The organism is Burkholderia sp. PAMC 26561 (genome assembly GCF_001557535.2).
Classification (GTDB): Bacteria; Pseudomonadota; Gammaproteobacteria; order Burkholderiales; family Burkholderiaceae; genus Caballeronia.
This window is the reverse complement of the sequence record NZ_CP014310.1, coordinates 346029-403561: the sequence shown is the minus strand read 5'-3', so window position 1 is coordinate 403561 and position 57533 is coordinate 346029. Positions and strand designations below refer to the sequence as shown.

Sequence of the window (57533 nt, the reverse complement as noted above, 5' to 3'; positions counted from 1 at the left end):
GGGCGCGTCGCGCACGGCCCAGAAACGGGCGGCGTCGGCGGCGGAACTGGCGAGCGCGGCGTTCTCGATCACGCCGGCATCGAGCATCTCGCCCAGCATGGTTTCGAACGCTTCGGCCTGCAGCCCGGCATCCGGGCCGACGCTCTCGAGCAGCACGTAGAACGCGTGCCGGGTGTCGAGCGGCGCGCGCACGGTCGTCACATTCGCCAGCACGTAGTCGTAGTAACTCGGCCACATGACTTCGAACGCCGAGACGCCGCCCGACATGCGGGCCCGCGCATGCTGCAGCAGGCGCGTGACGGCCGCGAAATCGGGCAACCCGCACCATGCCGTCGATACCCCCGCCGGCCTCGGCGCAAGCCGCATGACGGCGCGGGTGATGACACCCAGCGTCCCTTCGCTGCCGATCAGCAGATTCTTGAGGTCATAGCCGCTGTTGTTCTTGATCATCTTGTGCAGATCGCTGACGACGGTGCCATCGGCGAGCACGGCTTCCAGACCGAGCACGTGATCGCGCGCCATGCCGTATTTGATGACACGGTTTCCTCCCGCGTTGGTCGCGAGATTGCCACCGATCGTGCAACTGCCGCGCGCCCCCAGATCGAGCGGAAACATCATGCCGGCGGTATCGGCGGCTTCCTGCACGCGTTGCAGCACGGCGCCCGCCTGCACGGTGATCGCGCCGGAGACCGGATCGATCTCCTCGATCGCGCTCATGCGCTCCAGGCTCAACGCGACTTCGCCACCCAGGAGATTCGCGCCACCGGCGAGCCCGGTCAGGCCGCCCTGCGTGACGATGGCCTGCCGGTTCGCATGGCAGAACGCGAGTGCCCGCGATACGTCCTGAGTCGTGCGCGGCCGGATCAACGCGACGGGCTCCGCCCCGGGCGTGCCGCTCCAGTCGCGCACCCGGCGGGTACCGAGGTCGGCCGCGAGCGTCACGAGATCGACGCCCAATTCGGCGACGAGCCGTTCACCGAAAGTCCCCGATGATCGCGTCATGGTCATGCCCTGAGCGCCGATACCGCCAGCTCAAAGCCAGCGCGCACGACCTCGATGTCGCTCGCGGCGATCACGAAGTCGAAGCCCATGTCGCGCGCGGCCAGCGCATCCTGCGTCGAACCGGTATAGATGCCGCAAGGCAGCTTGTTGGCCCGTGCCGCCGCGAGAATCCGCGCGCAATCCCGTTCGACCGCGTCAGCCGCGCCGCCAATCCGCGACAGCGACAGATCGCCCGTGCCGATGAACAGATAACCCAGCCCCTCGACCGCCGCGATCGCTTCGACCTGTTCCACGCCCGCAACCGTCTCGATCATCACGCCGATCGAGATACGCTCGCCATCGTTTTGCATCGACGCAATGCCGGCCATCAACGGTCTGACACCGCCAGCCGAGCGCTGTCCAAACGGCGGATAGCGCCCGAACGAGATCGCTCGGCGGGCTTCGTCGGCGGATTCGACCAGCGGAATCAGCGCCGACGCCGCGCCGGCATCGAGCGCTTCGGCGATCGCCCGGGCGGAATTCTCCGCCACGCGCACGATCACGGGAACCTGATGGCGTGCGATACCGATTACCGCTTCGAGCGCACTACGCTCCCACAAACCATGTTGCCGGTCGATGACGATCAGATCCGGCACGGCGGCCAGACCGATTTCCACCAGCGGCGTGCTGCCCATCGCGAACCACGCGCATGACAGCGCTCGGTTCTCGGCGAACGCTTTTTGCATCGACTGGGGTACGGGAAGGACATCGGAAATTGTTTGCATCGTATAGTTGCGTGGACTGCTTCGGAAAACGGGTGGAATGTGTTCAATCATTCAGCGCTTGGAACGGCGTTTACGAAATTCTGAATTCAGATTATTGAGTTCAAAATTGGGCGTCAAGCGTTTTCAAGCATCGCCGGCCGTCTTCATTCATCTTCTCTCATTGTCAGCACGATCCGGCCACGCGAGACGCCGCCTGCTTCGAATCGCCGGTGCGCTTCGGCAGCGAAAGCCAGCGGCAAGGTATCGATCACGCCGGGAATTAGGACGCCGTCGGCGGCGAGTTGCGCGACCGCTTCCAGTGCTTCGGGCGTGTCCGAGATCATCGCGCGGGTGACCGTGACGCCGTAATGGTCGGCGTCGTTCCTGAACGGCAGCGCAGTCAGATAGATGAGTTGTCCGCCCGGTTTCAGCACCGGATACGAGCGTGCATGCGTGTCGCCGCCAATCACGTCGAAGACCGCATCGAATTGGCGAAGCGTGCCGAAATCGTCTTTGTCGTAGGCAATCGCGCGATGCGCGCCGAGCCCGAGCACATAGTCCACATTCACCGCACGGCAGGTCGTCGTGACGTCCAGGCCGAGATGACGCGCAAGCTGGATCATCTGGCTGCCGACCGCGCCCGAACCGCCGTGGATCAGCACCCGCATGCCTGCTGAAAGTACGCCGGTCCGGACCATCGCGATCCATGCGCTCACACCGGGTTGCAGTAACGCCGCCGCCTGTGCAATCGAGAGGTTGTCCGGTCTTTTTACAACACGCTGCGACGCGCAAACGACCGCTTCCGCATAGGTGCCGCTGCGAGTCGGATCGGCCGCGACGCAGACGCGATCGCCAATGGAAAACCCTTCCACGTCCGCGCCAATTTCATCGATCACACCCGTGCCGTCGCGCCCTGGAATCTTCGGAAAGGTCAGAGAGAAATGCGCCTGCAATGCGCCGGAGCGCAGCTTTGCGTCGATGGGAGAAAACGCTGCCGCGTCGAGGCGAATGCGTACTTCGCCCGGACCGGGCACCGGGTCGTCGTGCGTGGCGAGGTCGAGAACATCGGGCGTCCCATAGCGGGAATACTGGACTGCTTTCATCGCGGTCCGGCGTCCGTGCCGGCGTCACCGTCGCGGCCCGATTCCAGCAGCGCGCGAATCAGGAACATCTCGGTTTCATGGGTCGAACCGATCTGCGCCCAGGCGTCGTCGGATTCCGTGGCGAGCCGCCACGTGAAGAGCGTGACGATCGCCGTGCCTTCCGGATGGCCCAGCGTGGGGCCGTCGAACACGCGTGCGGCATTGCGAAAACGCAGCGCCGCTTCCTGGCTGCCGACCTCGTAGTCGATGGTCATCGCCACCGGATCGGCCTGGATTCGCACCCAGGTTTCCGCGCCCGTGAACGCCGATTCACCGACGAACGTCTGCGGCCCCACCGTTCTGCGCTGCCAGCTGCCCAGCGCCCATCGGCCTTGCCGTTCGCCGTCGGCCATCAGCAGGAAAGCGCGCCGTGCTTCGGCGTGGACGAGAACACTGCTGCTATGACAATACGCGTCGATCACGGGCCGATTCCAGAGCAAGCGAAGTGAAAAAATGAACGAGCGCAAAAAACCCGCTCAAAGCTTTTTGCAACATTCTGAATTCAGATTATTATTTGACACGGTGTTCGTCAAGCGCCGTTTCCAAAAACGTTTTCGCCTGCCTAACCGGATGCAAGATCCATGGATGCCTGCCTTTTTCTGATCGCGAACGCCCGCGCCACGGCAGATGCCGCGCCCACGCCCGATCCCGCCGTGCTTCACGCAATCGCCGCAGGCTTTGCCGGCATCAGGCGCACGGTCGTGCATATCCCCGCGGAAGGCGGCGCCAGCGACCCTTACTTGCACGCCGAAGCGCCGCCGCGCTGCACGCTGCAAGCGTATTTCGACAATATCGATGCACTGGAGAACGTCCTGCGAGACGGCGGCGAGGCGCATGCATTGCTGGCCGTGCCGGGACTGAAGGAATGCGAACTGGCGCAGCAGGTCATGGCCGTGCGGCGCTATCCGGTGCCGGACGCGGGCACGCAACTCGCGGATACGCCACGTTGCACGTATATGGTCAGCTACGAAGGGCCTGCGGAAGACCTGAATGCCTGGCTGAGTCATTACATCGACAGCCACCCACCCATCATGGCCCGCTTTCCCGGTATCCGCGAGATCGAGATTTACACGCGGATGGATTCCCGCAGCGCATTGCCGATCGAGCGATCGCATGCAATGCAGCGCAACAAGGTCGTCTTCGATTCACCGGACGCACTGAACGCGGCGCTGGCCTCGCCCGTGCGTCACGAAATGCGCGCCGACTTCCGGAATTTCCCGCCCTTCAGCGGTGCCAACCAGCACTTGCCGATGATCAGCCGCGCGCGTGACTACTGATGCTTTCGCGGCGCTTTCTCGCGACGCTTTCAACAGGCCACCGGCGTTCTCGCGATACGCGCCAGCCGGTGAAAATTTCGATCGAAGTAGATCAGGCCGTCGCCATCGCGCCGCACCACGATATCGGCGACTTCCACGAACATCACCGAGTGCGAACCCACCGTCTTCCGCTCCACGATGCGTCCTTCCAGGCTCGCGAGCGCGTCGGCGAGAACGGGCATGCCGAGACGCCCGGCCGTCCAGGTCTGCTGCTCGAAGCGGGCGTGCATCGGTAGGTTGGTCATGCCGGCAAAATGACGCGCGAGTTCCTGGTGATTGCCGGGCAGCACATTGATACAGACATGGCCGTTGCCCGCGAACACCGCGTGTGTGGCACTCGACCGGTTCACGCAGACGAGCATGGTGGGCGGGCTGTCGGTCACGGAACACACCGCGCTTGCCGTGATACCGCACCGCCCGTGCGGACCGTCCGTGGTGATGATGTTGACCGCCGCCGACAGATGCGCCATCGCCTCGCGGAACAGTTTTCGGTTATCGGTGTCGTTCATGCTGTCTCCCGGCTTACGGATACGGCGTGATCGTGGGCGCGATGCCCGCGAAAATCGCACCGGCGCCGTCATAGGTCGCTTCGCCCAGGAAAGCGTGCTGGGTGACGACCATGGCGTCGCGAACGAGGCGCTGCATCCGGTTATTCCGGTAGATTGCCGCGACACCGGCGAGCCGGTACGCCTGCTGGACCACATCCGCGCACACATGGGCCGCGTGGGTGGCGCTCAGGCGCAACAGGCTGGCTTGCTCGGCCGTGACGGGATTTCCGGCGGTGATCGAATCCCACGCTTGCTCGGACGCTTCGTAGAAGAATGCGCGGGCGCTGCTCCATTGCGCCTCGGCGCGGCCGAGCTCGATGCGGAAATACGCGCGATCGGCGAGGCGCGGCGCGCCCGTCGTGGTTTTCGTGCCGCCCGACATTTCCGCGGCGAGGTCGAGCGCGGCGCGTGCAAGACCGACGTTCACGGCAGCGTGGACTTCAGCCTGATAGGACACGGAAGGATATTTATACAAAGGTTCGTCGATGACCGCCCCGCTGCCACGCACGAAGGTCCACGGATCGGCCACGAATTTGTCTTTCAGGCGCAGATCGTGACTGCCGGTGCCCTGCATGCCGACGACGTTCCAGTTGTCGACGATCTCGACTTCTTCCGCGCGGAAAACCGCCGTCAGTGGCTTGCCGGCGTTCGGACTGTCGCTGCCCGCCGGTGCGCCGCCAATACCCACGCCGATCCAGTCCGCGCCCTTGCAGCCGCTCGCGAAGTGCCACTGTCCGCCGACCGTCCAGCCGTCCGGCGCCGCAACGGCGGGCTGAATCGGGTACAGGCCGCCGGCAAAAACCTGATCCGGACCGCTTGCGTAGATCACGCGTTGCGTGTCGAGAGGAAGTGCCGCCAGATAGACGTTCGCCGAGCCGAAGGCGGCGACCCACGCCGCCGAGCCGTCGGCGACCGCGATCCGTTCGAGCATCCGCATGAAATCGGCGGGCGGCAGCGCGTCTCCGCCAAAGCATTTCGGCGTGCTGGCACGGAAGATCCGCGCACGCTTCATGGTGGCGATCATGTCGCGGGGCACGTGCGAAAGCTGATCGAATTCATCGCGGCGCGCGGCGATTTCCGCAATGACATCGTCGAGATCGAGTGGATTGGCAATCGCCTTCGATACAGGAACCATGGTCGCCAGCTTGGGATCGTCTGCGAGATTCATCGTGCGCTCCGGGGTAATGCATACAGGTTGAATGACTTGCCCTCACGATAGAATCGCCCTGCACCCGCGTCAAATTCGCACTAATAATGGATGCCATGAACCCGACGAATAGCGGCCCCGCCAGCGGCCTTACCGACCTCAACCTGTTGCGCGTCTTTCTCGCCATCTGGGACTTGCGCAGCCTCACGGCAGCGGGCGAACGGCTCGGCCTGACGCAACCGGCGGTCAGCCATTCACTGCGGCGCCTGCGCACGCTCTTCGACGACCCGCTGTTCGTGCGCACGCCGCAGACCATGGTGCCGACCGAAGCGGCCATCCGCCTGCACGGCCCCCTCGACGAAGCGTTCAGCATCATCAGTCTCGCAATGCAGGCGCACGGTCACTTCGATCCGGCCAGCGCCTCACGTGTCTTCAAGCTGTCGATGTCGGATATGTCGGAGTTCTACTTTCTGCCGCCGCTACTGGCCGCGCTGGAAGGCAGCGCGCCGAAGATCCGCTTCGAGATCGTGCAGCTCGCCTCGGAGTCGGCGGGCGCGGCCATGCGTGCTGGCGAGATCGATCTCGCGCTCGGCTATGTGCCGGGGCTTGCGGAAGGCTGTATCAGCGACACGCTCTTCTCCGACGAACATGTCTGCCTGATTCGCGCGGGACATCCGCTGAAGGCAAAAAAGGCATCGAAGGAGGATCTAGCCGCGTTGCGCTATGTCTACGCGAGCACGAACGCCACGGGCCATCGCATGATTGAGCAGTGGCTCGCGGAACTCGGCATGGAACGCGATATCGTGCTGCGCCTGCCGCATTTCACGGTCGCACAGGAAATCGTTCGGAGTACGGATCTTGCGATGATCTTCCCGCGCAGTATTGCGGAACGATTCAACCGGTCCAGGGCGTTCCGGCTGCTGGCGCTACCGTTCGATCTGCCGGCTATAGAAGTGAAGATACATACGCATGTCCGCTTCGCCAGCGACGCCGGCATTCGCTGGCTGCGCGACACGCTGCTCGACATGTTCGCCGCGAAGCCCTGAACGGACTTACTGCTGGTAGCTCGTATCGGTACGGTCCAGGCGACGGATCAGGGCGTCGAGCACCTGATCGCCACCGCCAAAACGCGGATCGTATTGCAGCGCATCGCGGGTCGAACGCTCGCTGATCTCCGGATCGACGAGGATCGTCTTACCGCGCATGGAATGGGTCGCGAGCTGAATTTCGCAGGCGCGATTGAGCGTCCAGATCAGCACGAACGCGTGGCCGAGGGTAGCACCATGCGCAAGCAGGCCATGGTTGCGCAGGATCATCAGACGCTTGTTGCTCAACGACGCCACCATGCGCGACTTCTCTTCATCGTGCACCGTCGTGCCTTCGAAGGTGTGATACGCGACCTTGTCGTACAGTTGCGATGAATAGATGTTGTTGTCTTCCAGACCCTCCTCCATGCACGCCACCGCCACACTCGCGGTGGTGTGGATGTGCATTACGCAATGCGCGTCGGGAATATTGCCGTGTACCGCGCTGTGGATGGTCAAACCGGCCGGATTCACGGGATAGCGACTGTCACTGAGAATCTTGCCAGTAAGGTCGATCTTCACAAGGTTTGATGCGGTGACCTCGTCATAGGCGAGACCGAACGGATTGATCAGTAACTGATCGTGACTTCCCGGTATGCGCAAGGTTATATGGTTGAAAATGAGTTCGTGCCAACCGAGCATAAAAAAAACGCGATAAGTCGCGGCCAACTTAACGCGTGCGGCCCACTCGGTGTCAGAACAGGCAATGGGAAGTTGCGCATTTGTTGCGCTTACAGATGGCATATGGCCTCCCGTATAAAAGGGATAGTTTCACAAAAGGATTCTGAATTCACTTTAACAGGCCGATATCCCTCTGTCTACGAGTCGATGATCGATCAAAGTCCACAAGCGATGAAACCGCCCCGAGCATGATGGGACAGAAACTATACTTACATCGGTAAGACTTAACAAAGAAAATTCAAGAGGTAAGCAAATTTCCGAAGCGATTCGCGCTTACGACGTTAGCGCAATCCAACACCATGATTAGTCGAGCAAAGCCTTTATTGCGTGCAGACTGCTGACCGATCATTCACAACACAACACGCTAATCCCTCTATCGTTTTGCCGTAATTCCCGACATCCAGTTTTTATGCGGGCCTCTCACTAGTCCACTGCGTCATTGACTTGGCACCGGGCGAATTCGACTGGAAGGATCGTCATATTTCCATTTGATTGGTTTCGGATTCTGATTGTGCTCGCGGATATAACGCATCAGTTTGCGATCCAGATCCTTCACCGAAGTGAAGACGCCGCGGGCGATCACATCACGCTGAATGCGTGAGAACCAGTTTTCGACCTGGTTAAGCCACGACGAGTAAGTCGGCGTGAAGTGCAAGCGTACGTTGCGATGCGCGGTGAGAAAGTCGACCACCCGCTGCGTCTTGTGGCTGCTTACGTTATCGCAAATGACGTGGATTTCCCGACGTTTGGGCTGGCTGGCGACGACGTCAGTCAGAAAGGCCACAAACTGCTCGCTGGTGTGGCGCGACGCCGTCTTGCCCGGCACCTCGCCGGTCGCCGTATTGAACGCCGCGAACAGGCTGAGTGTCCCGTTGCGTTTGTATTCGAAGCCATGGCTCTCGGCGCGTCCCGGCGACAGCGGCAGCATCCGGTCCTTACGCTCAAGTGCCTGGATCGCAGTCTTCTCATCCGCGCAGAACACCGCCGCGTGCGCCGGCGGATTCAGATACAGCCCAATCACGTCGGCCGCCTTGGTCTCGAAGTCCGGGTCGTTGGAGACCATGTGTCGTTCCAAACGCTGCGGCTTGATGCCGTGTTTGCGCCAAATGCGCTGCACGGCCGAGACCGACACGTCGCCCAGTTCTGCTGCGAGCTTGTAGCTGCTCCAGTGTGTCGAACCGTCGGATGGTTTGTGCTTGAGGGTGCGGCTGAGTACCCGCGCTTCCAACTTGGCAGGCGGCTGCACAGGAGCGCGCCCGGGGTGGCGAGCGTACATGCCGGCCAGTCGCTCGTTGAGGAAGCGCCCCGACCAACGTGCGATGAAACGTGAGTCGCAGCCCAGTGCGCTCATGATCCCGTCGCGCGATTCACCGTCCTCGAGCATCAAGATCAGTTTTGCACGTCGCACGTCCGCCGCGCGCACCGTTCGGCTGCGTGCCGCTGAAAGTAATTGCGCACGTTCGGTATCAGTCAGATTCATTTTGCCCATGACCTAAATTCAAACATAGACAGGGTGCCAAGTCAATGACGCAGTGGACTAGGGGCGATATGGGTTACAGGCTTACTTGTTGAGGAAAGTCAGGGTCTTCTCGGCGTCGTAGCAGCAATAGTTTTCGCTCTCTGCCTTGAATGCACCTTTGAAGCCGTTTTCTTCGGCCTATAGCAAGTCACCGCGCACCATGCCTCTGGCAGCTGTCCCAGCCCGGCTCGTGGATTCGCAATCGCAGCAATCCCTGCAAACTTGACGCGTAGCCGGACGCCGTGGGCACAAAAAAATTGGGAAGCTATCCGGGCATCAGCGCGCAATACCCCGCCCCGTCGTGGTCTGACCACCGTTGGCGCTCGGATGGCAGGAACGGCGCGCGCGCAATACGACGTTAGGAAAAATGGCCTAATAAATCGGGTCCCCATCAACGCAAGGAACCTCGGGTGCGGCCCGTCCTCGGCTGCGGAGATCCTAGCCATGGTGGAGGCATGAGTAGCCAGTCAGCGACCAGTTTATGGACCTCATGAATAAGCGGATGTCGTACGGACGGGCATCTTCTTTTTGTCAAGCAATCATCATCGCGCTTGATGAGAACGCGACACGTTCGGGTCATCACAGACCGTCTTCACCGGCCGCCTTTTGGTAGCAATGGTGAGAGCGCAATCAAACTTTTTATTTGCTTATACAGCGTTGCTCCGCGGAGGATCACCGCTTCCATCGTCTTCTTACCTAGCAGTCGCTGGAGTTCACGGAACCCATATCATCGCTTCGTCCAGGTTGGAGCTTGTACCTCATGCTCACTAGCACTGACGCCTGACCGCCCTGCACGTGATGTAGCTTTCGTCAAGCGAACACATAGTTTGCGCTTCCTTGATGACGACCGGCAACCCTGAAAACAATTGCGCCGGGCCCCGACGAAAAAAGTTTCGTTTACTGTAACCAGCTGCGATGGAAAACAGAACTACCAAGTTGATGGCCGCGTCACGCGTGCCGTTGCTTACTTTGGTGCAGGCAGAGTCATTGCCAGCCCGAGGCAAACGAGGGTTTACATCAGGGTTCTCGGGTCTGGTACCGCGCATCCTGACTTTCACTCGATATGCAGGTTTGATAATCCACATATCGCTCATATCATTAAGAGGGGCTCATGTTTAAAAAAACAATGATGGTATCTGCAATATCGATATGGGTGTTGGCAGCTTGTGGCGGAAGCGACAACGGTAACGCAGTATCGACTCCGGTTGCGCCACAACTATTTGCACAGTCCAATGATGTCACCAATGCCGTGTTGCACTTCACGCGCAACGCCGACGGTACTCTCAGTTCGGGTGTGCCGGTCAAGACGGGGGGCAAAGGAACTGGCGGTGTGACGTTCGCCAACGGCGGTACAGTGGGCCTGGACTCGTTGACCAGCGACAACAGCGTCATTGTCAGCTCCGATTCGACCCGTCTTTTCGTCACCAATGCGGGAGACAACTCTGTGAGCGTATTTTCAATCGATCACGCCGGCGGCAATCCTACGCTGTTGGTCACGTCACCGATCAACGGAGTACTCCCCACATCACTCGCGTACGCAAACGGAGTGCTTTACGTCACCTATCAACAAGGACAGAATCAACTTGGTGCTTACAGAGTCGGGGCTAATGGCGCGCTCACGCAGATTGGTCAGTATCCGACCCTGCAGGCCAACGCGCTACCGACTCAGGTAACCGTTTCTCCTGACGGAAAGTTTGTCCTCGTCGATGTGCGGAGTCTTGCCGTGGGTACCGGCGCGGCGGCCAGCACCAGCCTGCTAACCTATGCGATTAATGCCGATGGCACCCTTGGCGCCGCGGTCGACTCGCCGACACTGGGCATGGGGCCGTTCAGCTCGCACTTCGGAAGGGGCGCACTCGCCCGTGTGGCAGTGACCCTTGAGGCGGTAAGCAATACGGCTAGCTCCTATCTGCTCGCGGACAGCGGCATCCTGTCAGCGCTGAGCGGACCATTGACCGTTCCGGGAACGGGCGGTCCTTGCTGGCTTGCGCTCACGCCCGATAACAAGTTCGCTTATGCAAGCAACGCCAGCGGGGTTATCGCGCTCTATTCCATCGACGCCAGCGGTCGTCTGACACTGGTTAATGGCAATGCGGCTTCGGAACCCTCGGTAACCCCTGGCCTGGCGAGCTTTGCGGAGGATTCCTGGATTAGTTCAGATAGCAAATTCCTCTACCAAGATTTTCCTGGCGATGACAAGATTGTGGCTTACTCCATCGGTACGGACGGATCGCTTACTAAGCTTGGGGAACAGCCGGCAAACACTGTCTCGAAGATTAGTATTCAAGGACTTGCTGGAACTTGAAATGCGAGCTCGCCGCGCAGTGTCACAAACGTCTCCTTCAGACGCGATTTGCTGTCCGGCGGGCTTTTTTTGTTAAAGCCTTCTCAGATTCGAAGCACCATATCCCATCCGGTACGGCACCGGCACGCCGTCTATGACGGCGGCCAAGCCGACCAAAATGGCTTCCCACGGTTTGGTCAACTCTCGTCTAAGAATGGCGTTAATGGGATGGACGCCCCCACCCGAAACGGCATTTCTGACTGACGTCGTCGCCAGCCAGCCCAAACGTCGGGAAATCCACGTCATTTGCGATAACGTGAGCAGCCACAAGACGCAGCGGGTGGTCGACTTTCTCACCGCGCATCGCAACGTGCGCTTGCACTTCACGCCGACTTACTCTTCGTGGCTTAACCAGGTGGAAAACTGGTTCTCACGCATTCAGCGTGATGTGATCGCTCGCGGCGTCTTCACTTCGGTGAAGGATCTGGATCGCAAACTGATGCGTTATATCCGCGAGCACAATCAAAACCCGAAACCAATCAAATGGAAGTATGACGATCCTTCCCGTCGAATTTGCCCGGTGCCAAGTCAGTGACGCAGTGGACTAGTGGGCGAGAAAACTGCAAGCCTTTGGCCACACGGTCTGTCTGATGGCGCCGCAGTTCGTCAAACCCTATGTCAAGACCAATAAAAATGATGTCGCAGATGCTGAGGCGATTTGCGAGGCCGTCGCACGACCAAACATGAGATTTGTGCCCATCAAAAACGTCGAGCAACAGGCTGTACTGTCGCTGCATCGGGCTCGTCAAGGCTTCGTCAAAGCCCGTACCGCGCAGGCTAACCAGATCCGAGGGTTGCTTGCGGAATTTGGACTGGTTGTTGCTCAAGGTATTACGCACATTGCCAAGCAGGTGCCGGAATTGATCGAAGACGCGACCAATGAACTCCCGAGCACGTTCCGACTGCTCGTGCAGAGACTGATGGAACACCTGAAGGAACTCCACCGCCAGGTCGACGAAATCGGAGCCCAGATCGAAGCGTGGCATCGGAGCTGTGAGTTGAGTTGCAAGCTCGCGCAAGTCCCTGGGATCGGTCCGATTACTGCCAGTGCGCTGACCGCAACCATAGGCAATGCGCGGAACTTCTCCAGCGGTCGTCAGTTGGCTGCGTGGCTCGGTCTCGTTCCCCGACAGACTTCGAGCGGTGGAAAGAACGTGTTGCTGGGTATCAGTAAGCGAGGGGACCCTTATCTGCGAACATTGCTCATCCACGGCGCCCGCGCGGTCATCTACAGGGCGAAGCTCAAAGGTGCAACAGGCAGTTGGCTCCAAACGTTGCTTGCACGACGAAATGTCAATGTGACCGCCGTCGCGCTGGCGAACAAGAATGCGCGCATCATCTGGGCGCTGCTCGCACATAATCGGGATTTCCGTTCTGATTACATGTCTGCTGAGGTGCGACCAGCTACGCAGACCTGAATTCAAGGAGACCAACGCATTCAAAAGTTATTTCCCAGACCAACGATTGCTCAGGCGATCAAACAGTGATGGCAAGACGGTCAGACCGCGGTTAGCAGAAGCCTGATTTGCAACACGAGCGTGAAGCTCGCAGCGTTGATAAGGCGCCGACCAGCGAATTCCATCAGGGACAGCAGGCATGAGCCTGACATGAAGTCCGGATACATGGCTGCAATCTCCACCTTCGAACCATCACGGAATGAATCGTTTGACAAGCCGGGGGCGTCCATACATGTTGCAAAAAGCGATCGCTGCATGGGGTGACGTTTACTCGCAACTGTCGTGGGGCTGCCTCTGATAACTCGCGGAGGAATTGCGTAGATTCTCGGTATTTGGCGGGAAGATGCGCAAGGACAAACGCAAGAGCCGCGAGCCTAAAGGCGTCTATCGAGTCAGGATCTGGTCGGAGTACAACGCAGGGCTGATCGCACGAGGCAGCTTGACCATGTGGATCGACGAGAGCACATTCATGAGTGGTAGCGAAGCGAGAGCCGTCAAGCGCGGCAGGCCGCAGGTCTACTCGGATGCAATGATTCAGGCCGTGCTAACGCTTAAGCACGTTTATGATTTGACGCTTCGAGCCTCTCAGGGTTTTGTGCAAAGTCTTCGTGAACTCGCGTTTGCGGATCTGCCTGTGCCCAACTATACGACGCTAAGCCGCCGTGCACAGGAACTACAGGTGACGTTGCCCGAGATGTCGAGCGGCGCGCCTATGTCGAACGCCGGACAAAGGAAGGGGCATGCCCAAAGGAGATCCACCGCTGCTTGAAGCGCTTTATTGTCCGGGAGTTGTACCCGCGATCTAGCCGATTCGACGGCCTCTGCTTGACATAGGAGCGTCAACGCCCCTACCGAAAGCTGGTTTAACAGCTTCAAAAACGAGCGGTATCATGGCGTGCATTATGCCACGCACGCCGAAATGAAGGCGCCAGAGCACAGATGACGAAACCAAGAACATACACACCAGAGCTTCGTGAAGAAGCTGTACGTTCGCGGTGATGAGGGTGTTGCCGGGCATGGACGTGAAAGTTTTCGGGGTGGGAATGGCTGATTATCGGCCAACCACGAACGCACGGACATAGCGCTTTGCATCGAACGGTCATGAAATTGCACGCTGGATTTTGAAAACGTTGACCGTATTACCGATTACCCGCATTCTTCATTCTGAATTTACTTGAGAAACTTTATTCGATGTGGCCTCGTTCCCGACGTTTGTATCGCGGTAATCACTTGGCGCGCGCCGTGACGATCGACGATTTGCGGGACACAGCGCATGGCCGGCTGCCGGGGTTCATCGCGGAGTATCTCGAAGGCGGCGCAGAGAACGAAGTTACGTTGCGACGCAATCGCGAAGTGTTTTTGCAGCGGACATTCGTTCCGCGCGCACTGGTCGACGTGCACAAGATCGATGTATCCGCGCGCGTGTTCGGACGACGATTGCCGCTGCCGATCATCGTCGCGCCGACCGGTCTCAATGGCCTCCTGACCGATCAAGGCGACGTCCACCTGGCACGCGCCGCTTCGCGAGCGGGTATTCCGTTCGCGCAGAGCATGGTGTCGATGGCATCGATCGAAACGGTCGCGTCGCAGCTCGACACGCCGCACTGGATGCAGCTCTATGTGCTGCGCAATCGCGACTTCGCGCAGCATCTGATGGACCGCGCGCGCGCCGCGAATTGCGAGGCCCTGGTATTGACGGTCGATGGTCCCGTCTACGGCAACCGCGAATGGGACAAGCGCAATTACACGCGCCCGACGGTAATCGACTGGCGTAGTCGCGTCGACGCGCTCGCGCATCCACGCTGGCTCGCCGATGTCTGGCGCAGCGGGCGCGGTCCACATTTCGTCAATGTGGAAGCCTTCACCGGCACGTCGATGTCGGCCGCGCAAACTGCCGAATGGCTTCGCACGGAAATGGATGCCTCCCTCGACTGGTCGGATGTCGTGTGGCTGCGCGAGCGCTGGCACGGCAAACTGATCATCAAGGGACTGCTCGCGATCGATGACGTCGCGCGTGCGATCGATGCCGGCGCGGATGGCGTCGTGCTGTCCAACCACGGTGGCCGGCAACTCGATCTGGTGGCATCGCCCATGAACGTTTTGGCTGACGCGGTGCGCCTGGCCGATGGTCGCATCGCCGTGCTGCTCGATAGCGGAGTCCGGCGCGGCAGTGACATTGTCCAGGCGCTCGCAATGGGCGCGGATGCCGTGCTCGTCGGCCGGCCCGTGCTGTATGGACTGGCTGCGTGCGGCGAGAGGGGCGTGTCCCGCGCGCTCGCCATTCTCGCCGACGAACTCACTCGCACGATGGCGCTGCTGGGCCGCGTTTGCATTGAGGTCGGTCGTCAATAGTGGAGAGCAATGGTTAAGCCGCGAGTCGTGTTTCATAAAATCGCTGCATGCAGGCAGCAGGTGACAGATAGTCAAGACGGGCCTGCTTGCGTTGCCGGTTGTAGAAGATCTCGATGTATTCAGTGATGGCCTGTCGGGCCTCGTTGCGTGTCGTGAACCGGCGGTGACGCACGAGTTCGGTTTTAAGGGAGCCCCAGAAGCTTTCCATCGGCGCGTTATCGTAGCAATCGCCTTTGCGACTCATGGACATCCTCATGCCGAACTGGTTTGCTAGATCCCGATAGTCTTGCGAACAATATTGCGACCCGTGTTCCGAATGATGTATGAGACCCTCGCCCGGCTGGCGTTTGTGCAGCGCCTGGTTCAACGCAACCAGTACGAAGTCTGTGCGCATCGAGCACGACACGCGCCAATCAACGATACGCCTCGCGAACACATCGTTCACGAACGCTACGTACACGAACCCCGACCACGTCGAACGGTACGTAAAATCCGCGACCCACAGCGCGTCAGGTCGGTCGGCCCGGAACTGCCGCTTCACCAAGTCCGATGGGCACGGCACCGCATCATCTCGCTGAGTGGTCCTGATCACGCGGCCGCGCCGCACGCCCTGAATGCCCATCGCCCTCATCAAGCGCTCGACCGTGCAGCGGGCAATCTTAACGCCTTCGCGCAACAGCTGGCGCCACACCTTGCGCGCGCCGTACACGCCGAAATTGTCTTCCCAGACCTCTCGGATCTGGGCTTTCAATCCGGCGTCGCGGCGCGCTCGTGCTGATCATTGCTGCGGGTCGTGACGCCAGACGCGTGCCGATAGTATGTCGACGGGTCGATCGGCAGCAACCGGCAGATCGACTCGACCCCGTAGAGCGCACGATGATCGTCGATGAACGTGATCATGACTTCGGTCGGCGGTCGAGCTCCGCCAGCGCGAAATACGCGGACGCCTTGCGCAGAATCTCGTTGGCCGTGCGCAATTCCCGATTCTCCCGCTCCAGCTCCTTGAGCCGCGCCAGGTCCGTCGTCGTTGTGCCCGCCCGCTGCCCGCGATCCCGCTAGGCTTGAATTACCCAGTTGCGCAGCGTCTCACGCGACATGCCCATCTTCGAGGCAATCGAGCGCATCGCCGCGCCCCGCGTCTCGTATTCGGGCTGGTGCTCCAACACTATCCGGACCGCACCTTCCCGAACCTCCTCGGAATATCTCGCCCCTGTTGGCTTCCTTACTTTGCTTGCGTTTTCCATTCTTCAAATCTCCCGTTACAGCCAAGATCCAAAGTCTCCTACATTTGCGGGGCGCTTCACAAAGCAATCTGACCCATCCCCATCGTGATCACCTTCGTTATATTCACTGACCGCGAAACACCAGCTTCCATACTGTTCACGTTCATCGAAACGGCTGATCACCATCGCCAAAATCCACAATCAGGGCGTCCGCGCCCGCGTCGCCACGTGTCACCGCCGCGGTCGCTACACGGAAAGATTCCGAGAGGAAGCGGCGGCTCGGTACATTTTTGCTTCCATTCAACAGGTCCTCCAGCTACTTTGCTTTGGGTTGTTCAGGTTGTTCCGACGCAAAGCCACAAGCGCTCAATCAAGTGCCCAACGCAGCACAGGCATCAACTGCTGGGGTACGCTATGCGTTACATGAACGCTGTATTCAGTGGGTTTAGCGCGGCTTCGTGCTAGAAGGTAGATCGTTGAGCCAACTGACAATTTCCCGGCCAATTAAGTCGGGGTGGTCTTCCTGAACGTAGTGAATACCTTTGCCTAGCGCGACGGAGTGACAGGCCTTCAATCGCGTTCGGTAGTATGCGGCGCGTTCGACCGAAATCAGCGCACCGGGGTCGGCCCAGAAAAATAGCTTTGGGACATCTGTTTCGAGCAACCAGTTGTGGTAGGCGACTGCCATGGCATAAACGTCGGCCGGCTCGCCCGCGATCGGCAAGTCGTTTGGGAAGCGCCAGATCGGCTCACGACTTGCGGGGTCACGGAACGGGCGCCGATAGGCGTCGAGATCTTCCGAGGACAGTTGGCGCACAATGTTCTCTGGCACGATCCGCTCGATGAAAGCGTTTTCGTCGATCAGTAGCTTGCGGCTGCCCCCCGGGTCGCGGAACTCCCGGAAGTGTTGCGCGACAACCGGATTCATGTCTAGCCAAGTCGGCTGAGGGCAAATGATCTCCATTAACGCCAACCCCCGCACCTTGCGCGGATGCCGCCGCGACCAGTCAAGGCCGAGAGCCGAGCCCCAGTCGTGCAGTACAAGCACTACGTCGTCAAGGCCAAGCTTCTCGATGAACTGGTCGAGATAACGCGCCTGGTCAGGCACGCGGTAGGCAAGGTCAGGCTTGTCCGAGTCGCCAAAGCCGATAAGGTCAGGGGCTATGCACCGAGCATGCGCCGCCACATGTGGGATGACGTTGCGCCACAGGTAGGACGACATTGGATTACCGTGCAAGAACAGGATCGTTGGTCCGTTCCCGACATCCACATACGCCATTTGTGAGCCAAGAACCTCGAGCTTTTTGAGAGAACGCTGGTGCATCGTTGTAATCCAGTTGAAGACGACGTCGGATTGCCATGGAGGAATCCAATGAGGGCATCCTCGCCATGCTTGAGGTAGGCTATTTGCTTCCCATGAATAGTCGTGAAACGGTTTTCCTTCGAAAGTTGGTCCATCAGCTACCAACCCTGTCAGTTACCAAACTGATCAGTGTACAAACGATTCGACGCAATACCGCTGAATCGTCTACCGTTCTCGAGATAGACCAGAGCCCTTGGGTCGAAGTCGTCATCATCACAGCGAGAGCATGCAATTCGACACCGCCAAGTCGTTTCTCAGCAGCGTTCTCATTACCCAAAACCTGATAAAAGCCAGCGGTAAGCCGGGCGTTGTGTTCGCGAACCTTCGCCATTGCTAGGTGGTCGTGCGGCGCAAGTTCGGTCATCGTGTTTGCAAATAAACATCCGGACCCTGGCAAACCTTTCGCTACCCCACGTGAAATCTGAAACTCGAAGTACGCATGAACTGCATTTAGCATTGCTCCATCAGCTTCAACCCTCGAAAACGCGGGTGTAACGATTTTTTCCTTGTACGCTTCTAGGCAAGCGACGAACAGTTGATCTTTACCGCCGAATTCGCTGTAGATGGCTGCTCGACTTGCGCCAGTCGCGTCCACAAGATCTGCCATGGAAGCACCAGCGAATCCATAGCGCCAGAAATGCTCCATGGCGGTGACGACTATGGCGTCTTTAGCAAGTGTTCGTGATCTAGGCATAAAAGTCAGCCTAGCAGAACGATCATTCTTATACAAGCGATTTTCGTCAACAGCCCCGACAGGGTTATTCTTCGGTCGATCCTGCGCAATCTGAAGACTGGAATTCTCCTTCAGAACGAAATCAATGTACTGCGGACTCTACTGAACATGTGCGCAAAGTGAGTGAGGCCGGCTGAAACAGTGGACGCCAAACGTTCCGTAGAATTGAGGAATCGATCCACTACCGAAGCGAATCCCAAGGCTATGTAACGAAGGGATTTCGTGAAGAGGCAGTAAAGCTGGCAATGACTGACGGTGTCGGCGTGTCCGAAGCCGCACGTCGGATGTCAATAACGACGAAGACGTTGGCGTGCCTAGGTTCGCGCCGCAGAGGACGGTAAGTTGGAGAACGTAGGGCTTCACGATCGCCAGCACTGGGATTTCGATCCACTGCTGCGGGTCCGTGGGTGTTGTCGAGAATGCTCTCTTGGGCAAATCGGCGCTTTGGCGTTGGGTGCTCGAGCACCCCCTGAGTAGATCGTCGCTCTTGGCAAGAAGAAAGGAGATCGCAGCAATTGCTCCGAAGGAACGGCCGCTGGGCGCCGCGATGGCAGAACGATTTAGTCAATGGCCACGCAGGAGTTCACCGTCAGCGAAATTGGTTGTCCGAACGGCCCAAGGCTTGGGTAAAGCAGGTTTAGGGTTCCGACAATTCCGCTTGCGCGGCCTGACTAGGACCCGCCAGAATGGAAACTCGTCTGCGCCACGCTCAAACCTCCGAAGAATGGTCAATATCATGACTGCATAAGCGTGCCACAGCGCGTTTGCTTCAACGGTCTGATCGAAACGTGATCGAATCGGCCCTACCACTCGCCGTCCCCGGGTGAAAATCGGCGTCGCTTGCAGGTCGGCATTCGATGTCAGTAGCTCACCATCCCAATTCTTATCCGCCGCGCGGACTCCTAAGGCTTGTGTTCGGATTTTGGGTGTAATATCGATAAGCTACGAATCCCGCGTGCAGCCGTATCTGCTTCTTTGCAATCTCACCGATTTATTCAACGGGGAAGAACAATGCCGGGATTTCCTAATGACCTGAATAGTGCTTCCTGATGGGCTGGGTCTGGCTTCTCCTTGCGAGCGCGTTCGAGGTTGGCTTTACAACGACACTTCGACTGAGCGACAATTTCAAGAATCTTTATGCAGTTGCGGGTTTCGTAATCTGCGTAGCCCTCAGCCTGCTTTTCCTTGAACTCGCTGAGCGTTTAATTCCTTTGGGAACGGCTTATGCGGTCTGGACTGGTATCGGTGCCGTTGGGACGGTTGCGATCGGCATCATCTGGTTTGGCGAACCCGCAACAGCCGTCCGCCTGCTGCTAATTGCCGGGCTGATCGCGTGCGCGATCGGCCTTAAGTTTACGTCCGGCGGGTGATCGTGGCACCCACTTTCCAACGTCCGTGCCGCACTTGTGCGTAGAGACGGCGATACAGCCCTGCCGCTGATCAATAGGCGAGGACCAGTCAAAGCAGGTTCTGTCGCAACTACGATGCCGCGGTAAAGTTCGGGTTACAACCACCTTCGGCTCATAACGAAGGGTTTTGTCGCGATAAGGCCTTCTGATAATCTGTCTGGATGCAGAGCTGCTTTACTGCGACGAGACGATGATTCAGGGCCTGAAGGAAACGGGAAGTCAGCCTCAGCCTCAGACGAAGTGAGGTCGGTCGTCAATAGTGGAGAGCAATGGGTTAAGCCGCGAGTCGCGTTTTATAAAATCGCTGCACGAAAGCAGCAGGCGACAGATAGTCAAGACGGGCTTGCTTGCGTTGCCGGTTGTAGAAGATCTCGATGTATTCGGTGATGGCCTGCCGGGCCTCGGCGCGCGTCGTGAACCGGCGGTGATGCACGAGTTCGTTTTTGAGCGACCCCCAGAAGCTTTCCATCGGCGCATTGTCGTAACAATCGCCCTTGCGACTCATGGACATCGTCATGCCGAACTGCTTTGCTAGATCCCGATAGTCATGCGAACAATATTGACTGCCACGATCCGAATGTAGGATCAAACCGGCTGCGGGCCGTTTAAGTGCGACCGCGGCAAATAGCGCCTGCATTACCAAGGTGCGGGTCATACGTTCGCTCATGGCGTAGCCGACCAGCTCGCCGTTGAACAGATCCTTGATGCCGGCTAGATACAACCAGCCCTCATCTGTCCACACGTACGTGATATCACTCACCCAGGCCTGGTTCGGCATGCTCATGTCGAAGTTGCGTTCCAGCAAATTCGGTGCGACTGGCAAATCGTGCTTCGAATCCGTCGTGTTTCTGAACTTGCGCTTCTGCTTGCAACGCAGTCCCAGCTTGGTGCGAATGCGCCTAATGCGGTGAAGGCCAACGCATACGCCATGATCAAGCAGATCCGCCTGCAATCGCTCGCGCCCATACGTTTGCCGAGTTCGTTCGTGCGCCGCTACAATCTCGATTTCAAGGCGCGCGTTCTCTTGTGCACGTGGCGAGTCGAGCCGTCGGCGCCAAGCGTAGAAACTGCTGGCCCCTAGCTCAAACACACGGCACAGCACGGAAATCGGGTAGTCCTGTCGCATCGTTTCGATCCGGTCACATCTCACCGCGACTCCTTCGCGAAATAGACCGTCGCTTTTTTTAAAATATCGCGCTCCATCGTGACCGTCGCCAGCTCGCGCTTGACCCGCGCCAATTCCGCCTCCAACTCGCTCTGCGGCTTTTGCGTCTCGCCTACCTTCGTTAGCGTCCCTTTTCGCTCGGCAACGACCCAAGCGCCAAGCGTTTTAACCGACAAAGATAATCGGCCCGCAACTTCTCGCTGCGACAGTCCATCGACAAGAACGAGCTTCACCGCCTGCTCGCGAAACTCCTTCGTGTAGCGGCCTTTCGGTCCTCGATTCATTTGATCTCCATTTCGCTCATTCTACGAAACATTGATCTCCACTTTCTTCAGCCTATCTCAAAGAGCTATCTCTGGTCGCAGATGACAGATTCAGGAAATCCAATCCGCTGCTTTACGTACACGCCTGCACGCGGCGCGCATTTGGCCTACAAGCTGTTCACGGGTGTCCATAAGGGCGCGGTCCTGATGACCGATGGCTACGAACCCTATAACGCTTGAGGTCGGCTGAAAAAGATGGACGGCAACATCCCGTAAAATTGTGGAATGGAGGCGTTGATGAACCGAATCCCGAAGTCTTTTTACACGAAGGAATTTTCGTGAAGAAGCAGTGAAGCTGGCAATGACGGACGGCGTCGGCGTGTCTGAAGCCGCCCGTCGACTGTCAATATCGATGAAGACGTTGGCGAACCGGGTACGTGCTGCGAAGGCCGGCAAGCCGGAGAAGGTTGGACAGTACCAGAAGCCCCTGACGGAGATCGAGGCGGAGCTGGGTGGGGTCAAGCGGGAATTGGCCGAAGCGAGGATGGAATGCTATTTACTAAAAAAAATTCGCGGCGCGTTCAACCGGTCGTTGCGACACCTTCTGGTCTAATGTCGGCCGGGGAGGGAATGTCGGTGAATCAGAAACGAAAATGCGGGTTATCGCCTGCACAAAAAGACCTTGGCTCTTTTGAAAACTCAGTGGGTAATGCGGCTCAGCGGGCATGCGCGTTGAACGCGGCGAAGCTAAGTTTTCCGGCAATGAGAAACAAGACCGTGCGCATGGTTTCAAAGCGTGCATATCCACGAGCCTTGCGCTTTGCTGCCTGAAACAGCCCGTTGATGGCTTCGATGAATGCGTTGGTCTGACGGGTCTGGGTACAGGCACCCTCTGCGTCACAATAGATGTCGCCTCTGAATTTTCTTAATCCGAAGAACTCAGAGGTGTAGGTTGAATGCCAAACAGACGTATTCTGTTGAATTCAGGGAGCAGGCGCTGGCAAAGGTCCTGCAACGCGGCAACCGGTCCGTAGGAACGGTTGCCGCGGAACTGAACATGAACGTATTAACTTTGAGGAAGTGGATCCGCGTGTCTAACGCCGCAAACCGCAACCCGGGGCCAGTCGATGCACGGCGCCCGGAAGATTGGTCTTTGGAAGATCGCCTGCTGGCATTGCAGCAGAGCCATGGACTGAGCGCCGAGGCACTCAGCGCGTGGTGCCGTGAACGTGGCTTGTTTGTTCATCATCTGGACCAGTGGCGTGCCCAGTTTTGCTCGGCCGGCACCGCGAGCAGCGCACGTGCAAACGCTCCAGAACTGCGCGAGCTGAAACAGGCCAATGCGCAGCTGCAGCGCGAATTGAAACGCAAGGAAAAGGCTTTAGCGGAGGCGGCCGCGTTGCTGATACTTTCAAAAAAGTACCAGGCGCTGTTCGGGGACGAGGACGAATGAGCTCCCCCGAAGAGCGTGCGACATTGCAGGAGCTGATCGGCAAGGCGACTACAGCCGGGGCTCGTCAGGCACGCGCATGTGCTGTGCTCGGGCTAAGCGCGCGCACCGTGCAGCGCTGGCAAGGCGGCGGTCCTGAAGCAGTGGATGGGCGCGCCTTACGCCATCATGATGCTGTTCACAAGCTGTCGACCGATGAGCGCGCTGAACTGCTGGCGGTGGCCAACTCTGTCGAATTCGCTCATCTGCCACCGAGCCAAATCGTCCCTCGATTGGCCGACCAGGGCCGCTACATCGCCTCAGAATCGACGTTCTACCGGGTGCTGCGTGAAGAGAAACAGCTTGCTCATCGGCGCAGTGAACAACCAGCGCGCGCCCGCAGCAAGCCTCGCGCAGTTTGTGCCGACGAGCCCAATCAATTGTTCAGCTGGGATATCACTTACCTGCCGACGACAGTTCGCGGGCAGTATTTCTATCTCTATCTGTTCATGGACGTATTCAGTCGGATGGTCGTCGGCTGGCAGGTCTACGCTGAAGAGAGCAGCGCCCAGGCCAGCGAGCTTCTGAAGGACCTATGTGCACGTGAAGCGATCAAACCGGGTCAGGTGATTTTGCATTCGGATAACGGCGGCCCAATGAAGGGTGCCACGATGCTCGCCACCCTGCAGGCTCTGGGTGTCATGCCGTCATTGAGTCGACCGGGCGTGAGCAACGACAACCCGTTCTCGGAATCGTTGTTCAAAACACTGAAGTATCGGCCGGCCTATCCTCTGCAGGCGTTCGACACTCTATTTGCCGCGCGCGCTTGGGTCACCGTGTTGGTGCGCTGGTATAACCACGAACATCGTCACAGCGCGATCCGTTTCGTCACGCCTGCCCAACGGCACGCCAACCTCGACCAGCAGATCCTCGATCGCCGCGCGATGCTCTACGAGGCGGCAAAGCAGCGCAACCCGCTACGATGGAAAGGCCCCACTCGAAACTGGAAGCGCGTACACACCGTCCATTTGAATCCCGATCGCACAGACAACTTTGAACCCATCAAACGCAACCACCGACAGGAGCAAAAAGCCGCCTAAATTTAATCGTTGAGGCGACATCTACCTTGAAATCTACCGATATTCTGCGTGAGGTGATCAGCCCTCTTGAGGGTTTGAATTGCGAATAGGTCGCCTTCGTGGTGCATCGCGCGCTCGAGGTAGCCGACGTCTTTCGCTCTCTTGGCCCAACGTGGCGGCAATCCGCTAACCTGAGCCTGGGGCAACTGAAGGTCATGTCGGCGATCGAACAGTGCCGCAGCGCGGCGCTGGGAGGGCACGTGCTGCTCTGCGAAGGGTGCGCCGACGTCTTGATCGCCTACAACTCATGTCGCAATAGACATTGTCCAAGGTGCCAGGCTACCGCTGCGCGCCGATGGCTTGAAGCGCGTGAGGCAGATCTCCTGCCCGTCGAGTACTACCACGTCGTCTTCACGCTGCCGGCTGCGATCAGCGCAATTGCGTATTACAACAAGGCCGTCATCTACGGGCTGCTGTTCGATATCGCGGCTGAGACGTTGCGCACCATCGCCGCCGATCCGAAGCATCTCGGGGCACAGATCGGCGCCACGCTCGTCCTGCATACGTGGGGCTCCGCGCTTACGCATCATCCCCATGTGCATGGGATCGTTCCCGGTGGCGGGTTGTCGTCGGACCGAAGCCGGTGGGTAGCGTGCAAGCCAGGTTTCTTTCTTCCAGTGCGCGTACTCTCGCGCCTGTTTCGCAGACGCTTCCTCGAAGAGCTGGAGGCCGCCTATCGCCGGGGCCAGCTGCGCTTCTTCGGCGAATACGCCGAGCTCAACGAGCTCAGAGCCTTTGCTAAATGGCTTGCGCCAATGCGCGCATGCGAGTGGGTGGTCTATGCCAAACGCCCATTTGCGGGACCCAAAGCAGTGCTCGCCTATCTGTCGCGTTACACGCACCGGGTCGCGATCTCCAACCAACGCCTGGTCGCACTCGACGAACGCGGCGTCTCCTTCCGTTGGAAGGACTACCGTGTGAATGGACGCACTCGCAACAAGACCATGACACTCGAAGCCGATGAGTTTGTGCGACGGTTTCTGCTGCACGTGCTGCCGGGCGGCTTCCACCGCATCCGTCATTACGGTCTGCTCGCGAACCCTTCGCGGCGCGAGAATCTCGCGAAGATACGCGAGTTGCTTGGCGTAGTGCCTGCCCTTATCGAAACCAATGCCGACGTCGTAGCCACAGCCGCAGTACCGTCAACATTTGTTTGCCGGCACTGCGGTTCGCCGATGATCATCATCGACATACTGCAACGTAGCAGACCTATCCGGGCGCCACCGGTTGAGCGAGCCTACGCATGAGCGCCATCATGTCCGCGCGCACCGATCGACTGTCGGCTCTTCAGCAACGAGAGCTTAAAGGAGACGCTTGCGCGCATCGCACCAAACCAGCAGTTTGGCGCTCGTCAAATCCTCCACATAGCGATACGCTGCACTGTCGCTGCCACGATCTTGCCGATTTCGGTTCACCGTCATCCGCGTTTCAATCTATCCCACGCACGATCCGCCCTGATAAATCGCCATAGCAGTGAACGTTTCGATCACATCGGAGCACTCCGCGGTTCCCTCCCTTGGGGCTTGTAGGACGCCTGCCCGCCGGCTTCTGCGCGAGTTCGCTTGCACGCGGATCAGGGCAGGCATCCTACAACCCTAAACAATGCGATCCTCCAACGCACGTGCGAGCGTCCAATCTGTGCCCCTGTCGCCACGAGCCTCAAGATCGCCGTGTAGTTTCATCAGGCGGTTAGCGAGGCCATCGGCAAGCGCGTTGGGATTGTTGTCTTGCGTCATGTTCTATTGCTCCTTGTTTCGATTTACGATGTTCGAACAAGAGTAGCAGCGCGATACCAAAGCTCAGGCCAATTACCCACCCAGAATGGGACGTTGTCGTTACCCATCGATACTTCCCGAGTCCGCTGCCATGCTCAGTGCGGCGCTTGGCGAGTACAGGTTTAATGCCCCGTTCGCGCAATTTCTGTCGGTGTGCTTCGGAGTCGTACCCGCGGTCAGCATAGACGAATTGGGGCTTTTGCAAAGGGCGGCCGCGAATGCCACGGATGACTGGAATCGCGTCGATCAGCGGCAACAATTGTGTGACGTCGTGACGATTGGCACCGGTCAAGATAATCGAGAGCGGCACCCCGTTTGCGTCAGTAGCGACATGGTGCTTAGAGCCGGGCCGCGCCCGATCTACGGGGTTCGGCCCAGTTTTTGGCCCGCCCCAATAGCCCGCACGGAAGAGGAATCGACAACCACCCGCGACAAGTCGATCTGTCCAGCTGCGCGTAACTCGGCGAGCAGCAGTTCGTGCAATCGATCCCACACGCCTACTTCTTGCCAGTCGCGTAAGCGACGCCAACGGGTCACCCCGGAGCCGCAACCCATTTCGGCGGGTAGATCGTGCCAACGTAGCCCTGTGCGTAATACAAACACATTGCCGCTCAATGCCGCGCGGTCGGGTACCGGCTTGCGACCTGGATACTTCTCGCGTCGAGCCTTCGGCTTTGGCAGTAAGGGTTCAATTCGTTTCTATAATTCGTCGTCAATGATCGGCTTGTCCATTCCCTTGGTCTCGTCGTCACGATGGCCAAGGTTAATCTATGGTCACCCCCGTTTTTGCAACACTGAATTCGATGTGTGGTGGCTTGCTCAAATCTATCCGGCGTCGTTTTTGAGGAACAATCCTCGCGCCTCGATGAGAATCTCACCTAGTCCACTGCGTCATTGACTTGGCACCCTGTCTATGTTTGAATTTAGGTCATGGGCAAAATGAATCTGACAGATACCGAACGTGAGCAACTGCTTTCGGCGGCACGCAGCCGAACGGTGCGCGCGGCGGACGTGCGACGTGCAAAACTGATCTTGATGCTCGAGGACGGTGAATCGCGCGACGGGATCATGAGCGCACTGGGCTGCGACTCGCGTTTCATCGCACGTTGGTCGGGGCGCTTCCTCAACGAGCGACTGGCCGGCATGTACGCTCGCCACCCCGGGCGCGCTCCTGTGCAGCCGCCTGCCAAGTTGGAAGCGCGGGTACTCAGCCGCACCCTCAAGCACAAACCATCCGACGGTTCGACACACTGGAGCAGCTACAAGCTCGCAGCAGAACTGGGCGACGTGTCGGTCTCGGCCGTGCAGCGCATTTGGCGCAAACACGGCATCAAGCCGCAGCGTTTGGAACGACACATGGTCTCCAACGACCCGGACTTCGAGACCAAGGCGGCCGACGTGATCGGGCTTTATCTGAACCCGCCGGCGCACGCGGCTGTGTTCCGCGTGGATGAGAAGACCGCGATCCAGGCACTTGAGCGTAAGGACCGGATGCTGCCGCTGTCGCCGGGACGCGCCGAGAGCCATGGCTTCGAATACAAACGCAACGGGACACTCAGCCTGTTTGCGGCGTTCAATACGGCGACCGGCGAGGTGCTGGGCAGGACGGCGTCGCGCCACACCAGCGAGCAGTTTGTGGCCTTTCTGACTGACGTCGTCGCCAGCCAGCCCAAACGTCGGGAAATCCACGTCATTTGCGATAACGTAAGCAGCCACAAGACGCAGCGGGTGGTCGACTTTCTCACCGCGCATCGCAACGTGCGCTTGCACTTCACGCCGACTTACTCTTCGTGGCTTAACTAGGTGGAAAACTGGTTCTCACGCATTCAGCGTGATGTGATCGCCCGCGGCGTCTTCACTTCGGTAAAGGATCTGGATCGCAAACTGATGCGTTATATCCGCGAGCACAATCAGAATCCGAAACCAATCAAATGGAAATATGACGATCCTTCCAGTCGAATTCGCCCGGTGCCAAGTCAATGACGCAGTGGACTAGCGGTCCTGGTAACAGGGCGGGCTCAAAACTGAAGCGCAACACCAAAGCGTATAAGGTGTTGTAATGCACAAAGCGAATCAGTACGAGCAGTTGCAAGCCGAGGAACGTCTAGAGATCGCGAGCCTGCGTCAACGGGGCTCGAGTATCCGGGCCATGGCCCGCATACTCGGACGCTCAGCCTCTATCCTCAGCCGTGAACTGAGGCGCAATAGCTCTGTGCTCGGTTATTTCCCAGCGGCGGCGCACGCGCTCAGTTCGGCCCGACGAGCGGACACGGTCACCACGCCCAAGCTTGGGCCTCACAGCGCCTGCTGGAGGGTCGTCCTCACGCTGCTCGAGTGGCGTTGGTCACCTCAGCAAATCTCTGGAGTTCTCAAGCGTATGTTTCCGACCGATCCAACTTTGCAGGTCTCGCACGAAACGATTTACACGACCATCTACGCTCACCCAGGCGGAGAATTACGGCGCCAACTCATTGCTTGTTTGCGTCGTGCTCACCGCGCCCGTATGTCGCGCACGCGGCGTAATGATCGCCGCTGGCAAATTCCCAATATGGTCAGCATTCACGTGCGCCCACCTGAAATCGAGGATCGCGTGATGCCCGGGCACTGGGAGGGCGACTTCATCAAAGGCGAAGGCAATCGCTCCTCAGTTGGCGTGTTGGTGGAGAGAACAAGCCGTCTGGTACTGCTGGCCAAGATGCACGATGCCACAGCCGAATCTGCACTGGCCGGCTTCTCGGCCAAGCTCAACTCGATTCCCGAACACTTGCGTCAAAGCTTCACTTACGACCAGGGGCGTGAACTCTCACGACATCAAGAACTTGCCGCTCAAACTGGCGTGAACGTCTATTTTTGCGATCCACATAGCCCGTGGCAGCGCGGAACTTGTGAAAATACCAATGGCCTGTTGCGCGAGTATTTGCCCAAAGGCACCGATCTTTCCGTGCATAGTCAGGCAGACCTCGACATCATTGCCGACAGCTTGAACAATCGACCTCGTGCCACCCATGCGTTTCATTCTCCCTTCGAGGTATTCGCCGCGACGCTACAAGCAGCGGATCTAGCAACGTCATCTAAACATTAACCTAGCTGTTGCACTTCGACTTGAGACCGCCCAGCGTCAGCTTCGAAAGCTCGTTAACCTATCAGGATCTCCGCCGGGTCGTTTTGCCGTCCACGTCATCAATTATCAGCAGTCGCAAAACCAGATTGATTGATTACTGACACTCGCAGGTGACGCATCTTACGCAACTGAGGCTGTCGCTTGACCTTTAAAAACAGTGTTATGGCTCACGATTGCCCACGCTATTCTTGCAAGCTTACTGGCTAACGCACATGCAACCACGCAGGAATGTCGCCGTGTGAGCATCGCCCGGGTCCAATCTGCTACAGGTCCGGATTGCTTATCTAGCCGTAGCATGAATGATCGGGCGCACTGGACGAGCAGATGCCGAATATTCTTGTCGCCTCGCTTCGATATACCGAGCAGGGTCGATCTTCCACCTGTACTGAATTGCCTTGGCACCAGCCCCACCGCAGCGGCGAAGTCTCGGCTGCATCGATACTGCTTTCCGTCGCCGAGCTCCGAGGCAAGAAGGCTTGCGGTGATGGGACCAATACCAGGAACCGTCAACAACCGTTGCCCGAGGGCATCCTCTGAAAGTTGCCGCTGCATTTCCTTTTCAATATCAGCTATTTGCTCGGTAAGGTATTTAAAGTGTTCATGCAATCGTTCAAGAATTGCGATGAGGCGCGCCGGCAATTGATGTTCAGCGAGCACCAACGCTAACCGCTTCACAACAGCGTTTCCCACGGGCAGACTCACACCGAACTCAAGCAGAAACCCGTGCATCTGGTTGGTAGTGCATACCCGATCGCGCACCAGAGCCTGACGCACGCGGTGCAGTGCTAAAAGCGTTTGCTGAGTTTCGGTCTTTGGTGTCACAAAGCGCATCGACGGTCGCGAAGCAGCCTCGCAAATTGCTTCAGCATCGACGATCGTTTTTGTTGCTTTTGATGAACGGTCGAACAAATTGTGGAGAAATCAGCTTTACAACGTGTCCGAACTCGTTGAGCCTGCGTGCCATCCAATGAGCACCAGCACACGCCTCCATCGCGATAGTGCAGCCGTTAAAGTTGGCGAAGAACTCAAGCAGTTGCTTTCGCGAGAATTTTTTGCGAAACACCGCTTTACCGGTTCTGTCCTGCCCATGAACGTGAAATGAGTGCTTACCCAAATCGATACCGACTAACGTAACGTTTTGCATGGCACGGCCTCCGCTGAGAAGTTCGGTCAATCCACTCGCTGTTAGGTGGGGGTGACCATCCCATTACAGCATGTCGAGAAAGTTAACAGCCCCGCAATGTCTTTCTGAAACCATCTCTTAAAAATCATCGTCGGATTCGGGAGTCAGGTCATACACCGGCATCCCAGCCTTAGGCATGACTCGGCAGCATGTATCGGTGACCTTGCCTCGAAACAACGTACAGCAGAGTAGATGGATAATCTGTTGAACGGAGGCAAAGATGAGCGAAAAGAATGTACCGAATCGTCGCTACACGGAGGAATTCCGAGAGGAGGCGGCGCGGCTGGCGAATTCTGTCGGGCATAACGAGGCGGCACGGCGTCTGGGCGTGCCGGTGGCGACGATCGGAAATTGGGCGCGGCTACAGTTGAAACAAGGTGTAGTGAGCGTTGCTGAAGTTGCGGTGCCAGCGCCCCGCACGAAGCCAGCGGTCTCAGAGCTGGAGGCGGAAAATAGCCGGCTTCGCAAGGAGCTGGCGAGTGCAAAGTTGGATATAGAAATACTCTCAAAAGCGACGGCATACTTCGCGAAGGGGTCGCGGTGAAGTATGCATGGATCGACGCTAGCCGCGACCGATACGCTGTCAGCAGGCTTTGCCGGTTGCTGTGCGTTTCACGCAGCGGCTACTGTCAGTGGCGTGTGCGAGGGCCAAGCGCGCGGGCGCTGCGGCGTACTGAATTCGATGCTCACGTAGCCGCCGAGCACGCGCGAAGCCGGGCCACGTACGGTCGTCCACGACTGGTTAAAGAACTGAACGCACGAGGTGTGAAAACCGGTGCGGAACGTGTACGACGCAGCCTTGTGCGTCAAGGACTGCGTCCAGTCTACCGCCGGAGGTGGCTTGCGACGACTGACTCGGCTCATCGTTTGCCGGTAGCGCCAAACGTACTGGACAGACGATTCGACGGCTGGGATGTGAATCAGGCGTGGGTGAGTGATATCACGTATTTGCCCACCGCAGAGGGGTGGCTGTACTTGGCCGCGATTCTGGACCTGGGCAGTCGCAGAATTGTGGGATGGTCAATGTCCGAGCGCATTGATGCCGAACTGGTCTCTAATGCTTTACGATCGGCGTATTGGCAGCGTCGTCCAGGATCAGGGTTGATTTTACATTCGGACCGCGGCAGTCAATATGCAAGCTGGCGCTACAGGGAATTGGTCAGTCAGTACCACATGACGATGTCGATGAGTCGGCGCGCAAACGCCTGGGATAACGCACCAATGGAAAGCTTCTTCAAGACGTTAAAAGTCGAGCAAACGTCGCGATGTCGGTACGAAACACGCGCGCAGGCGCGCCTAGATGTAGTCGATTGGATCGAAGGATTTTACAATCGACAGCGCATCCATTCGTCGATCGGTTACCGGACACCGTGCGATTACGAGACCGCACAAAAAGCAGCGTGAGTTGCTGTACGTGGAAACGAGGCAAGGTCACGGCGTCGAATCTCGGTTCAATGACCGGACTCCACGTGTCGTGAGTCGCCGGGCGGCATTCAATGGGATAGCCGTCTTGATGCAACGCCCAGGCCAACGCACGCACGGCCAATTGAAGGCTGCCGAACGGACGATAAGCACCTTGTTCAACGAACCCAAAGCGGCGACCGAGCGAACGCCCTCCGTCGATGTACGAGCCAACGCTGAAGCCCACGTTGTACTCAGACGATGAGAACGAATTGCGCTCGTCGCAGTACAGGCTATGCTCGATGACCGTGTTGTCCATTGTTTTCCGTGGTTACTTTTGGGTCGTGCGAGTGGTGCGCTGACGGCACGCTCATCCTAGCCACCCAACAAGCCTGCGTCCCGCAACATCGCTTCCATCTCATAGGCTTCCGCAAGCGCTTTCAATTCCGGCGGGCGCATCACGCCGGTAGTGCGTTCAATCCGCTCAAGAATTGTTTCTCGCATCTGGTGTATTCCGTTTTCCGATTTAATCGTGTATCGATTCGACAGTTATGCCGATTTGATGGCCCGCTAGACTTTCGGTCTTGGCTGTCATGCCGACTGGTAGCAGTGCGTAGTCAGGCAACAGTCCATGTCCGAATCCATCCTTATCATTCGAAAAATCGACCACATGGTACGTGAGGCTTACGCGCCCGCTGGCATCAACCCCCTTTGGGACAAGCTCCACTCCCACATCGGACGCGCGAACAGCTTGCATCTGACCATCCTCAACGGCGGTCGCCTGCGACTTTCCATCAATCTCGATCCGCATGTGTAGGTGTGTATCGTCATTGTCGACGCGGCACGCATACATGCATCGCCACTGTCGACCCCAATCGCTGAAATTGGCTCACCGCACAGAGACAACTTCTGTTGTGCATTCAAGGTATGCGCGCTAGCAGTCGAGAGACTGAACAACACAACAACTACACCCAATCCCCGTTGCCAAATAGCATTCATATGCTCTTTTCCTACTCATCGTTCTTAAGGGTCTGAGTTCCTTCGGAATGAGGTAAAACACCAAACTTCGGCCACCGTTTCTCAAGTGCGTCTTCGGTGTTATTCCACCAATCAATGAGTTTTGTTACATCCCCGTCACTTGCGTTAAGCAGGTGGCGCCAAATCTTCTTCAACTCCCTCGCACGATCATAGTGCCAGTCGGCACGCGCGCTCAACTTGAAAGTGGAAAGCGCGGACAAAGCCAACGTCGGCAGTATCCCTGCGATTGCCGCAATCGCGCGATACGCGCCTTTACTGTCAAGCGCAACGATAACTGAACCCGCCGCACCGGTGAGAAATGCCACGATGTAGCAAAGATAGGCAAGGCGATAGTTCATTTTCGCTTTGCCGAGCGCATCTTTAATCGACGCGTCCAGCCTGTTCGACAACTCTTGCTTAGCTTGCATCGCACTTCTCCCAATCCCATCTCGAAGCGACGAGGCGACCGCCAGTCGCTTTTCCCTGTTTTCCTATTCCGCGAAAACTTCCTGCAGCGTTCGTAGAGCCTTCAACAATGTGTTATCGGCAATCACGCCAGCTTTCTTTACCAGACGCTTCTTATCGACGGCGCGCATTTGATCCAGCAGTATTAATCCGTCCGTTTTGGCGAATGAAACCGGCACTCGAAAGGGAGCCGACCTACCTTTGCTGGTCATCGGCGCGACAAGTACGGTCTTAAGATGGTCATGCATCTCGGGCGGCGAGACGATCAAACACGGGCGAGTCTTTTGAATTTCGCTACCAATAGTCGGGTCAAGAGCGACAAGCCAAACCTCTCCTCGCTTCACCATGCAAGCTCCGCGTCACCATCATTAGCGAACTCCCCCATTACCAAGGCGTCATCGTTCGAGCCTGCAATCTCCTTGCTAGCTTGCGCCCAGCCAGCGCGTACTTTTGGCGATGGACGCCGCAGCACGATCGACTCATCCACAACTTCCATGTCTACCTCATCCTCGAACCCAAGTTGGGCCAAAATTGGCTTGGGAATCAAAATCCCCTGGGAATTGCCCATTTTCCGAATTACCGTTTTCATATCACCTCAGTAATAACAATGTTATGCCTCATCGTTCGACGTGTCAATACAATGTTATAACAAACCGGACCCAGTGTCTTGCTTCAAATGACCGCTGCGATCGCAGCCCTAAAATCTTGAGTTCGATTGTCGATGTAGCGACTGGTATCATCAATGCTCTCGTGCCCGAGAAGAAGTTGCACTTGCTCGATAGTTGCGCCCTTTCTAAATAAGCTCGTTGCAAAGGTCCTGCGTCCGCTGTGGCTCGTGCCTCGCAGGCCAGCAGCTCGGTACAAGCCAGTGACGTATGCCTGTAGCGAATCGGCAGCCCAATAGTCTGTTGTGCATCCTTCCGCATTTTCCCGTCGCTTCAAACTGAGCAAATACGGATAGCCCTTGCGGCTAACAATAAGAGGAAGCTGACAATTGAGACCGTTGAAATCGGTGCGGCCCAAAGTTGTCCCGATCCCACGCTCGCGTCGATGGCCACATACCGGCGTAACGCAGCGATAAGCTTCGGCGACGACGGAACGACACAGCGTTGCCGACACCCCTTTGTGATCGCGGCGCGCAAAGATATTTCTAGGCGCAGCTCGCCGCTTGGAAAATAAAAAGTCTGCAACAGTAACTTGAGCTGTCTCGGTAATTCGCATGCCGCATCCCAGCCCCAACAGCAAGATAACAGCGTCTCTTTCGGGGTAGCGACTCGTGGCGTCAGTAACACGAAGTAGATGACGGATTTGGCTCGGGGATAGAACTTCGGCGCGTTTAATGCCTTGCTGACGCATAGCGGTCCTCTGAACGTGTTGGAAATCGATTTTGTTCAGAGAGAGAAACCGGAAGGCTCTTTTTCAAGCGTGACACCCCGCCAGGCAACCAGCCCTCGGAAAGTACCTGGTGGCCCATGCAGCACACCTACGACGGCCAAAAAAAATCCCCAAGGCAAGCGCCTTGGGGATAGTCGAAAGTTGCTACAAGAACAGCTGAGCAGTTGCTCGCTGAGCTTTTTCAAGCGAGTCGTCCGCGGCGGCGAACATATCGCCTTGCCGTGTAGCACGGTCGAGTCGCGGCAACGCCTTTGCGTATCTGCTTACGCCAGAACCGTCAAAGCTATCAGCGCCGGCGGCCGCGCAAATGCGAATCCGACGAGCTGAGTTCACCCGCCCGACGTGCAGGTGACAGTGCCGCCGTCGCGCAACATAACCCCAGGCTTGCGCCGTGGCTTCCTTCCACTCGGTCGTGCCACCAATAAAGATGACTATAGCCGGTGACAGCAAGCTCGCAACATCGTTGATTTGCATCCCGTTCTGCACGGCGAGCAGCATCCTTGTTGGCAAGCCGCGCAGTCGTTCCTTCCACCGCAACGAAAACTCCAACGATTGTTTTCGCCGACTTAAAAGTAGACCACCGCGCCGACTGAATTGTGACCCGGGGTGGGAACCGGTCTAAATGTCAGCCGGTTGTGGATAAGTCTATGGTTTTGTGCCTTGTTTGTCCTCTACTTTGGTGGTCCACGTATCTGAGTAAGCCGTGAGAGGGTAGCCACGTTCCCTCTCGGAAACGCGGCTCCCGAAGAACGCAGCATGCGACTTTCACCGCACTGCGCTCGAGCACAGCATTAAGCGCCACACTGACGCCGGTCTTGCCACACTGCGCAAGCCCTTCGCAGGTGTCACATTGTTGATTCATCCCATCACTGAGACGAAGGGCGCTGAACCGGAGCGATACCGGTCACTTACAAGCTTCCCATCGGCGAATCTCAAATGTGGACCTACGACAACTGCACCACGCGGAAGTCTGCACCCTTTCGGGTTAGGGCAAAGTTCGAACCCCTATACAGGCCATTACAGCCTGCCATTCGCTTTCTCCGCGTTCTCTCTCCCGCTCCACCCACAGTTTCCCTTGCGGGTTACCTGCCATCTCGCAATGTCCCGCGAAGCTGGCGGTGAGTCGGGGTTACCACGTTCCCGTTCCTGTCGACCCGATGCTCTGGGCCTATCCGTTTAGCGCCTGTCTCTCCCCCGGTAGCACTGGTGACGACGTGCTCCTTGTCCTCACAGAAGCAACCGGCTACGTACCTTTTTGGTCAGGGCCTGTCAGCAGTTTTGGCCCAGTGGGCTTCACGAGGTTTAAAACGACAGTTCACATATGTTGCGCATGCGGAATTTGCCTGGCACCCCACACCGCACGACTGCTGGCAGTGTCGATTCCTTCCCCGTCGCCGGGGTGAACCTTCGATAGAGAGGCACGTTCTCCCCAGAGCTTCAGACCCGACCGTTACCAGTCACGCCTGTCCGGGTAGGCAACTGCTGGTCGTACAGCAGGTCACAGCATTCGTCCTCCTACTTCAAAGTCAAAGTGTGACAAGACAGAAACGAGCTTTGCTGCCCTTTACTGCTTGATGCTCGACACGTTGCGGGCAGCAACACGTGTCGCACAAGGGCGTAGCCCGTAGCGGCTTACTCACGCCTCGGCAGCGCTGTGCCCGGAGTGCGCCCTTTTTTACTGGCCTCACGTGCTCGGATATGCGCCTTTGCGTTGGTGCTGCTGTGCAGGAAGCGATAACTTTCATTCCCGGTTTCAACGATGTGACAGTGATGGGTGAGACGGTCGAGCAATGCCGTGGTCATCTTTGCATCTCCGAATACACTCGACCATTCTCCGAAGTCCAAATTTGTCGTGATGGCCACGCTCGTGTGCTCGTACAGGTGGCTCAACAAATGGAACAGCAGCGCCCCGCCAGCCTGGCTAAACGGCAAATACCCCAGCTCGTCGCAAATCACCAAGTCCAAACGCAGCATGCTCGCCAGGATTCGGCCAGCACGGCCCTGTGCCTTCTCCTGCTCCAGCGCATTGACCAAATTCACAGTGGAATAAAACCGAACGCGCTTGCCGTGCTCCACAATGCTTGACACGCCGAGGGCCGTCGCCAAATGACTTTTTCCCGAACCCGTTCCGCCGACGAACACCAGGTTGTGGGCATCCTCGGTAAACGTTGTCTCGGCCAACTTTGCGATGAGCTTTTGGTCGACCGGCGAGCAGTCAAAGTCAAAGCCAGCCAGATCACGATGCACGGGGAATTTCGCCGCCAACATTTGATTATTCACCGAGCGTACTGCTCGGTCTGCCGTCTCGGCTTGCAGCAAGCGATCGAGCACGCCTTTGTAATCAGGATGGCGCACCTCATTCCAAAGCAATCGGCAACGAGAGTCCAGCCACGCGTTCAGTTCGGCGAGGCTGCCGAAGCGCTCTTCGCGAGCACTTGCCCAGATCCGTTGTCGACTATCCTGCACATTCTTCTCGACGACACCTTTCTCGTTGTTATGGGCTCGAGCCCATAATTGGGAGAATGGCAGCGTCGAATCCTCGCATCGCTACTTGAAGGACGCAGTTGATCAGGCGTTGGAGTTACGTGGTCATCGCGATTTCGATGATCGGCCGGCCTACGAGGAGTTTGTGCGCGGCGTGGTGATGCGCCGCAACCGGCGCAATGCCGCTGCGTTTCAAGTCGAGCGCACATACCTCATGGATCTGCCTGAACACCGTACCACCGACTTTGTTGAGGACGAAGGGCGCGTGACGCGCAGCGGCACTTTTACGGTGGACAACAGCCTCTACAGCGCGCCCTCACGCCTGATCGGGCATCGCTTGAAAGTACGTCTCTACAGCGATCGGCTTGACTGCTATCTGTCGGGAGCGCTCGTGCACAGCACGGCGCGAGTCAGGCGTACGAGCGCAGGTCGCGGATGTGCGATCCCGGACAGTCAGTTGAAACTCCCCCACTTATGGTCGCGCAAATTCCCCCACCCTGTGCAGCAGGACTAATGGTTTTATTTAGCTGTTTTTCGATTTCCGCGCAAGCGTTTCAGCGGCTTCCTTGAGACGGTAACTGCGGCCGTCGAATTCAAGCAGGTGGCAGTGATGCATGAGCCGGCCGAGGATCGTGGTGCTCATCGTGTTGTCGCCTAGATATGCGCCCCAATCCTGCACAACGCGATTGGATGTCACGACAACGCTGCGATGTAGTTTGTAGCGTTGATGGATTAGCGTTTGCAGCAGCGCGCCGGCGGCATCTGGGATCGTACGCGACAGGAACAGGTCATCCAGCACGAGCAGATCGCTCTCGAGGATGGCTCGCAGTCGGGCTTCGCGCTGAGCCGTCGGGCTCAGCGCGTAACGGCTAAAGAAGTCGTCGGTCTCAAGATACTGTACCTTGTGGCCCTGCAGGACCGCCTGGTAGGCGACAGCCTTCGCAACGTGCGATTTGCCGGTGCCGGGTTTGCCGATGATCAGCGCGTTGTCGCCGGCGGCGATGAACTTCAGCGTGTGAAGCTGGAAGCAGGCCTGGCGGGGCACTTTGGGATTGAAGCCCCAGTCGAATTCGGCGAGCGCGAGTTTCTCTTCGAGGCCGGAGAGCTTGTAGCGGCGTTCAATGAGCCGGGACTGGCGGCGATCCAGTTCGTCCTGCAGGATCAGTGCGAAGGTTTCAAGGAATGGCTGCTGCGGGCCCTGGGCCTGCAACACGCGCGTTTCAAGCGTGTCGCGCACGCCGGACAGGCGGAGCTGTCCGAGAGCCCGTTCGATTTCCGGTAATGTCATGGTCATGCCTGTGTTTCTCCAGTCGGAGGTTGAGATTCGGCGCCGTGCTGCGCACCGAGGGTAAAGAGTTCGCCGTATTCGGCGGTGGAACGGATCAGCGGGTGATCCTGCGTGAGAGGCAGTTCGAGTTGCGGTGCCTGATCGAGACGCTCGAGTGCCTGTTCGAACAGCCGCTCGACGATCGCGCGCACCTGTTTGTAGCGGTAGACGTGATGACGCAATGCGTGATCGCAGGCCTGTTCAACGAGCCGGGCGGGATACTTCTTCGCCAGGCCGACGATGCCCCACATGGCGCGATGGCCGACGCGACCTTCGCTGTCGAACATGTGCTGGCAAAGTGCCTTCGTTTGCGGCCCGATGTCCGCAGCGCTCGCGAGCAGGAAGGCGCTCTGACGGGACGGATTGAACGGGCGTTCGTCTTCTGGCAGTTCAAGCGAACCGGCCTGGAGGGCGCGATGATGCGTGCGCAGCAGCGCCTGCGTACGGCGATCGCGAATCTCGATGGTGGAGTCGTAGATCCGCACTGAAACGAGACTGCCGATCGGTGCAGGTCGTGCCGCATAGTTGCTGCGATCGATGTTGACAGTGGTGTCGTCCCAGACGGTACGCACGACCTCCGTGAAGTAGCGAAAGCCGGTGGTCGGCAACGCCCGCAGATGCGGCCTCTCCTCCTGGAACATGGCCTCGACCTGTCGCCGGGCGCTGCCATGGATTCGTTTGGCAGCCCAGTTTGCCTCCCAGTGCATCAGGAATTCGTTCTGGGCTTCGAGCGACTCGAAACGGCGGCCGGCGAGCGCGGTGCCCTGCGTATGTTGAATCGCGTTCTCCACGGTCCCCTTTCGATTCGGGTCCCGCACACGTGCCGGATCGGCGACGACACCGTAATGCTCTAGCATCGCCTCGTAGAGCCGGTTGATCTCGGGTTCATACAGGTCGGGCGTGACGACGCCTTCCCGGAGGTTGTCGAGAACGACGTAGCTGACCGCACCGCCAAAGTAGCGGAAGGCTTCTTCGTGAAGCTGAGCCCAGACCTGTTTGCTGGACTTCCAGACCACGCGCCGGAAGCTGCGTCTTGAGTACCGAAGGGTCATCACAAACAACCGCGGGCGTCGGTAGCGGCCGGTCTTCGGATCGCGGGTCAGTGCGCCTTCGCCATAATCGACTTGAGCTTCTTCGCCGGGGGCGAACGCGAGACGGTCGAACTGCTCGGGATCAATGTGGCGCAAGGCGCGCACGAAACGCTTGACGCTCTCGTAGCTCGCGGTGAATGCGAACTGGTCGACCAGATCCTGATAGATCGCCTGCGCGTTTCGCCTCAGGCGGACCTGCTCTTCGATCCACTCGCGATGCGGTTCGCTTGCGGAGCGGGCGAAATTGAACGTTGTCGCCTTGCTGGAAGCCTCAGTAGCCGGTGGTCGCGGCGATGGGGGACTTTGCGTGACTGCCGATTCAGAGCCGGCGGTCACCATGGAGGAGTTTGCTGACCCAGACTTCTGCGACTCGAAGATCGCCTGATAGCGGCGGATCGTCTTGCGGTCGATGCCCGTCAGCCGCTGGATCTGGCGCTGGCTCTTGTTACGCTCGAGTAGTGTGAATACGGTGCTTTGCAGGTGCGGCTTCAAGACGTTCTATATGAACGCGCCCCGTTTGAGCAAGCGCTCGTGTGTTCTGACATGACAGGATCGGTTGCAGCTCTATATCCGGGCTTATTGCAGTTGCTACGCTGCGGCCCACTATGAAATCCGCTGACCCGCGCCTCATTCACTCCGCGAGCTCAAGGCTCTTCACGTCTTTCAGGCTTGGCGGGTCACGGTCCTACCCCCTCTGCGTCACAATAGATGTCGCCTCTGAATTTTCTTAATCCGAAGAACTCAGAGGTGTAGGTTGAATGCCAAACAGACGTATTCTGTTGAATTCAGGGAGCAGGCGCTGGCAAAGGTCCTGCAACGCGGCAACCGGTCCGTAGGAACGGTTGCCGCGGAACTGAACATGAACGTATTAACTTTGAGGAAGTGGATCCGCGTGTCTAACGCCGCAAACCGCAACCCGGGGCCAGTCGATGCACGGCGCCCGGAAGATTGGTCTTTGGAAGATCGCCTGCTGGCATTGCAGCAGAGCCATGGACTGAGCGCCGAGGCACTCAGCGCGTGGTGCCGTGAACGTGGCTTGTTTGTTCATCATCTGGACCAGTGGCGTGCCCAGTTTTGCTCGGCCGGCACCGCGAGCAGCGCACGTGCAAACGCTCCAGAACTGCGCGAGCTGAAACAGGCCAATGCGCAGCTGCAGCGCGAATTGAAACGCAAGGAAAAGGCTTTAGCGGAGGCGGCCGCGTTGCTGATACTTTCAAAAAAGTACCAGGCGCTGTTCGGGGACGAGGACGAATGAGCTCCCCCGAAGAGCGTGCGACATTGCAGGAGCTGATCGGCAAGGCGACTACAGCCGGGGCTCGTCAGGCACGCGCATGTGCTGTGCTCGGGCTAAGCGCGCGCACCGTGCAGCGCTGGCAAGGCGGCGGTCCTGAAGCAGTGGATGGGCGCGCCTTACGCCATCATGATGCTGTTCACAAGCTGTCGACCGATGAGCGCGCTGAACTGCTGGCGGTGGCCAACTCTGTCGAATTCGCTCATCTGCCACCGAGCCAAATCGTCCCTCGATTGGCCGACCAGGGCCGCTACATCGCCTCAGAATCGACGTTCTACCGGGTGCTGCGTGAAGAGAAACAGCTTGCTCATCGGCGCAGTGAACAACCAGCGCGCGCCCGCAGCAAGCCTCGCGCAGTTTGTGCCGACGAGCCCAATCAATTGTTCAGCTGGGATATCACTTACCTGCCGACGACAGTTCGCGGGCAGTATTTCTATCTCTATGAGGTCGGTCGTCAATAGTGGAGAGCAATGGGTTAAGCCGCGAGTCGCGTTTTATAAAATCGCTGCACGAAAGCAGCAGGCGACAGATAGTCAAGACGGGCTTGCTTGCGTTGCCGGTTGTAGAAGATCTCGATGTATTCGGTGATGGCCTGCCGGGCCTCGGCGCGCGTCGTGAACCGGCGGTGATGCACGAGTTCGTTTTTGAGCGACCCCCAGAAGCTTTCCATCGGCGCATTGTCGTAACAATCGCCCTTGCGACTCATGGACATCGTCATGCCGAACTGCTTTGCTAGATCCCGATAGTCATGCGAACAATATTGACTGCCACGATCCGAATGTAGGATCAAACCGGCTGCGGGCCGTTTAAGTGCGACCGCGGCAAATAGCGCCTGCATTACCAAGGTGCGGGTCATACGTTCGCTCATGGCGTAGCCGACCAGCTCGCCGTTGAACAGATCCTTGATGCCGGCTAGATACAACCAGCCCTCATCTGTCCACACGTACGTGATATCACTCACCCAGGCCTGGTTCGGCATGCTCATGTCGAAGTTGCGTTCCAGCAAATTCGGTGCGACTGGCAAATCGTGCTTCGAATCCGTCGTGTTTCTGAACTTGCGCTTCTGCTTGCAACGCAGTCCCAGCTTGGTGCGAATGCGCCTAATGCGGTGAAGGCCAACGCATACGCCATGATCAAGCAGATCCGCCTGCAATCGCTCGCGCCCATACGTTTGCCGAGTTCGTTCGTGCGCCGCTACAATCTCGATTTCAAGGCGCGCGTTCTCTTGTGCACGTGGCGAGTCGAGCCGTCGGCGCCAAGCGTAGAAACTGCTGGCCCCTAGCTCAAACACACGGCACAGCACGGAAATCGGGTAGTCCTGTCGCATCGTTTCGATCCGGTCACATCTCACCGCGACTCCTTCGCGAAATAGACCGTCGCTTTTTTTAAAATATCGCGCTCCATCGTGACCGTCGCCAGCTCGCGCTTGACCCGCGCCAATTCCGCCTCCAACTCGCTCTGCGGCTTTTGCGTCTCGCCTACCTTCGTTAGCGTCCCTTTTCGCTCGGCAACGACCCAAGCGCCAAGCGTTTTAACCGACAAAGATAATCGGCCCGCAACTTCTCGCTGCGACAGTCCATCGACAAGAACGAGCTTCACCGCCTGCTCGCGAAACTCCTTCGTGTAGCGGCCTTTCGGTCCTCGATTCATTTGATCTCCATTTCGCTCATTCTACGAAACATTGATCTCCACTTTCTTCAGCCTATCTCACTATCTGTTCATGGACGTATTCAGTCGGATGGTCGTCGGCTGGCAGGTCTACGCTGAAGAGAGCAGCGCCCAGGCCAGCGAGCTTCTGAAGGACCTATGTGCACGTGAAGCGATCAAACCGGGTCAGGTGATTTTGCATTCGGATAACGGCGGCCCAATGAAGGGTGCCACGATGCTCGCCACCCTGCAGGCTCTGGGTGTCATGCCGTCATTGAGTCGACCGGGCGTGAGCAACGACAACCCGTTCTCGGAATCGTTGTTCAAAACACTGAAGTATCGGCCGGCCTATCCTCTGCAGGCGTTCGACACTCTATTTGCCGCGCGCGCTTGGGTCACCGTGTTGGTGCGCTGGTATAACCACGAACATCGTCACAGCGCGATCCGTTTCGTCACGCCTGCCCAACGGCACGCCAACCTCGACCAGCAGATCCTCGATCGCCGCGCGATGCTCTACGAGGCGGCAAAGCAGCGCAACCCGCTACGATGGAAAGGCCCCACTCGAAACTGGAAGCGCGTAAAAACGGTCCATTTGAATCCCGATCGCACAGACAACTTTGAACCCATCAAACGCAACCACCGACAGGAGCAAAAAGCCGCCTAAATTTAATCGTTGAGGCGACATCTACCTTGAAATCTACCGTACCTGTGTGTCATCACATACGATTGCCTGCGCAACCTTCGAAGCTCGTACTGCATTAAACGTTGATTTTCTCCATGACAGCAGTGGCTTACGCCGGCTTCACGCTCAAGTGGTCTTTCTGGTAAGGCCTGTTATGGGCAAGTAACGCCCAGATCGTGCGTGCCATCTTGTTGGCTAGCGCAACGGTCACCACATTCGGCGGTCGGCGTTTGCTGATCTGGTCGATCCACGGCCCTGGTTGCTTCGCATGAGTGAGCACGCTGCGGGCGCCGTGAATCAGCAACTTGCGCAGATAGGTGTCGCCCATCTTGCTGATGCCATGCAGGTTTATCTTGCCGCCCGAGCCCGTCTGCCGCGGCACGAGTCCAGCCCATGCGGCAAACTCTCGGCCCGACCGGAAGGCCTTGGGATCACCCATCATTGCGACTGCCGCCGTTGCCGTCAGCAGTCCAACACCGGGAATCTCGCTGATCGCCTTGACAGCCGGATCGTCCTTCTTCCACTCGCGCATGCGCCGTTCGATCCCGGCAATCTGCTCATCCAGTGCCGTCAGGCCGTTCCACTGTTCGCGCATCGTGTCGATGAGCACGGCCGGCAGCCGTTCGGCCACCCTGGCGAGCACTTCAGGAATCGCCTTATCCAGCGCAGTCCGTCCTTTACCCATCACCTCGCCGTATTCAGTCAGCAGACCGCGCAATGCGTTGATCTGCATCGTACGAAACTTCACCAGCTGCTCGCGCATCCGGTGCAGCGCCAGCACAGCCTGCTGCATTTCTGTTTTGACCGCCACCGGTTTGCTGGGCTGTTGCACCGCCCGCCAGATCGCCTGCGCATCGGCCGCATCGTTTTTGTTGCGAATGTTGAAAGCCTTGACGAATTCAGCAGGCATCAGCTTCACTTGATGGCCCATCTTCGTGAGCTGCCGAGCCCAGTGGTGCGCCCCGCCACACGCTTCCATACCGACGAGACACGGAGCCCGGTTCGCGAAGAACTCGAGAAACTTTGCCCGCTTGATCTGTTTGTTCACGATCTCGCCAGTTTCCTGATCGATGTAGTGCACCTGAAACACCGTCTTCGCAATATCAACGCCCACCGCCATAGAGTTCATCTCTGGATCCTCCGGTTATCGGGAATTGGTGCATTTTGCACCACCGCGCGTCGATGTTATTGGTCTGTGGGATCCACGATCCTTTCTGGCGGTTACGGGTGGAGCGCGTTCATTTCATTCACTCCCTGAACTCCTTCTTGTTCGAAGGAGACGAAGATAGACGTCCTGCGACACTTCTCCCGTCAGCTCAGTCGACGGTCGTCAGATGGGGGAGTTTGAAGTGAGGTCGGCTGAAAAAAGTGGACGCCAACATTCCGTAGAATTGAGGAATGGAGGCACTGATGAAGCGAATCCCGAAGGCTGTGTACACGAAGGAATTTCGTGAAGAAGCAGTAAAACTGGCAATGACTGACGGAGTGGGCGTGTCTGAAGCTGCCCGTCGATTGTCAATATCGATGAAGACGTTGGCGAACTGGGTTCGCGCCGCAAAGGACGGCAAGCTGGAGAACGTCGGGCAAACCCAGAAACCACTGACAGAGATCGAGGCGGAGCTGAGCCGGCTCAAGCGAGAGTTGGCAGAAGTGAAGATGGAGCGCGATCTGTTAAAAAAGTTTGCAACGTACTTCGCGAAGGAGTCGCGGTGAAGTACGACGCAATTGAGCAGATGCGACAGCAGTACCCTGTGCCGCCGATGTGCCGGTTCCTGGGCGTGTCCACGAGTGGCTACTATGCCTGGCGCAAACGGCCGCTGTCGTTGCACGCGCAGCAGGAGTCTCGGCTCGAAGCGCAGGTGCGTGCAGCTCACGAGCGTAGCCGACAAACCTTCGGCCCGGAACGGCTACAGAAGGATCTGGCGAACCACGGTGTCCAGATTGGTGTTCACCGCATCAAGCGTCTGCGGGCGAAGCTCGGCCTTCGCTGCAAGCAAAAGCGCAAGTTCAAGGCGACGACCAACTCGACGCACAACCTGCCAGTCGCACCGAACATCCTGGACCAGGACTTCAGTGTGAGCGCACCAAATCAGGCCTGGTGCGGTGACATTACCTACATCGCGACCGATGAGGGATGGCTGTATCTAGCCGGACTCAAGGATCTGTTTAGCGGAGAGATCGTCGGCTATGCCATGAGCGAGCGCATGACAAAACAGCTGGTCATGCAGGCGCTGTTTCGGGCTGTCGCGTCGCACCGGCCACCGACGGGCCTGATACAACATACTGATCGCGGTAGTCAGTACTGCGCCCACGCTTATCAGAATCTTCTCAAACAGTTCGGCATGCAGGCATCTATGAGCAGACGCGGAAATTGTTTCGACAATGCACCTATCGAATCGTTCTGGGGCTCGCTGAAGAACGAACTTATCTATCATCGCAAGTTCGCGACTCGCGACGAAGCCATCAAAGAAATCACGGAATACATCGAGATCTTCTACAACCGGCTGCGCACGCAGGAGCGTCTGGACTATCTGTCGCCGGCCGCTTTCACGCAGCGATTCCATTTGAGTAAAATCGCTGCTTAACCCGTTGGCGTCCACGGATTCCGACCGACCTCAAAGTGACCATACCCGGGGGAGTTTGACCGACCGCCCGGGGTGCGATTAACTATCGACATTTTATCGAGTCACTCAAACGCAAACCGCAAGCCTTCAGGGGCCTCGTGTTTCGTGACGATGTGTTTCCGCGTGAGGCGTACCGCCGGACCTGGGAGCGCCTGGATCAAGCACTGAGCCCGCGCAACGCGTGCAAGGCCATCGTGGGCCTGCTGGAGCTTGCCGGCAATTACGGCGTAGAGGCAGAACTGGCCCAGCGGCTTGAAGTGCTGCTGGAACTCGGCGAACTACCCGATCTGGAAGCGCTCTTCGCAGAATTTGCTCCGCGCCAGGCCGAATGTCCCATTGTATTAGTCGAGATGCCCGACGCCTCGATCTACGACGCATTGCTTGACGAAGAGGTGGCCGCATGAGCGCACCGACGTACGACACCGGCAGCATGGGACTGATGCTCAACGAATTGCGTCTGCCAACAATCGGTCGACTGTGGTCTGACTTCGCCCAACGTTCAGATAAGGAAGGCTGGCAAGCATCGCAACTGTTGGGCGCATTGTTCGAGCACGAATTGGCTGAACGGGCGAAACGCAGACTGGAACGCCATCGCGTCGAATCACAATTGGATCCGACCAAGACTCTCGCCACGTTCGACTTCAGCGTCGTGCCCATGGTATCGAAGGCACACGTCATGGCGTTGGCCAGCGGGGATGCGTGGCTCGAGAAAGGTGCCACGATCCTCCTGTTTGGGCCGCCCGGTGGAGGGAAAAGTCACTTAGGATCAGCGATTGGTCACGCCCTGATCGACGCGGGCTATCGGGTCTTGTGCACCCGCACCAGCGAATTGGTGCAGAAGCTTCAGGTGGCGCGAAAGAGCCTGCAATTACCGTCGGCACTTGCCAAACTCGATCGTTTCGATCTGATCATCTTGGATGATCTGTCGTACGTCAGAAAGGACCAGGCCGAAACCAGCGTGCTGTTCGAATTGATCGCCGAGAGATATGAAAGAAAAAGTCTTCTCATAACGGCCAATCAGCCATTCTCGGGCTGGAATGACGTGTTTCCTGACCCTGGCATGACCGTCGCCGCCATCGACCGCCTCGTTCACCACTCAACGATCTTCGAACTGAATGTCGAAAGCTATCGGCGACGCAACGCCAACGACAAACAGAAAGAGCGGCGGCGTCAATCAACCAACAACGATCAAGAAGGAGCGACAACCATGCCAATCTAGCAGCGACAATCAGCGCGCCGACCGGCCAAGATGGTTGTCGGTAAACCGGACGTTCTGGTTGACGCTATCCAGACAAAAATACCAATGGCCTGTTGCGCGAGTATTTGCCCAAAGGCACCGATCTTTCCGTGCATAGTCAGGCAGACCTCGACATCATTGCCGACAGCTTGAACAACCGACCTCGTGCCACACATGCGTTTCATTCTCCCTTCGAGGTATTCGCCGCGACGCCACAAGCAGCGGATCTAGCAACGTCATCTAAACATTAACCTAGCTGTTGCACTTCGACTTGGGACCGCCCTAAGCGCAAACACGCGGACTATGAGCTTAGAGGCGCCGGTCCGCCCTTACGGGGTTGCACCAATCTACGCTTCTGATTCTTCGTCCAACCGGGCCAGATAAGTACGCAACAGCGCGGCCCGGCGTGGCCGGAAGCTAATGCCGGTGGCGGCCACTGCCGTAAGCCTGTCCACGCGAAAAATACGGAAATCCTCGCGCAGGCAACAGCGAGCTAGCACCACCAGCATTCGATCCAAATAAACGATCGCCAGTGGCCAGATTGTGCGGCGGGTGACGATGCCACTGTGGGCGGTATAACCGATATCCAGCGCTTCCTCGCGCCAGCAACCTTGGCGAATCAGGTTTATGTCAATGTTGGCTGCGAACGCTTGCCTTGCTTGGTCGCCAAAGCGGTGCACGCGCGACACCGAATGCAGCACATGCTGCTGTCCCACCGAAGGTAGCGTCGCCGCTACCTTGCCCAGCACAGCATCTGCTGCCGCTGCCAGAGTCGGGTCGCCCATCTGCCGGACTTGCGCCAGCCCTAACGCCAAGGCCTCAATCTCGATGCGAGTAAACGTGCGCGGACGCAGGCTGCCATCGTTCACCAATGTATAGCCGAACCCGGGTTCGCCTTGGATTTCGGCGCCGCCTGCGCGCAAGGTCTCGATATCGCGGTAGATCGAGCGCACTGACACACCAGTCTCATTTGCGAGCTTCTCGCCGGTGATTGGTGAGGACAGCGTGCGCAATGCTTGCAATAAATGAAAAAGTCGATCCGACCGGGACATTGCTACTGACAGAAATTGGCAGGACGGATCTTTATAGTACCACCGTAGCAAGCCAACATTACAACCCACTGAAGGAATTTCACATGTCTATTCGTACCGTCATTCACTTGAACTTCGAAGGCAATGCCCGAGCCGCGCTGGGGTTCTACCATGATGTGTTCAAAGGTGAGCAGACGCTGATCACCTACGCCCAGGCTGGCCGTGCCCAGGATGCGGGCGACCCCAATCACATTGTCTGGGGCCAGGTCACAGGTGAAGATGGCATCGCTTTGATGGCTTACGATGTGCAGGCTGGCCTTGACTGGCATCCGGGCGACAAGGCTTTCTTCGTTTCGCTGCGAGGGGACGATGCGGAAACGATTCACAGTCTGTGGGACGGGCTGACGGACGGAGCCGTTGTCGTGCAGGCGCTGACTCCAAGCCAGTGGTCGCCGCTATACGGCATGTTGCGCGACCGCTTTGGCGTGACATGGGTGGTGGACGTTTCGGTACCGTATCCGCCGGCCTGAGACGCCAGGCGCTGACACCGCAACCATGACCAACCCGACTTTTTTTGACATTGCGGAAGCTTTCCGCGTCTGGCTCGGCTCAAATGCGCATGAGGCGCCAGTACTGTTAGTTGGCTTTCGCAAGGTCGGCCGCGGCGGGCCCTCGATGCGTTGGTCGGAATCGGGGCCCCTTGATTTTCGTTGCATTTTACTGGGTAGCAGCGCTTAGGCACCATGCGGCTTTACGAAACGGCCCTATTAAAAAATCTCATTAAATCGAGCACTTCCTGTTTGGTCTCTTTCCGGTTGCGAGAACGCCTTTGGGCGACCGCTAAAGCTAGGGGTACCCATCGCCGTTGCAGCCCTAATGATCTCGTCTTCCATCGCATTGCCCTCGTTCTCACGAAAGCATCACCTTCACATTTGGAATGTCGCGATTCAAGACGGGATCCGCTGACGCATACGATCCTTCACACTCCCCGAGAAGGCAGTGCATCAATGAGAAGCCGCTGAGCGCGTAGCTGCGGCGAAGAGCGTGCTGCCCCTAATGGCCAAACACCCTGCACTAGTCAATTGCGTCATTGAGTTAGCAACCCATATGTGTTCAGATTTAGGTCATGGGCAAAATGAATCTGACAGATACCGAACGTGAGCAACTGCTTTCGGCGGCACGCAGCCGAACGGTGCGCGCGGCGGACGTGCGACGTGCAAAACTGATCTTGATGCTCGAGGACGGTGAATCGCGCGACGGGATCATGAGCGCACTGGGCTGCGACTCGCGTTTCATCGCACGTTGGTCGGGGCGCTTCCTCAACGAGCGACTGGCCGGCATGTACGCTCGCCACCCCGGGCGCGCTCCTGTGCAGCCGCCTGCCAAGTTGGAAGCGCGGGTACTCAGCCGCACCCTCAAGCACAAACCATCCGACGGTTCGACACACTGGAGCAGCTACAAGCTCGCAGCAGAACTGGGCGACGTGTCGGTCTCGGCCGTGCAGCGCATTTGGCGCAAACACGGCATCAAGCCGCAGCGTTTGGAACGACACATGGTCTCCAACGACCCGGACTTCGAGACCAAGGCGGCCGACGTGATCGGGCTTTATCTGAACCCGCCGGCGCACGCGGCTGTGTTCCGCGTGGATGAGAAGACCGCGATCCAGGCACTTGAGCGTAAGGACCGGATGCTGCCGCTGTCGCCGGGACGCGCCGAGAGCCATGGCTTCGAATACAAACGCAACGGGACACTCAGCCTGTTTGCGGCGTTCAATACGGCGACCGGCGAGGTGCTGGGCAGGACGGCGTCGCGCCACACCAGCGAGCAGTTTGTGGCCTTTCTGACTGACGTCGTCGCCAGCCAGCCCAAACGTCGGGAAATCCACGTCATTTGCGATAACGTAAGCAGCCACAAGACGCAGCGGGTGGTCGACTTTCTCACCGCGCATCGCAACGTGCGCTTGCACTTCACGCCGACTTACTCTTCGTGGCTTAACTAGGTGGAAAACTGGTTCTCACGCATTCAGCGTGATGTGATCGCCCGCGGCGTCTTCACTTCGGTAAAGGATCTGGATCGCAAACTGATGCGTTATATCCGCGAGCACAATCAGAATCCGAAACCAATCAAATGGAAATATGACGATCCTTCCAGTCGAATTCGCCCGGTGCCAAGTCAATGACGCAGTGGACTAGCAGAGCGCGGAAATACTCCAGAAGCCGTGGCTCATTTTCTAATTCAGTGCGTTTTTTGCATGTTTGCCGAAGACGCCCAATTGCTGCCCGAAAAAACTTTTTGAGTCCATCTTGGACAAGTCGCATACCAATCCGGCGAAAGCACGGCAACGGATCGAAACGCTGCTAACCACGATGTCTAGCGGTGGTTTTTATGGTGCTGACGACATTCCATGGTTCAACGGAGGCTTGTTCGCGGTGGTGGGCCCGTGCCCCAACTCGACACTACTGATTGTGCGGATCTAAGAGCTGCCGCGAAGATGAATTGGCGGGCCATTGAGCCCGCGATTCTCGGCACCTTGTTTGAGCGTGGATTGAACTCCACATGAGAAGCCAGTCGGGGGCTCACTACACGCTGACGGATTCGAGACGCAGCTCGGGACCAACCACCTCGGGCATTTCGTTTTCGTTAACCGCACTGCGGGGCTCATTAAGCCTGGCGGACGCCTCGTCACGGTCGCCTCACTTGGCAGCCGGCCGCCGCTTCCGCATTCCACTGGAAGACTGTCGAGCAGGGTGCGGCGACATCGGTGTGGGCAGGTTTCGTCGCTGCTGCGGACGAGGTCGGCGGCCTTTATTGCGAAGACTGTCACGTCGCTGACGTGGCCAACCCGCGGACGCCTTCGGTGTAAGGGCCTACGCTCTAGATCCCGAGGACGCAAAAGCGCTGTGGATTAAAAGCGAGGAAATGGTCGACGAGCAATTCTGATTGCTGACTCGACGTCCGCATGCACTTCACTACAACATACTCGTCCTGCCCAAAACAGGTCGAACTTTGATTGCCAAGTCGAGCGCTACTTTATAGCGCGGCATTTTCATCTCGGTGCGAACTTCCATTCGTTGTCGCTCCGGTAACATAACGCCGTCGTTTAGTGTCGGTTTCGCACCACCGCTAACACGGGTCGACTTCTGCCGGTCATGGCGACGGCCTACGAGAACAAATCTTACTCCAGCAACGACAATTCCAAGTATCGTTCCAACCGTTGCAGCGCGCCCCGTTTTTTGGCATCGGGCGGGGTGCAGGATGCGCTGCGGAATTTGCCTTGGCATTGTCGAATGTGATTTGATCATTTGATCGACGTATGTCAGGCTCTTCTAATTGACGATCACGTCCGCCAATCCTTCCGGCATGCGACCGGACAGCACCGGTCGCATGCGTTCCAGCGGCGCCGCCGCTCCGTTTTCGCTCCCGGAGAACGGCCTGTCAGAAACGATGCCTAATTCCGATGGTCGAGACTACCTGCTTGTTGGTGCTCGAAGGCGTAGCTCCATTGATCGCCGCAACAGCAGCATGGTCAGTCGAGTTCGTCCCCGCCGCACGTTGCAATACGGTCACAGCATAGACATCGGTGCGCTTTGATATCAGATAATCAGCCCCGAGATTGATCTGTCGGTAGCGAGCCCCATCACTTCTGCTAACCTCCCCACCGTGCGTGTAGTTGTACGCCGCTGCCAGCAGCAGTGAGGGGTTGACCTGATATTTGACGTTGATTTCTCCGCTGTCAAAACCAACGCTGCCGCGGTAAGCCGTCTCTGCCGCCGTCAGGCCTGCGACAGACACAGCTCCTAGATTGCTGAAACGCGTCTTGCTGTACACGAGCCCCACTGTTGTAGCTGCCATCACATAAGAGGTCGCGGCCACCAACGCAAGTTGCGAATTTGCCGACGCAAAACCGGCGATCACCGGGCTTGTGATGTTGCTGCCGTTTGTGCTGTCGTTAGCCTTGTCGCCCCAGAACGAAAAGTTCGGATTTTTGACATCAAGATAACCAACTGCAAAGGTCATCGGACCGTGGCTATAAGCTGCCGCCAGCGATACGATTTGGTTTTTCGTGAAGTCACCAGCGACGCCGCCCAGGCTATACATCGCGCCCCACGTCAGCCCATGGTAATCCGGGCTCATGTACTTGAGAGCGTTGTTGATGCGATTGGTAGTATTGAGGTTATCTAGATCTGCTGGGTGCGTGCCGAAGCCGGCACCAGCCGCCGCCCACGTCGGACCGGACGCCAGCGGGCTGACCAGATCATAGGTGTTCGAATGCGTGCGCCCAAGTGTCACTGTGCCCCAGTTTCCCATCAGGCCGACATACGCTTGTCGTCCAAACAGGTCACCGTTCTGGCCGAGTTTTCCAGTGGTCGGAGCGAAGCCGTTTTCGAGCACGAAGATTGTTTTCAGACCGTCGCCGAGATCTTCGCTGCCGCGAAGGCCGAAGCGGCTACCCGACGCAACGCCGCTCGTCGTTGCATATTGGCGCGCACCTTCTGCGTTTGATGTGAAGACTACGCCTGCGTCGACGATGCCATTGAGCGTCACGCTGTTCTGCGCGTGCGCTACCCACGGGAATATGCCAAGCAGAATCCCTTCCACGAAACTTATACCCCAATATTTCATATAGTTATCCTTATTAAAACATTAAAAATAACGCAGATAAATCTGTTTCACTATTGGTGGGTTCCGCTCATTGTTGTACTTGCAGCTGCCTTGAGTTTGGAAGTGCGCCAAGCCGATCCACGGTTTTAGTCGAGCGGTGTGTTAGCGGTCTCCTTCAGCTTGGTCACTGCGATCAGCGAAATCAGCAGGCTCGCGCTTACATAACCGGCCGGCGCTAGATTGCTTCCGGTCATCCGGATCAGGGCAGTGACGACCAATTGCGCTGTTCCGCCAAACAGCGTGACGGCGAGAGCGTAGGCGATCGAGATGCCAGTGACGCGAATGCGTCGCGGGAACGACTCGGACATCAACGCGAATTCGGTTGCCGAGCCCATTGAATAGCACAGCAGCATAAACACCATCAGTGGAATAACGACAGGCAGCACCGGGAAGCAGTTGAACAGCCAAAAAGCGGGCCATAGCGCAATAGCCAGCATTAGCCGCCCGACAATGATCGGTGTCTTGCGCCGTCCGATCCGGTCAGACCATGCTCCGAACAACGGCGCACTGAGCAGTAAGGTCAGGCCCGAACCGACGCCGATTCGCATCGACAGGTTTTGCGGCATCCCCAGCGAATGAACTGCATAAGTGGGCATGTAAAACGTCAGGATGTATGTTGAAACGGTGCCGCCCATCACCGTCAGCATAACTAGCAGCACAGTCTTTTTGTGCTGCAGCACCTCGAGCAGTACGCTGGGGCCGACACGCATGCAATTGTCAGCGCTGTCGTCGGGCATCACCCTTCGCAGATAGATCCCGATCGGTGCGATTAGCGCGCCCATCAGAAACGGAATGCGCCACCCCCAAATGCCCATCGCGTCGGTTGAAATAAACGTTGTCAACAGGGTCGCTGTTCCGGCACCCAGCAAGGCTGCGCCACCCTGACTCGAAAGCTGCCAGCTCGCACGTAGGCCGCGGCGGGTATTTGAGCCTAGCTCGACTAGCGTCGTCGTAGCGGCGCCGAACTCTCCGCCTTGTGAAAAGCCCTGCAGCAACCGTCCTATTACCACGATCAACGGCGCCGCGATGCCAATCTGCGCATACGTTGGTGTGCACGCGATCGCCAGCGTGCTCAGGGCCATCAGCGCGATCGTTAGGTTTAGTGCTGCTTTGCGTCCGTGCCGGTCGGCATAGACTCCCAGCAACACGCTGCCCAACGGCCGCGTGAAGAAACCGACCGCAAAGGTGGCGACAGACAAAAGCAGCGAAGTCGTTGGATCGGTTGCAGGAAAATAAAGCTTACCGATTGTCACGGCAAAAAAGCCGTAGACGGTGAAGTCAAACACTTCAAGCCAGTTGCCGATAATCGCTGCCAAAACTGCCCGGCCGCCTTGCTGGCTAGTTATTTGGGGAGCATTCGGCGCTAACGTCGATGAAGTCGATGAAGTCGATGAAGCTGCATCATCAAGAGAGATGTCGCGCATGAGTTTGCCGTGATTGGGTGGATTAATTTCTCGGTAAATCATCGGCCGAGATAACGCTCGGTAAGCCTCGCCCAGAAGGCAGCGCCAACCGGCAGGTTGGAGTCATTAAAGTCGTAGTTTGGGTTGTGCACCATGCAGCCGCCCTCCCCGACTCCGCCGCCAATCCCGTTACCTAGCCGCAGGAAACAGCCGGGCCTCTCCTGCAACATGAATGCGAAGTCTTCGCTTGCCATCACGCGATCGGCATGCTCAATCACTCGCTCGACGCCCACCAACTCCTGCGCAACTGCGATCGCAAATGCCGTTTCCTCGTCGTGATTGACCACAACCGGATACCCCATCACATAGTCGATCATGGCGGTCGCGCCATAGCTGTGTGCTTGTGCCTGCGCAAGCGCGACAATGCGCTCTTTAAGCCGCTCCCGAACCGATGCGCTGAACGAGCGCACGCTCAGTTGCAGGGTCGCCGTATCCGGAATCACGTTGTTTGCAAAGCCGCTCTGGATGGAACCAACTGTGATCACGGCGGCCTCCGCCGGATCGATATTTCGCGCGACGATGGTCTGTATCGCCATCACGATACTGGCTGCGACCACGACCGGATCGACCGTAAGGTGTGGGCGCGCCGCGTGGCCGCCCACACCTTTGATGGTGATCGTGACCTTGTCGCCAGCCGACATGAACGGGCCGCTGCGGAAAATGAAAGTGCCCTGCTCCACGCCAGGATGATTGTGCATGCCGAACACAGCGTCGCACGGAAAGCGCTCAAACAGGCCATCTTCTATCATGCTGCGCGCGCCGCTGTCGTACCCTTTTTCTTCGGCCGGCTGAAAATACAAATGGACGGTGCCTGAGAAGTTCCCCGTCGCGCCCAAGTATTTGGCGGCGCCCAACAACATGGTCGTGTGCCCGTCGTGTCCGCACGCGTGCATTTTTCCGTGCAGGCGGCTCGCATACGACAAGCCGGTTTCCTCGGTGATCGGCAGCGCGTCCATGTCGGCTCGAATACCGATGCTGCGCGGACTGTCACCAATTTTCAGTGTACCGACGACACCGGTCTTGCCGACGCCCGTCGTCACTTGGAAGCCCCAAGATTCCAACTTGCTTGCAACGAGCGAAGCCGTTTGGTGCTCATCGTAAGCAAGTTCCGGATGCTGGTGAAGTTGGTGGCGGATCCCACGCAGTTCGTTCGTTGCGGCGTGCAGGTCGCCTGTTTCGCAGTAGTGGGGCACGTTGTTCATGTCAGTTGAATAACAATTAGGTGTAAATGCAGTACCGAGGTCAGTGCATCGCTTAGCTGGCCCTCGGAACCACTCGTGGCAAGCGGTTTAGCAGGATCGAAATCGCGCCCACCACTAGAAGCGTGGCCATCACAATCAACCCGATCTGCAGTGAACCGGTGAGCGTCTTGAGCCAGCCGATCAACACTGGACTGATAAAGCCACCAAGTAGTCCCATGCTGTTGATGAGTGCGATGCCGCCAGCTGCGGCAGCGCCCTTTAGATATGCCGTCGGTATCGCCCAGAACACCACATAGGCAGCGTAAATGCAGGTTGTCGCAACCGTCATGCTGATGATTGATCCGATGAGGCTACGCGTCATGTACGCCGCGGCGATCAAGCTTAGTGCCCCCGCGATCGCGGGCAGCGCGCTATGCAGGCACCGCTCCCGGAGCCGGTCGGATCGGCGTGCAAACACCGGTACGGCCGCCACCGTCACCAGATAGGGCAAAGCAGCATAGCGACCAAGCAAGAGCGCATCCTTGACTCCAGCCGTCCTCAACAACGTCGGCAGCCAGAAACTGATTGTGTACAGGCCGCAAATCAAGCAGAAATAGCTGAATGCCATCAGGTAAACGCGACCATCCTTGAGCGCGGCGCCGAAGCTGCTATGCACACCCGGACGTGCCGACTGCCCGATGTCTTGCGTGACGTGGGCTTTGTCCTCATCCGACAGCCAGCGCGCCTGCTGCGGGGTATCGTCGAGAAAAACCAGCGCAGCGGCGCCGAGCAGAATGCACGGTGAGCCTTCCAGCAAAAACAGCCATTGCCAACCAGCCAATCCATGCAAGCCCGCGCAGACGGTCATGATCCATGTTGAAAGCGGTCCGCCGACGATCCCGGCGACCGGGCCGGCCATCAGCACCACTGCCATGACGCGGGCGCGGCGCGACTCCGGATACCAGTAAGTTAGATAGAAAATCATGCCCGGTGCGAAGCCGGCTTCAAACACACCGAGCAAGAAACGCAGGATATAGAAGGTACCCGTGTCGTGGACGAATATCGTGCAGGCCGATGTCAGCCCCCACATCACCATGATCCGGCTAATTGTCTTGCGGGCGCCAACTCTGGCGAGCAGCAGGTTGCTCGGCACTTCGAACAACATATAGCCGAGGAAAAAGACGCCAGCACCCAAGCCATACACAGCGTCGCTCATGCCAAGTTGTTGCTGCATCTGCAGCTTGGCGAAACTAATGTTTACGCGGTCGAGGTATGCCAACACATAGCAGGACAGGAGAAACGGCAAAATCCGCCAGCTAATCCTACGGTAGATCGCAGCGAGCGCGTCACGGATATCGCACGCCGGCACCAGTGGTGCCTTGAAACTCTCCATGGCCTCATCCTCCAACGGATTTTAAATGGCTGTCTGTGCCGCCTGTCCCACTAGATACAGGGAGTTGGCTTTCTGCAGGCCTCTAGTCTGTAGACACAAAAAATGCCAATCAATGTCGATATTGGTAGACTTTTGTTGACTGCAAAGCAACGATAAGCATATTTGGAGCGATAGACGATGCGCGGCAATTTAGGTTTAAATGAGCGGCGGCTGCGCTATTTTTATGAAACTGTGTCACGGGGGTCGCTTCGCGCAGCGGCAGATTTTCTAGACGTCGAGCCTTCTGTTGTCAGCCGGCAAATCCAGCAACTCGAAATCGAACTAGCCTGCAAGTTGCTCGAACGCCGCGGACGCGGTGTGGTACCAACGGAATCCGCAGCGCTGGTGCTCGATCACTGTCGCGAGCGCCGTGCGAGCGAAGAAACCTTGCTAGCGCGCCTTGCCGAACTGAAAGGATTGCAGCGCGGGGAGATCCGCATCGTGGCCGGCGAGGGTTTCCTTGAAGAGCTTGGTACGGTTTTACGCGGCGAGTTTTGCCAAAAGTATCCAAAGATCAACGTGACGCTGGAGCAGGTCAGCGGCCATGAGGTGGTCCGCATGGTATCGGACGACGAAGCTCATATCGGCATCGCGTATTGCGCGCCGCAGGACTCCACCATTCGCGTATTGAAGACGCGTAAGCAACCGGTTTGCCTAATAGCGTGGCCCGGTCACCCTCTCGCGTTGCATTCGGGTCCGTTAAGCCTGAGGGACGTATTGCCTTACCAGGTAGCGCTGATGTCCGAGAGCTTCGGCTTGCGCAAACTGGTCGGGGCCGCGGAGTTCGCGGAGAAGATAGAGTTCGTCCCTATCTTAACGACGAATTCCCTGGCCATGCTGAAGAACCACGTGCAAGCCCGGCTGGGTGTGACGTTCATGTCGGCGCGCGCTGTGGCAAACGAAGTGGCGGCTGGAGAATTGGTTGCGCTACCGGTAGAGAACGCGATCTTTAAATCTGCCGAAA

At 57.9% G+C, this 57533-nt stretch carries 47 protein-coding genes, 16 pseudogenes and 1 other annotated feature (2 of these 64 cut by a window edge); of the genes and pseudogenes, 31 read left to right on the top strand and 32 right to left on the bottom strand.

What is annotated here, in order from left to right; all coding sequences use genetic code 11:
- The 4 genes from AXG89_RS32470 to AXG89_RS32455 form a co-directional block, all read right to left on the bottom strand.
- Positions 1-1008: the 5' portion of an FAD-binding oxidoreductase gene (locus AXG89_RS32470; protein ID WP_062174729.1), read on the bottom strand. Its footprint begins 435 nt before the window's first position; only the first 1008 of its 1443 coding nucleotides appear in the window; it begins with the start codon at positions 1006-1008; its stop codon lies beyond the left edge, outside the window.
- Entirely contained in the window at positions 1005-1766 is a 762-nt protein-coding gene (locus AXG89_RS32465) for an HpcH/HpaI aldolase family protein (RefSeq protein WP_062174728.1), read from the bottom strand. The genes AXG89_RS32470 and AXG89_RS32465 overlap by 4 nt, the downstream gene beginning before the upstream one ends.
- Positions 1767-1909: 143 nt before the next feature.
- On the bottom strand, positions 1910-2848 hold the full coding sequence (locus AXG89_RS32460) for an NADP-dependent oxidoreductase (protein WP_062174726.1): 939 nt from the start codon (positions 2846-2848) through the stop codon (positions 1910-1912).
- On the bottom strand, positions 2845-3309 hold the full coding sequence (locus AXG89_RS32455; RefSeq protein WP_069638497.1) for a hypothetical protein: 465 nt from the start codon (positions 3307-3309) through the stop codon (positions 2845-2847). Before AXG89_RS32455 ends, AXG89_RS32460 begins: the two co-directional genes overlap by 4 nt.
- 31 nt (positions 3310-3340) lie before the next feature.
- Between AXG89_RS32455 and AXG89_RS42560 the strand changes: the two genes are divergently transcribed.
- Both AXG89_RS42560 and AXG89_RS32450 read left to right on the top strand, forming a co-directional pair.
- The gene (locus AXG89_RS42560; RefSeq protein ID WP_162916191.1) at positions 3341-3490 is read left to right on the top strand and encodes a hypothetical protein; all 150 of its coding nucleotides are present in this window, start codon (positions 3341-3343) and stop codon (positions 3488-3490) included.
- Positions 3469-4164 carry an EthD family reductase gene (locus tag AXG89_RS32450; RefSeq protein ID WP_062174723.1) on the top strand — a complete coding sequence of 232 codons (696 nt, stop codon included), beginning with the start codon at positions 3469-3471 and terminating at the stop codon, positions 4162-4164. The genes AXG89_RS42560 and AXG89_RS32450 overlap by 22 nt, the downstream gene beginning before the upstream one ends.
- Before the next feature lie 29 nt (positions 4165-4193).
- Here the strand turns inward: AXG89_RS32450 and hpaC are convergent, their stop codons facing one another.
- On the bottom strand, positions 4194-4712 hold the full coding sequence (hpaC, locus tag AXG89_RS32445) for a 4-hydroxyphenylacetate 3-monooxygenase, reductase component (RefSeq protein WP_062174721.1): 519 nt from the start codon (positions 4710-4712) through the stop codon (positions 4194-4196).
- Between the two features lie 13 nt (positions 4713-4725).
- Complete coding sequence (locus tag AXG89_RS32440) at positions 4726-5919, bottom strand: acyl-CoA dehydrogenase family protein (RefSeq protein WP_082771700.1); 1194 nt, start codon at positions 5917-5919, stop codon at positions 4726-4728.
- An 86-nt stretch (positions 5920-6005) separates the two neighbouring features.
- Here AXG89_RS32440 and AXG89_RS32435 point away from each other — a divergent pair, with 86 nt between their 5' ends.
- Entirely contained in the window at positions 6006-6944 is a 939-nt protein-coding gene (locus tag AXG89_RS32435; protein WP_442861776.1) for a LysR family transcriptional regulator, read from the top strand.
- 6 nt (positions 6945-6950) lie between these two features.
- On the opposite strand, the gene AXG89_RS32430 is transcribed toward AXG89_RS32435, so the two are convergent.
- From AXG89_RS32430 to AXG89_RS45115, 3 genes and pseudogenes are all read right to left on the bottom strand, one after another.
- Positions 6951-7727, bottom strand: a complete 777-nt coding sequence (locus tag AXG89_RS32430) for a class II aldolase/adducin family protein (RefSeq protein WP_062174719.1) — start codon at positions 7725-7727, stop codon at positions 6951-6953.
- A 373-nt stretch (positions 7728-8100) separates the two neighbouring features.
- A complete protein-coding gene (locus AXG89_RS32425; protein ID WP_062174717.1) occupies positions 8101-9153 on the bottom strand; it encodes an IS630 family transposase in 1053 nt (350 codons plus the stop codon).
- A gap of 584 nt (positions 9154-9737) precedes the next feature.
- Positions 9738-9901, bottom strand: a pseudogene (locus AXG89_RS45115) (IS3 family transposase); the annotation flags it as partial.
- Positions 9902-10294: 393 nt separating this feature from the next.
- Between AXG89_RS45115 and AXG89_RS32420 the strand changes: the two are divergent.
- From AXG89_RS32420 to AXG89_RS32395, 5 genes and pseudogenes are all read left to right on the top strand, one after another.
- Positions 10295-11488 (top strand): lactonase family protein, encoded by a 1194-nt coding sequence (locus tag AXG89_RS32420; RefSeq protein ID WP_062174716.1) that lies wholly within the window; start codon positions 10295-10297, stop codon positions 11486-11488.
- Positions 11489-11717: 229 nt separating this feature from the next.
- Positions 11718-12062: pseudogene (locus tag AXG89_RS32415) on the top strand (transposase); the annotation flags it as partial.
- Positions 12063-12075: 13 nt separating this feature from the next.
- A pseudogene (locus AXG89_RS32410) lies at positions 12076-12945 on the top strand (IS110 family transposase); the annotation flags it as partial.
- Positions 12946-13327: 382 nt separating this feature from the next.
- A pseudogene (locus tag AXG89_RS32400) lies at positions 13328-13699 on the top strand (transposase); the annotation flags it as partial.
- Positions 13700-14226: 527 nt separating this feature from the next.
- The gene (locus AXG89_RS32395; RefSeq protein WP_162916190.1) at positions 14227-15336 is read left to right on the top strand and encodes an alpha-hydroxy acid oxidase; all 1110 of its coding nucleotides are present in this window, start codon (positions 14227-14229) and stop codon (positions 15334-15336) included.
- A 13-nt stretch (positions 15337-15349) separates the two neighbouring features.
- On the opposite strand, the pseudogene AXG89_RS32390 reads toward AXG89_RS32395, so the two are convergent.
- The 3 genes and pseudogenes from AXG89_RS32390 to AXG89_RS32380 form a co-directional block, all read right to left on the bottom strand.
- Positions 15350-16580: pseudogene (locus tag AXG89_RS32390) on the bottom strand (IS3 family transposase).
- Positions 16162-16278, bottom strand: a sequence feature (AL1L pseudoknot). It overlaps the preceding pseudogene by 117 nt.
- A gap of 424 nt (positions 16581-17004) precedes the next feature.
- On the bottom strand, positions 17005-17883 hold the full coding sequence (locus tag AXG89_RS32385) for a haloalkane dehalogenase (protein WP_062174709.1): 879 nt from the start codon (positions 17881-17883) through the stop codon (positions 17005-17007).
- Between the two features lie 133 nt (positions 17884-18016).
- On the bottom strand, positions 18017-18652 hold the full coding sequence (locus tag AXG89_RS32380) for a TetR/AcrR family transcriptional regulator (protein WP_236873571.1): 636 nt from the start codon (positions 18650-18652) through the stop codon (positions 18017-18019).
- A gap of 179 nt (positions 18653-18831) precedes the next feature.
- Between AXG89_RS32380 and AXG89_RS43815 the strand changes: the two are divergent.
- Both AXG89_RS43815 and AXG89_RS32375 read left to right on the top strand, forming a co-directional pair.
- Positions 18832-19024 (top strand): annotated as a pseudogene (locus AXG89_RS43815) (transposase); the annotation flags it as partial.
- A gap of 680 nt (positions 19025-19704) precedes the next feature.
- Complete coding sequence (locus AXG89_RS32375) at positions 19705-20025, top strand: DMT family transporter (RefSeq protein WP_062174706.1); 321 nt, start codon at positions 19705-19707, stop codon at positions 20023-20025.
- Between the two features lie 313 nt (positions 20026-20338).
- Here AXG89_RS32375 and AXG89_RS32370 read toward each other — a convergent pair.
- A protein-coding gene (locus tag AXG89_RS32370; protein WP_119024612.1) for an IS3 family transposase occupies positions 20339-21513 on the bottom strand; the annotation gives its coding sequence in 2 pieces (ribosomal slippage) (positions 20339-21240 and positions 21240-21513; 1176 coding nt in all).
- Between the two features lie 81 nt (positions 21514-21594).
- Here AXG89_RS32370 and AXG89_RS32365 point away from each other — a divergent pair.
- Positions 21595-21732 carry an IS66 family transposase gene (locus tag AXG89_RS32365; RefSeq protein WP_442861775.1) on the top strand — a complete coding sequence of 46 codons (138 nt, stop codon included), beginning with the start codon at positions 21595-21597 and terminating at the stop codon, positions 21730-21732.
- Between the two features lie 57 nt (positions 21733-21789).
- Positions 21790-22066, top strand: a pseudogene (locus AXG89_RS32360) (transposase); the annotation flags it as partial.
- A 142-nt stretch (positions 22067-22208) separates the two neighbouring features.
- On the opposite strand, the pseudogene AXG89_RS32355 reads toward AXG89_RS32360, so the two are convergent.
- Positions 22209-22379: pseudogene (locus AXG89_RS32355) on the bottom strand (transposase); the annotation flags it as partial.
- Positions 22380-22444: 65 nt separating this feature from the next.
- On the opposite strand from AXG89_RS32355, the gene AXG89_RS32350 reads away from it, so the two are divergent.
- A protein-coding gene (locus AXG89_RS32350; protein WP_236873570.1) for an IS3 family transposase occupies positions 22445-24021 on the top strand; the annotation gives its coding sequence in 2 pieces (ribosomal slippage) (positions 22445-22904 and positions 22904-24021; 1578 coding nt in all).
- A 98-nt stretch (positions 24022-24119) separates the two neighbouring features.
- Entirely contained in the window at positions 24120-25307 is a 1188-nt protein-coding gene (locus AXG89_RS32345; protein WP_062174703.1) for an IS91 family transposase, read from the top strand.
- A gap of 348 nt (positions 25308-25655) precedes the next feature.
- On the opposite strand, the gene AXG89_RS42555 is transcribed toward AXG89_RS32345, so the two are convergent.
- Both AXG89_RS42555 and AXG89_RS32340 read right to left on the bottom strand, forming a co-directional pair.
- The gene (locus AXG89_RS42555; RefSeq protein WP_162916155.1) at positions 25656-25796 is read right to left on the bottom strand and encodes a hypothetical protein; all 141 of its coding nucleotides are present in this window, start codon (positions 25794-25796) and stop codon (positions 25656-25658) included.
- A protein-coding gene (locus AXG89_RS32340) for an IS5 family transposase (protein ID WP_442861784.1) occupies positions 25750-26528 on the bottom strand; the annotation gives its coding sequence in 2 pieces (ribosomal slippage) (positions 25750-26219 and positions 26219-26528; 780 coding nt in all). The genes AXG89_RS42555 and AXG89_RS32340 overlap by 47 nt, the downstream gene beginning before the upstream one ends.
- Positions 26529-26765: 237 nt before the next feature.
- On the opposite strand from AXG89_RS32340, the pseudogene AXG89_RS32335 reads away from it, so the two are divergent.
- Together AXG89_RS32335 and AXG89_RS32330 are read left to right on the top strand one after the other, a co-directional pair.
- A pseudogene (locus AXG89_RS32335) lies at positions 26766-27818 on the top strand (IS630 family transposase).
- A gap of 76 nt (positions 27819-27894) precedes the next feature.
- Positions 27895-28917: an IS30 family transposase gene (locus AXG89_RS32330; protein ID WP_062174701.1), complete on the top strand. Its 1023-nt coding sequence runs from the start codon at positions 27895-27897 to the stop codon at positions 28915-28917.
- A gap of 159 nt (positions 28918-29076) precedes the next feature.
- Here the strand turns inward: AXG89_RS32330 and AXG89_RS32325 are convergent.
- Positions 29077-30100 (bottom strand): annotated as a pseudogene (locus AXG89_RS32325) (IS110 family transposase).
- Between the two features lie 259 nt (positions 30101-30359).
- Here AXG89_RS32325 and AXG89_RS32320 point away from each other — a divergent pair.
- Positions 30360-31543 (top strand): IS3 family transposase gene (locus AXG89_RS32320; RefSeq protein WP_119024726.1). Its coding sequence is split into 2 segments (ribosomal slippage): positions 30360-30645 and positions 30645-31543, totalling 1185 coding nucleotides; the frame shifts between segments, so codons are not numbered across the junction.
- A 372-nt stretch (positions 31544-31915) separates the two neighbouring features.
- On the opposite strand, the gene AXG89_RS44215 is transcribed toward AXG89_RS32320, so the two are convergent.
- The gene (locus AXG89_RS44215; protein WP_256936054.1) at positions 31916-32044 is read right to left on the bottom strand and encodes a hypothetical protein; all 129 of its coding nucleotides are present in this window, start codon (positions 32042-32044) and stop codon (positions 31916-31918) included.
- Between the two features lie 127 nt (positions 32045-32171).
- Here AXG89_RS44215 and AXG89_RS42550 point away from each other — a divergent pair, with 127 nt between their 5' ends.
- Positions 32172-32357 (top strand): hypothetical protein, encoded by a 186-nt coding sequence (locus tag AXG89_RS42550; RefSeq protein ID WP_162916189.1) that lies wholly within the window; start codon positions 32172-32174, stop codon positions 32355-32357.
- Positions 32358-32550: 193 nt separating this feature from the next.
- Here the strand turns inward: AXG89_RS42550 and AXG89_RS32305 are convergent, their stop codons facing one another.
- The 5 genes from AXG89_RS32305 to istB (AXG89_RS32280) form a co-directional block, all read right to left on the bottom strand.
- Positions 32551-32985, bottom strand: coding sequence for a hypothetical protein (locus AXG89_RS32305; protein WP_062174695.1), 435 nt, complete (start codon positions 32983-32985; stop codon positions 32551-32553).
- Between the two features lie 63 nt (positions 32986-33048).
- Positions 33049-33369: a type II toxin-antitoxin system PemK/MazF family toxin gene (locus tag AXG89_RS32300; protein ID WP_062174693.1), complete on the bottom strand. Its 321-nt coding sequence runs from the start codon at positions 33367-33369 to the stop codon at positions 33049-33051.
- Positions 33363-33611, bottom strand: coding sequence for an AbrB/MazE/SpoVT family DNA-binding domain-containing protein (locus AXG89_RS32295; RefSeq protein ID WP_062174692.1), 249 nt, complete (start codon positions 33609-33611; stop codon positions 33363-33365). The genes AXG89_RS32300 and AXG89_RS32295 overlap by 7 nt, the downstream gene beginning before the upstream one ends.
- A gap of 83 nt (positions 33612-33694) precedes the next feature.
- The gene (locus AXG89_RS32290) at positions 33695-34378 is read right to left on the bottom strand and encodes a tyrosine-type recombinase/integrase (protein WP_082771697.1); all 684 of its coding nucleotides are present in this window, start codon (positions 34376-34378) and stop codon (positions 33695-33697) included.
- A 1671-nt stretch (positions 34379-36049) separates the two neighbouring features.
- Positions 36050-36805 (bottom strand): IS21-like element helper ATPase IstB, encoded by a 756-nt coding sequence (gene istB / locus AXG89_RS32280; protein ID WP_062174898.1) that lies wholly within the window; start codon positions 36803-36805, stop codon positions 36050-36052.
- A gap of 130 nt (positions 36806-36935) precedes the next feature.
- On the opposite strand from istB (AXG89_RS32280), the pseudogene AXG89_RS32270 reads away from it, so the two are divergent.
- Positions 36936-37346, top strand: a pseudogene (locus tag AXG89_RS32270) (Mu transposase domain-containing protein); the annotation flags it as partial.
- 78 nt (positions 37347-37424) lie between these two features.
- On the opposite strand, the gene istB (AXG89_RS32265) reads toward AXG89_RS32270, so the two are convergent.
- Positions 37425-38195: an IS21-like element helper ATPase IstB gene (istB, locus tag AXG89_RS32265; RefSeq protein ID WP_062174688.1), complete on the bottom strand. Its 771-nt coding sequence runs from the start codon at positions 38193-38195 to the stop codon at positions 37425-37427.
- On the bottom strand, positions 38192-39811 hold the full coding sequence (gene istA, locus AXG89_RS32260; protein ID WP_062174687.1) for an IS21 family transposase: 1620 nt from the start codon (positions 39809-39811) through the stop codon (positions 38192-38194). The genes istB (AXG89_RS32265) and istA overlap by 4 nt, the downstream gene beginning before the upstream one ends.
- Positions 39812-40073: 262 nt before the next feature.
- Here istA and AXG89_RS32255 point away from each other — a divergent pair, with 262 nt between their 5' ends.
- Positions 40074-40574 carry a transposase gene (locus tag AXG89_RS32255; RefSeq protein WP_062174254.1) on the top strand — a complete coding sequence of 167 codons (501 nt, stop codon included), beginning with the start codon at positions 40074-40076 and terminating at the stop codon, positions 40572-40574.
- Entirely contained in the window at positions 40571-41071 is a 501-nt protein-coding gene (locus tag AXG89_RS32250) for a helix-turn-helix domain-containing protein (protein ID WP_082771696.1), read from the top strand. Before AXG89_RS32255 ends, AXG89_RS32250 begins: the two co-directional genes overlap by 4 nt.
- A gap of 14 nt (positions 41072-41085) precedes the next feature.
- On the opposite strand, the gene AXG89_RS32245 is transcribed toward AXG89_RS32250, so the two are convergent.
- Positions 41086-42260 (bottom strand): IS3 family transposase gene (locus tag AXG89_RS32245; RefSeq protein WP_119024612.1). Its coding sequence is split into 2 segments (ribosomal slippage): positions 41086-41987 and positions 41987-42260, totalling 1176 coding nucleotides; the frame shifts between segments, so codons are not numbered across the junction.
- 28 nt (positions 42261-42288) lie between these two features.
- Between AXG89_RS32245 and AXG89_RS32240 the strand changes: the two are divergent.
- Positions 42289-42921, top strand: a pseudogene (locus AXG89_RS32240) (transposase); the annotation flags it as partial.
- Between the two features lie 127 nt (positions 42922-43048).
- Here AXG89_RS32240 and AXG89_RS32235 read toward each other — a convergent pair.
- Complete coding sequence (locus AXG89_RS32235) at positions 43049-44068, bottom strand: IS110 family transposase (protein ID WP_062174686.1); 1020 nt, start codon at positions 44066-44068, stop codon at positions 43049-43051.
- Positions 44069-44349: 281 nt separating this feature from the next.
- On the opposite strand from AXG89_RS32235, the gene AXG89_RS32230 reads away from it, so the two are divergent.
- From AXG89_RS32230 to AXG89_RS32215, 4 genes and pseudogenes are all read left to right on the top strand, one after another.
- A protein-coding gene (locus tag AXG89_RS32230) for an IS3 family transposase (RefSeq protein ID WP_119024672.1) occupies positions 44350-45524 on the top strand; the annotation gives its coding sequence in 2 pieces (ribosomal slippage) (positions 44350-44623 and positions 44623-45524; 1176 coding nt in all).
- Between the two features lie 68 nt (positions 45525-45592).
- Positions 45593-45967: pseudogene (locus AXG89_RS32225) on the top strand (IS21 family transposase); the annotation flags it as partial.
- Entirely contained in the window at positions 45964-46782 is an 819-nt protein-coding gene (gene istB, locus AXG89_RS32220) for an IS21-like element helper ATPase IstB (protein WP_062174683.1), read from the top strand. The pseudogene AXG89_RS32225 and the gene istB (AXG89_RS32220), both read left to right, overlap by 4 nt.
- 62 nt (positions 46783-46844) lie before the next feature.
- Positions 46845-47051, top strand: a pseudogene (locus AXG89_RS32215) (IS30 family transposase); the annotation flags it as partial.
- Positions 47052-47147: 96 nt separating this feature from the next.
- Here AXG89_RS32215 and AXG89_RS32210 read toward each other — a convergent pair.
- Positions 47148-47852 carry a helix-turn-helix transcriptional regulator gene (locus tag AXG89_RS32210; protein WP_062174680.1) on the bottom strand — a complete coding sequence of 235 codons (705 nt, stop codon included), beginning with the start codon at positions 47850-47852 and terminating at the stop codon, positions 47148-47150.
- An 83-nt stretch (positions 47853-47935) separates the two neighbouring features.
- On the opposite strand from AXG89_RS32210, the gene AXG89_RS32205 reads away from it, so the two are divergent.
- From AXG89_RS32205 to AXG89_RS43810, 4 genes and pseudogenes are all read left to right on the top strand, one after another.
- Positions 47936-48361 carry a glyoxalase/bleomycin resistance/extradiol dioxygenase family protein gene (locus AXG89_RS32205; RefSeq protein WP_062174678.1) on the top strand — a complete coding sequence of 142 codons (426 nt, stop codon included), beginning with the start codon at positions 47936-47938 and terminating at the stop codon, positions 48359-48361.
- Positions 48362-48957: 596 nt separating this feature from the next.
- Positions 48958-50010: pseudogene (locus AXG89_RS32200) on the top strand (IS630 family transposase).
- A 39-nt stretch (positions 50011-50049) separates the two neighbouring features.
- On the top strand, positions 50050-50127 hold the full coding sequence (locus AXG89_RS45110) for a type IIL restriction-modification enzyme MmeI (protein ID WP_373408613.1): 78 nt from the start codon (positions 50050-50052) through the stop codon (positions 50125-50127).
- Positions 50128-50416: 289 nt separating this feature from the next.
- Positions 50417-50771: pseudogene (locus tag AXG89_RS43810) on the top strand (hypothetical protein); the annotation flags it as partial.
- A gap of 495 nt (positions 50772-51266) precedes the next feature.
- Here the strand turns inward: AXG89_RS43810 and AXG89_RS32190 are convergent.
- From AXG89_RS32190 to AXG89_RS32175, 4 genes are all read right to left on the bottom strand, one after another.
- Positions 51267-52454 carry a porin gene (locus tag AXG89_RS32190; RefSeq protein ID WP_062174676.1) on the bottom strand — a complete coding sequence of 396 codons (1188 nt, stop codon included), beginning with the start codon at positions 52452-52454 and terminating at the stop codon, positions 51267-51269.
- Positions 52455-52579: 125 nt separating this feature from the next.
- Entirely contained in the window at positions 52580-53917 is a 1338-nt protein-coding gene (locus AXG89_RS32185) for an MFS transporter (protein WP_062174897.1), read from the bottom strand.
- Between the two features lie 38 nt (positions 53918-53955).
- A complete protein-coding gene (locus AXG89_RS32180; RefSeq protein ID WP_062174674.1) occupies positions 53956-55158 on the bottom strand; it encodes a M20 aminoacylase family protein in 1203 nt (400 codons plus the stop codon).
- Positions 55159-55210: 52 nt separating this feature from the next.
- Positions 55211-56530 carry an MFS transporter gene (locus tag AXG89_RS32175; protein ID WP_062174672.1) on the bottom strand — a complete coding sequence of 440 codons (1320 nt, stop codon included), beginning with the start codon at positions 56528-56530 and terminating at the stop codon, positions 55211-55213.
- 177 nt (positions 56531-56707) lie between these two features.
- Here AXG89_RS32175 and AXG89_RS32170 point away from each other — a divergent pair, with 177 nt between their 5' ends.
- Positions 56708-57533: the 5' portion of a LysR family transcriptional regulator gene (locus AXG89_RS32170; RefSeq protein WP_062174670.1), read on the top strand. It continues 95 nt past the right edge of the window; only the first 826 of its 921 coding nucleotides appear in the window; the start codon lies at positions 56708-56710; its stop codon lies beyond the right edge, outside the window.

Bases quoted from the DNA above. Each gene is read 5' to 3' on its own strand.
- AXG89_RS42550 (WP_162916189.1), top strand. From the start codon at position 32,172: ATGTCCGAATCCATCCTTATCATTCGAAAAATCGACCACATGGTACGT.
- AXG89_RS32250 (WP_082771696.1), top strand. From the start codon at position 40,571: ATGAGCTCCCCCGAAGAGCGTGCGACATTGCAGGAGCTGATCGGCAAG.
- AXG89_RS32385 (WP_062174709.1), bottom strand. From the start codon at position 17,883: ATGCACCAGCGTTCTCTCAAAAAGCTCGAGGTTCTTGGCTCACAAATG.
- AXG89_RS42560 (WP_162916191.1), top strand. From the start codon at position 3,341: ATGAACGAGCGCAAAAAACCCGCTCAAAGCTTTTTGCAACATTCTGAA.
- AXG89_RS32210 (WP_062174680.1), bottom strand. From the start codon at position 47,852: ATGTCCCGGTCGGATCGACTTTTTCATTTATTGCAAGCATTGCGCACG.
- AXG89_RS32185 (WP_062174897.1), bottom strand. From the start codon at position 53,917: ATGCGCGACATCTCTCTTGATGATGCAGCTTCATCGACTTCATCGACT.
- AXG89_RS32175 (WP_062174672.1), bottom strand. From the start codon at position 56,530: ATGGAGAGTTTCAAGGCACCACTGGTGCCGGCGTGCGATATCCGTGAC.
- AXG89_RS32375 (WP_062174706.1), top strand. From the start codon at position 19,705: ATGGGCTGGGTCTGGCTTCTCCTTGCGAGCGCGTTCGAGGTTGGCTTT.
- AXG89_RS42555 (WP_162916155.1), bottom strand. From the start codon at position 25,796: ATGACGCAAGACAACAATCCCAACGCGCTTGCCGATGGCCTCGCTAAC.
- AXG89_RS32190 (WP_062174676.1), bottom strand. From the start codon at position 52,454: ATGAAATATTGGGGTATAAGTTTCGTGGAAGGGATTCTGCTTGGCATA.
- AXG89_RS32460 (WP_062174726.1), bottom strand. From the start codon at position 2,848: ATGAAAGCAGTCCAGTATTCCCGCTATGGGACGCCCGATGTTCTCGAC.
- AXG89_RS32420 (WP_062174716.1), top strand. From the start codon at position 10,295: ATGTTTAAAAAAACAATGATGGTATCTGCAATATCGATATGGGTGTTG.
- AXG89_RS32235 (WP_062174686.1), bottom strand. From the start codon at position 44,068: ATGAACTCTATGGCGGTGGGCGTTGATATTGCGAAGACGGTGTTTCAG.
- AXG89_RS32440 (WP_082771700.1), bottom strand. From the start codon at position 5,919: ATGAATCTCGCAGACGATCCCAAGCTGGCGACCATGGTTCCTGTATCG.
- istB (WP_062174688.1), bottom strand. From the start codon at position 38,195: ATGACCATGACATTACCGGAAATCGAACGGGCTCTCGGACAGCTCCGC.
- AXG89_RS32300 (WP_062174693.1), bottom strand. From the start codon at position 33,369: ATGGTGAAGCGAGGAGAGGTTTGGCTTGTCGCTCTTGACCCGACTATT.
- AXG89_RS44215 (WP_256936054.1), bottom strand. From the start codon at position 32,044: ATGCGAGAAACAATTCTTGAGCGGATTGAACGCACTACCGGCGTGATG.
- AXG89_RS32425 (WP_062174717.1), bottom strand. From the start codon at position 9,153: ATGGGCAAAATGAATCTGACTGATACCGAACGTGCGCAATTACTTTCA.
- AXG89_RS32430 (WP_062174719.1), bottom strand. From the start codon at position 7,727: ATGCCATCTGTAAGCGCAACAAATGCGCAACTTCCCATTGCCTGTTCT.
- istB (WP_062174683.1), top strand. From the start codon at position 45,964: ATGAGCGCACCGACGTACGACACCGGCAGCATGGGACTGATGCTCAAC.
- AXG89_RS32365 (WP_442861775.1), top strand. From the start codon at position 21,595: ATGACAGATTCAGGAAATCCAATCCGCTGCTTTACGTACACGCCTGCA.
- AXG89_RS32330 (WP_062174701.1), top strand. From the start codon at position 27,895: ATGCACAAAGCGAATCAGTACGAGCAGTTGCAAGCCGAGGAACGTCTA.
- AXG89_RS32435 (WP_442861776.1), top strand. From the start codon at position 6,006: ATGGATGCCATGAACCCGACGAATAGCGGCCCCGCCAGCGGCCTTACC.
- AXG89_RS32295 (WP_062174692.1), bottom strand. From the start codon at position 33,611: ATGAAAACGGTAATTCGGAAAATGGGCAATTCCCAGGGGATTTTGATT.
- AXG89_RS32290 (WP_082771697.1), bottom strand. From the start codon at position 34,378: ATGCGTCAGCAAGGCATTAAACGCGCCGAAGTTCTATCCCCGAGCCAA.
- AXG89_RS32465 (WP_062174728.1), bottom strand. From the start codon at position 1,766: ATGCAAACAATTTCCGATGTCCTTCCCGTACCCCAGTCGATGCAAAAA.
- AXG89_RS32450 (WP_062174723.1), top strand. From the start codon at position 3,469: ATGGATGCCTGCCTTTTTCTGATCGCGAACGCCCGCGCCACGGCAGAT.
- AXG89_RS32205 (WP_062174678.1), top strand. From the start codon at position 47,936: ATGTCTATTCGTACCGTCATTCACTTGAACTTCGAAGGCAATGCCCGA.
- hpaC (WP_062174721.1), bottom strand. From the start codon at position 4,712: ATGAACGACACCGATAACCGAAAACTGTTCCGCGAGGCGATGGCGCAT.
- AXG89_RS32305 (WP_062174695.1), bottom strand. From the start codon at position 32,985: ATGCAAGCTAAGCAAGAGTTGTCGAACAGGCTGGACGCGTCGATTAAA.
- AXG89_RS32180 (WP_062174674.1), bottom strand. From the start codon at position 55,158: ATGAACAACGTGCCCCACTACTGCGAAACAGGCGACCTGCACGCCGCA.